The sequence below is a fragment of the Streptomyces sp. NBC_01288 genome (assembly GCF_035982055.1).
Lineage (GTDB): Bacteria > Actinomycetota > Actinomycetes > Streptomycetales > Streptomycetaceae > Streptomyces.
Genome location: NZ_CP108427.1, coordinates 6856213 through 6913883, shown reverse-complemented (window position 1 = coordinate 6913883; position 57671 = coordinate 6856213). Strand labels below are relative to the sequence as shown.

Genomic DNA, 57671 nt, shown 5'->3' with positions numbered 1-57671 from the left:
TCGGAGTCCTTGGCGTAGGCGAGCACGCGCTCGTCGGCGTGCACGGTGACGCCCGCCTCGGCGAGGGCGTCCAGGGCGCGCGGCAGGAACTCGGGGGCGATGTCCTGGTGGACGAGGAGGGTCTCGGCGGCGTTGCAGACGCTGGGCCGCTGGGCCTTGGAGTTGATCAGGATGTCGATCGCCATGTCGAGGTCGGCGTCCGCGTCGACGTAGACGTGGCAGTTGCCGACGCCGGTCTCGATCACGGGGACGGTCGACTCGTTGACGACGGTCTGGATCAGGGAGGCGCCGCCGCGGGGAATCAGGACATCGACGAGACCCCGGGCGCGCATCAGTTCGCGCACGCTCTCGCGGTTCTCGCCGGGCACCAACTGCACGGCGTCGGCGGGCAGTCCGGCGCCGCCGACGGCGTCGCGGATGACGCGCACGAGGGCGGTGTTGGACTCGTAGGCGGAGGCCGAGCCGCGCAGCAGCACCGCGTTGCCGGACTTCAGGCACAGGGCGGCGGCGTCCACGGTCACGTTCGGGCGGGCCTCGTAGATGATGCCGACGACGCCGAGGGGGACGCGGACCTGGCGCAGGTCGATGCCGTTCGGGAGGGTCGAGCCGCGGACGACCTCGCCGACCGGGTCGGGCAGCGCGACGACGTCCCGCACGTCCGAGGCGATGGCGCGCACGCGCTCGGGCGTGAGCGTCAGCCGGTCGATGACCGTCTCGCTGGTGCCGGCCGCGCGGGCCTTGGCGATGTCCTTGGCGTTGGCCTCGACGATCTCGCTCGTACGGACCTCCAGCGCGTCCGCGATGGCGAGCAGCGCGTCGTCCTTCTCGGCGCGCGGCAGCGGCGCGAGGTCGGCGGCGGCGGACTTGGCGCGGTACGCGGCCTGCGTGACCGGGGACAGGGAGTCGTACGGCGAGAGCGTGGTCATGAGGGAAGGGTAGTGCGCCCGGCAAGGGCGTCCACCGGCTATCCCACACCGCGAGACGAGCGCGGAAGGACCCGCAGTCGACTCAAAACGAATCCAGGAAGGTCATCCCTGAAGGCGTCCCTGAGGGTCTTAGTACGGATGTACGCCCACCGGGGTCGCGGGCAGCGGGCCGTAGCCCTCGGAGATGCGCTGGTGGTAGGTCTCGCGGTCGATGACCTCCAGGCCGACGATCTCCCACGGCGGCAGCTTCGCGGTCTGGCGGTGCTCGCCCCACAGGCGGAGCGCCACGGCGGCCGCGTCGTGCAGGTCGCGGGCCTCTTCCCAGTAGCGGATCTCCGCGTGGTCGTTGGCGTAGCGGCTGGTCAGCAGAAAGGGGTGGTCGTGGGCGAGTTGTTCCAGACCGCGCCGTACCTCCTTCAGCGGGGCCTCGCCGCCGGAGACGCTGAGGGTGACATGCCACAGCCGGGGCAGGTCCTTGGGTTCCCCGCCCTCGTACCGGGCGCCGGCCGCGACGCTCGTCAGCGTGCGTTCCTCGCCGGGCGCGCGGGAGCCGGCACCACCGCGGGACGCCGCCGCCCCAGGGCGCACTCGTCTCACGACGGCCTCCTTACGCAAGGGGCGAGCTGCTGTGCTCGCGCAGATGTGTCCCTGAGCAAAGTTGAGCAGGCCGAAGCCGTCCGCGTGGCGCTTTTGCGGAAGGTCCACCTCACGGCTGGCACCCGGGATGGGCGTTCCCGCTCTTTTCGACCGCGGGCCCGTGGCGGACGGTTCGGTTGTTCTACGGGTTACCGGTTCTACGGGTTCTACGGGTGCAGGATCACCAGGTCGTCCCTGTGGACGACTTCCCTCTCGTACGACGGCCCCAGCTCCCGCGCCAGTTCCCTGGTGGAGCGGCCGATCAGCTGGGGGATCTCCTTGGCGTCGAAGTTGACGAGCCCCCGGGCGACCGCGTGCCCTTCGCCGTCCCTGAGTTCGACGGGGTCGCCCGCGCTGAACTCGCCCTCGACGGCGGCGATTCCGGCCGGCAGCAGCGACATCCGGCGCTGGACGACCGCGCGCACGGCACCGTCGTCGAGCGTCAACGAGCCCTGGGGCGTGGACGCGTGCTGGAGCCAGAGCAGCCGGTCCGCGGACCGCTTCCCGGTGGCGTGGAAGTACGTCCCCGTGTCGCCACCGTTCAGCGCGTCGGTCGCGTGGACCGCGCTGGTCAGCACGACGGGGATGCCGGCGGCGGCGGCGATCCGCGCGGCCTCGACCTTGGTGACCATGCCGCCGGTGCCGACGCCGGCCTTGCCCGCGCTGCCGATGTCGACGTGCGCGAGGTCGGCGGGCCCCCGGATTTCCGCGATCCGCGAGGTGCCCGGCTTGCTGGGGTCGCCGTCGTAGACGCCGTCGATGTCGGAGAGGAGGACCAGCAGGTCGGCGTGGACGAGGTGGGCGACGAGGGCGGCGAGCCGGTCGTTGTCGCCGAAGCGGATCTCGTCCGTGGCGACGGTGTCGTTCTCGTTGACGATCGGGAGGGCACCCATGGCCAGGAGTTTGTCGAGAGTGCGGGAGGCGTTGCGGTGGTGGGAGCGGCGGCTCATGTCGTCGGAGGTGAGCAGCACCTGTCCGACACGGATGCTGTACCGGGCGAAGGACGCGGTGTAGCGCGCCACGAGGAGGCCCTGTCCCACGCTGGCGGCGGCCTGCTGCCGGGCCAGGTCCTTGGGGCGGCGGCGCAGTCCGAGCGGGGCGAGTCCGGCGGCGATGGCACCGGAGGAGACGAGGACGACCTCTTTCTCTCCCCCGCTGCGGCTCTTGGCGAGGACGTCGACGAGCGCGTCGACCCGGTCGGCGTCCAGGCCGCCGGCCGCGGTGGTCAGCGAGGAGGAACCCACCTTGACGACGATCCTGCGGGCCTCGGTCACGGCCTGCCTTGCCCCTGCCACGTGCGATGTCCCCTCGGGTAGATCGGGCTGGCAATCTACGCGAACCGGGTTGCCCTGTGCACGTTGGTCCAGGTCTCGGACAGATGGGTCGAGTTCCGGGTGCGGGCCGATGGGGGCTGGTCGCGCAGTTCCCCGCGCCCCTTAAAAAACGCAGGCCGACCCGTGTCTTTTAGGGGCGCGGGGAACTGCGCGACCAGCCACGACGCACCCGCACCCGACGTACTTTCCGCGCCACCCGACGCAAGAACACACTCGCTCCCCCCTCCCGGTACCCCTCCACCGCACGCGCCTCCCGCGGCTCCGCAAGGTAGAGGGAGTCAGGCAGCCCCGCGTCCCCGGAGCGGAAGTACGGATACGCCAGGTAAACCCGCCGCCCCCGCCTCTCCATCACCGCATCGGGGCGCTTCTTCGACTTGATGAACTCGGCCACGTCCAGCAGGAGTTCGGGGCGTTCCTCAGCCACCAGATGCAGTCGCAGCCGCTCGTCGACCTTGAGGCGGAGGGCCACCTCGGGCGTCCAGTGGGCGCCCATCAGCGGCTTGGCCAACTCGAACTTGTGGCGTCGGACCTGCTCACTGTCCGCCACGTACTTCGGGCCGAACTGCGGGAGCAGGGTGACCAGGAAGGGGCGGAGCATGAGCTTGTCGCGCTCCACCCCCGGCGGGACCATCTCCGCGATGAGGTTCATCAACGCCCGCGCGGAGTCGAAGCGCAGGGTGTAACTCCCGCTCTTCGTCACGTGTTTGCCGTCGTCCCGGCCCACCAGGTAGTAGCAGGTGTGGTCAGCGATGACCGAGACCCCGTCGGCCCGGAGATACGCCTCCATCGTGAACAGCGCGTCCTCGCCGGTGAACAGCGACTCGTCGAACCGCATGCTGTGCCGCTCCAACAGCGCCCGCCGGAACAGCTTCTGGGCGCTCAGCGTGAACTTGATGTTGGAGTGGAAGACGTCGGTGCGCTCCAGCGTCTCGACCCACGCCGCCTTGGGCGGGACCCGGTTGATGCCCTCGACCTTGCCGAGCACCACGTCCGTGCCGTTGCGGTCGGCCATCGCGACCATGCGCTCCAGCGCCTCGGGGGCGAGCCGGTCGTCGGCGTCGAGGAAGAAGACGTAGCGCCCGCTCGCCTTGCCGAGGCCGACGTTGCGCGGGGAGCTGGGGCCGCCGGAGTTCTCCTGGTGGATCACCGTGACGTGGGTCGCGGCGCGGGCCGCGAACTCCTCCAGGTACTCCCCCGTGCCGTCCGTCGAACCGTCGTCCACAGCGATGACCTCGATGCGGGCCGCGTCCAGCGTCTGCGCCTCGACCGAGCGCAGGCACTCGACCAGGTACGGCATCGCCTCGTACGCCCCGACGACCACGGTCACATCAGGCTGCGTCACGGTCACGCGTTCCCCTTTGTCCATGGAGTGTTTCCCCCGCATCTGCTGAAGCGCCATCTACAAGACGGCCGACCGCGTCGATCGGTTGTCCTCCGTCAGCAGGGGGTACGCAAAAGAGCCCGGTTTTTGAGGATCACTCCTCGAAAACCGGGCCCTTCTTGACCAAATCCTGGCCGAAAGCCGCCTTCGGTCAGCCGACCGTGGGGTCCGCCGACAGATGTGCCTCGGCCGACGGCGGACTCACCGGGTCACCGCTCGCCGCCGCCCGCTCCTGCCCGACGTTCCGCGTCTCGGACTTGAGCGCGAGGTTCTCCACCGCGGTGTTGAACTGCTCGATGGACGTGGGCTCGTCGGGACCGAGCAGGTACTCCTTGAGTTCCTTGCGGTCCTCGGCCATCGGGTCGGCGTCCGGGGTGCGGACCGCGGCCAGCAACTCACCCAGTTCCGCAGCCTTGTTGGAGAGGATCACGGCCGCGCGCACCGCCGTGTTCTGCCGCTTGAACTCCTCGACGCCCAGCTTCGCCGAGTCCGTGACCGCGTACGGCTTGCCGCTCGCGATGAAGTCGGAGACCACGCTGGAGATGTCGGAGACCATCGCGTCGGACACGTTGAAGCAGTCGTACAGGCGCGGCTCGGCACCCGAGATGACCCGGTGCTCGAAGGTGCCGACGGAGGTCCAGTACGCGTCGTTCCACTCGGCGCGCAGCCGGGCGATCTCCTCGTACTTGGCCAGGTCGACCACGCCGTCGCGGGTCAGCTCGGCCTCGTCGCCCTTGTCGGCGGGGCCGCCGGACAGTTCGCTGATCCGGGCCTCGATGCGGGCCAGGTCGGCCTTGGCCTTGGTCTGCGCGGTCGCGTCGGCCTGGAAGCGCGGGTCGCTCGCGCGCTCGATCGCGGCCTTCTCGACCAGGGCGACGACCTTGCGGTGCGCGGAGCCGGCCGCGGCGCTGACGGTGCCGGTGAAGGGGTGCGGCTTGTACAGCACACGGACCGGCGGGTCGGCCTTGAGCAGCTTCTTCACGATGTTCTCGCCGGCCAGCAGGAGGGAGGTGTTGCCGGGGTCGTTGTCCCAGCCCTCCCACGTGGGGGCGTAGAGGACCGTGGGGATACGGCCCTCGGGGACGCCCTGCCGGGTCTGGATCGGGGCGAGTTGAGGGCGGCCGACCTCGACGATGTCGTCGTCGCGGACACCGACGTCGGCGATGGCGTAGCGGTCGCGGCCCGCGCGGCCGGCGGTCCACACCTCGTCGTAGACCTTGCTGAACGGGTTGACGCTGGCCAGCTTGTCGCTGTCGCCGTGGCCGATGAAGACGTGCTTCATGGTGGGGACGCGCAGCAGGTGGATGTTCTTGCCGACGTTGGCCGCGTACAGCGCGACGCGCACGCTCGACAGGTCCATGTTCATCAGGTGCACGCCGCCGGGCACGCAGATGACGGGGGCCTTGGTGGGGGCGAGGTTCTGCAGTATGACGCGCTCGCGGAGCAGGACCAGCGGCCGGGTGTCCAGCTGCTCCATGGTCTCCAGCCACATGTTGACCTGGTACGCCGAGTCCTTGGAGCCGGAGAAGCAGAGCACCGTCTGCGGCTTGTACTCGTGCAGCCAGTCGTCGACGGCTTCGAGGATGACCTCGGGCGTCGGCGGAATCTTCGTGCCCCTTATGTACGGCAGGAGCGCACCGACGTAGAGGCTGCCCAGGAACAGGGTGATGCCGATGCCGATGAAGCCCGCGACGGCCGAGTCGAGCTGCGCGGAGATCAGCAGGCCGATGACGGCGAACAGGTCGAGGTGGAGCATCTTCTCGGCGGAGCGCTCCAGCAGGCCGAACTTCGGGGCGTCCGGGATGTGGATGCGGGAGCCGAGGTCGACGTTGCGGGTGGCGACCGGCATCCGGCGGCGGTTGCGGATCAGGGTGACGACGGCGCCGTGCGGGGCCTGGAGGCCGTAGAAGGCGATGAAGCAGGCGATCGCGCCGTAGAAGATGAGGTTGTCGGAGAGGTCCATGCGGGCCAGCAGCAGGATCAGCAGGAGCTGGCGGATCAGGAAGCGGATGGAGAGGCCCGCTCTGACCTTGCTGAGGCGGTTGATCAGGTAGCTGGCCTGGCGGTGGAGGTAGTGGTCCGCGACGTACGTCACGACGGCCGCGGCGGCGAAGGCGGGGACGCTGGGGATGAGGGCGGCCAGCATGAGGGCCGGGTAGCCCAGCATCATGAGGGCGGCGGCGGCCAGCTCAGCCGCGCTGCCCACCCGGGCCACGCGAATAGCGGTGGAAATCACTGATAAACCTGCTCTTGGGGGTTTCGAGTAATTTACCGGGATCTCAGAAGCAGGCTTAATTAAACGCCGTCCTGGACGTCCAGGACCGAGGCGAGGGCGGCCTCGAAGCCGGAGGCCTTGGCCGCGCCGGCCGTCGGGTCCTGCTGGCGGACGTCGATGACGTGGCCGGTCAGCTCGGACAGCAGCACGTCGAGCGAGGTACGGGCCACGGCCTCGGAGGACAGCAGCGTGCCGGTCGGCTCCTGGCCGAAGGCCTTGGTACGCATCGGGGTGGCGGTGCGCTCCGGGTTGATGCAGTTCACGCGGATGCCGTCGCCGGCCCACTCGTCCGCCAGGGCCTGGGTGAGGTTCACCATCGCGGCCTTGGTGGAGGAGTACAGGCTGTACTCGGCGCGGCCGCGGGTGTAGCTGCTGGAGGTGTAGAGCAGCAGCTGGCCCTTGGTCTCGGCCAGGTACTTGTACGCGGAACGGGCGATCTGCACGGGCGCCAGGTAGTTGACCTTCAGCGCCTCCTCGATCGTCGCGTTGTCCGTCTCGGCCAGCTTGCCGATGCGCAGCACGCCCGCGGTGTTGATGACGTAGTCGATGCGCCCGGTCTCGCCGTACGCCTTGGACAGCGCGTCGTCGACCTCCTCGGGGTTCTCGACGTGCGTGCCGGTGGTCGAGCGGCCCAGCGCGTACACCGTGGCGCCGTAGCCCTCGGCGACCTCGGCGATGTCCTTGCCGATGCCGTACGAGCCGCCGAAGACGACCAGCGTCTTGCCGGTGAGCAGCTCGCGGTAGGCGGCCTCGTCGACCTGCTCGGGGGCGGCCGTGGAGGCGAGCTGGAAGAGCTTGTCGGCGATGAAGACGTCGACGGGCTGGGTGACCTTCATGTTGTACTCGTCGCCCGCGACGACGTGGATCGGCACGTCGGGCAGGTACTTGAGTACGACCGAACAGTCGTCCGTGGCCTGGAAGTTGGGGTCCCCGGCGGCGACCTCGTAGGCGCGGCGGATCGTGGACAGCTTGAACGCCTGGGGCGTCTGGCCGCGGCGCAGCCGGGCGCGGTCGGGGATCTCGGTGATGAACTCGCCGTCGTCGCCGTGGGTGCGGGTCACGATGATGGTGTCGGCGGACGGGATGGCCACGTCCACGGCCTGGAAGCGCTCCAGGGCGATCACACAGTCGTCGATCACGCGCCGCGAGAGCAGGGGGCGCACGGCGTCGTGGAAGAGGACGTTGCGGTCCTCGCCCTCGGCCAGGCCCTCGCCGAGCGCGGCGATGGCGCGCTCGGTGGTCTCGTTCCGCGTCGAGCCGCCCTCGATGATCCGGGTGACCTTCTGGAAGCCGGCCTTGGCGACGATCTTCTCGATGTCCGGGACGTAACCCGGCGCCATCAGGACGATGATGTCGTCGATCGAGTCGGCGTTCTCGAAGGTGGTCAGGGTGTGCTCGATGACTGCCTTGCCGGCGATCTTCAGCAGCTGCTTGGGGATCGAGAGACCCACCCGCTGGCCGGTACCGCCGGCCAGGATCACTGCGGTGGTGCGGGGCTTGGCTATGTGCGACACAGGTGACCTTGACCTACCTCGGGACAATGGGGGAACTGGCAAATGGTCCCACTCGCGGTTACCGCAGTGCAAGGCGAGTGACCTCCACCGCATAGGTGCGCGACATCTGTCATTCATCTTGCACTGCTGGTGACCGGGTGCTGACGGAACTCAGCGCCGGCGGAGCTTCTTCAGACAACGGTGACCGAGAACCCGTACGAGTTCCTTCGACGACGTCTGGTGGACCGTCCGCGCCTTCGCCGGCGCACTGTGCCGCACGGGCGCCGAGGCGGCCGCCGCGAGCGCCCCGTAGAGCGCCTGCGCGGCCACTTCGGGAGCGATCCGCGGCACCCCGGAGGCCTCCCGCACGGCCTCCGACCCGGCCTCCGACCCGGCCTCCGGTACGGCCGAAAGCAGTGCCGTGTCCCCTACGACCCGTACGCCCGTGGCGGCAATGGTCCCGGCCATCTCGGCGCCGATCGCCCCCGCCGCCTCGATCGCCCACTGGGGCGTGGTGATCTTCACGTCCTGCGGAGTCGGGCTGCACGCATTCTTCATATGCATGACGGCGCCGTTGCGAACCAGCTTGGAATACAGCTCGTCGGGGAGTCCATTGCCGCGGAATTCCACGTTGAGCTTCCGCAGCATTTCGGTCTCGGCGAGGGTGAGAGAACGGTTCGCCGCGTCCGGAACCGGCCGCAGGAGACGCGCGGGCAGTCCGAGCAGCGCCTCGAAGGTGCGCAGCAGTCCGTCCCGGTCGCCGTCGTCGACCACGACGACGGTCACGCGCTCGGGCCCGACCACCCGGGCCCAGCGCTCGACCAGCCGGTCGTGCCGGTGCCGGCGCCAGAAGCTGGGATTGGGCTGCTCGTACGGCGCCTTGCGGAGCATGTGCTCAAGCCAGTCGCCGTAGCCCATGCGCAGGCCGTTCTGCACGTACTGCTGCCACTGCGAGGGCATGATCCGCGCCAGCGGGCGCAGGGTGATGAGGATGTGCACGCGCTCGCCGCCGAGCTGCTCGACGATCCTGGCCAGCGTCTCGTCGTCCTGGGCGTCGGCGAAGAACTCGCTGCTGATCACCGAGGTGCGGTCGCCGGTGGCCCGTACGGCGTCGAGGAGGCGTGTCCAGTGTTTGTCGGTGGGCACGGTGTCGCCCATCATCGCGGGCCGGGCGCAGGCGGCGAGGGCCGCTTCCATCGGGTGCCTGCTGTGCGCGGGGAAGTCGACGCCGTGCTCGGGCATCGTGTCCTTCGCGGCGAACAGCGCGCCCTGGATGGCCGTGGTCCCGGTCTTGTGCGGGCCGATGTGCAGCAGCCGGGTGCCGGCGGGCAGCGGTTCCTTAATACAGTCCGTCTCCATGGTTAACGGAAGGTAAGAGTTGTTCCTGAGTTTGACCTGAGAGGAGCCTGGGACACAGATGAGTCCCAGGCTCCCGCCACACAGGGTTCATGTCCAGAAAGTGTGACACTTTCACGAAAAGTGTCACACTTTTTCCACCCCGGGTCGGCCCGCCTCCACCCGGAGCGCCGCGTACGTGCTCGGCGTCGCCGTGGGCTTGAGCACGGTGTCCACGACCCTCACCTGCGCGTCGATGCCGTCCTTGCGGATGTCGAACAGGTGGTAGCCGCGGTGGGCGTCGATCACCTTCCAGTGCGGGTTGTCCGCCATCAGCGGGTCCCACTGGGCGTGGAAGGCGACCTGGTCCTGGTCACCGTTGCTGGAGATGGACGTGCCGACGAACTCGGCGCCGACGACGTCGGAGTCCGGATCGGCGAAGTCCTCTTTCAGATCGCTGATCATCGTGAGGTGCCGGTCTCCGCTGAGCACCACGGGGTTGCGGACGGACTTGAAGTCCTCCAGCAGGGCGTTGCGTTCGACCTGGTAGCCGTCCCAGGCGTCGTAGAACCACTGCTTGCCCGCACCGAGCAGGATGTCCGTCTCGGCCATCATGATCTGCGAGGCGATGACGTTCCAGCGGGCGGGCGAGTGCCGCAGCCCGTGCAGCAGCCACGCCTTCTGCTCGGCGCCCATCATCGTCATCGCCGGGTCCTCGGCGCCGGCCTGCGTGGTGGCCTGGTCGCTGCGGAACTGCCGGGTGTCCAGCACGTTGAGCCGCATCAGGCGGCCGAATTCGAGCCGCCGGTACATCTGGATGTGCGGCCCGTTCGGCACGGCGCTCGCGCGCACCGGCATGTGCTCGTAGTACGCCTGGAAGGCCGCGGTCAGCCGCGCGACGAACGCGTCGTGCGACTGCTTGTCGGGGTCCTGCGGGACCTCTCCCGCCCAGTCGTTGTCGACCTCGTGGTCGTCGAAGGTCACGACCCAGGGGGTGTTGGCATGGATGGCCAGCAGATCCGGGTCGGTCCGGTACTGCGCGTACCGATTGCGGTATTGGACGAGGCTGTACGGCTCCCCGGTCCCCTCGTGCCGACGCGGTCCCCCGCCCGAGGGCGCCGACTCGTAGATGTAGTCACCGACGAAGAGCACGAAGTCGGGGTCCTGGGACAGCATGTCGGCGTACGGCGTGAAGTAGCCGTTCTGCCAGTTCTGGCAGGAGGCGAGCGCGACGCGGAGCCGGCCGCCGGAGCTGTTCGTGTGGGGCGCGGTGCGGGTGCGGCCGGTGGCGGAGAGCTGCCCGCTGACGCGGAAGCGGTACCAGTAGTCACGGCCGGGGCGCAGTCCCCGTACATCTACGTGAACGCTGTGCCCGTACTCGGGCCGCGCGGGCGCGATGCCACGACGTACGTGCTTTCTGAACCGTGCGTCCTCGGCGAGTTCCCACTCCACGGGAACGACACGATCCGGCATCCCGCCCCCGTTGAGCGGGTCCGGGGCGAGCCGCGTCCACAGCACGATGCCGTCGGGCAGCGGGTCCCCGGAGGCGATACCGAGACTGAACACCCCGTCGGGCAACGGCGTTTCGGCAGCCCGCGCGGAGGTCGGCAGCCAGAGCTGAGCGGAAGCGGCGGCACCCAGCACCGCCGCACCGGCCGCGAGAAAACGTCGTCGATCGGGTGATACGGCTCCGGTCATCGGTGAACTCCCTTGCGACGTTGGCCTCTTGGGTCACTTGGAAGCCTCACAGTGCGCGGAGTCCCGCCCGTTGAACAGTAAGTATCGCGTCCATGACAAATAAGCGCACAGCGAGAGACCCGTTACTCCGGGAGCAACGGGTCTCGGCCAGATTCGTTACGGGGGTGGATGATCTTGGCGCCGGACGGGGGATCGGGGGGCGGGTGACGCGGGGGGTGAGCGGCGGGCGGAGGGTAGCGGCCGTCACGCCAGGCCGGACAGCCAGCGCGCCTGACGGGCGATCAGCTCGCCGGGGCGGAGGACTGCCGCGCCGGACAGACAGCCATCGCGCCGGGCGAGCGGGCATCCCGCCCGTCGACCGGTCACCGCGCCCGACGGGCAGTCACCTCGCTGCGGCGGACGGCCGCAGCACCGGACAGGAAGCCGTCACGCCAGGCCGGACAGCCAGCGCGCCTGACGGGCGATCAGCTCGCCGGGGCGGAGGACTGCCGCGCCGGACAGGCGGCCATCGCGCCGGGCACATGGGCATCCCGCCGGTCGACCGGTCACCGCGCCCGACGGGCAGTCACCTCGCTGCGGCGGACGGCCGCAGCACCGGACAGGAAGCCGTCACGCCAGGCGAGCGACCGTCGCGCGAGTTGATCGTCCGTCGGACGGGGCGAGCGGCCTTCACACCCAGCCGGACGGCAAGCAAGCCTGACAGACGATCAACTCGCCGAACCGAGCGGGCAGTTCGGCCCCACCTGGCGGACGACCATCACGCGGAGCGAGCGGCGAGGGCACCGGGTGAACCGTCGTCACACCGGGCCGGACAGTCACCCCGCCCGCCGAACACTCACCGCCCAGCCCCAGCCACCCGAAACCCGCTCCGCCCCGCCCCTCAGAACGGCTTGAAGTCGTTGAACTCCTGGGTCGCGTCGTCCCGCTCCGCCTGGCTGTCGCGGCGGCGTTGTGCCGCCGGGCGCGGGGCCTCGAAGCGGTGGTCCTCGCCGCGGCGGCCGAGCATCTCCGCGCCGGCCATCACCGTCGGCTCCCAGTCGAAGACGACCGCGTTGTCCTCGGGGCCGATCGCGACGCCGTCGCCGGAGCGGGCGCCCGCCTTCATCAGGGACTGCTCGACACCGAGGCGGTTGAGGCGATCGGCGAGGTAGCCGACGGCCTCGTCGTTGCTGAAGTCGGTCTGGCGGACCCAGCGTTCGGGCTTCTCGCCGCGTACGCGGAAGAGGCCGTCCTCCTCCTGTACGACGGTGAAGCCGCTGTCGTCGACCGCCTTCGGGCGGATGACGATCCGGGTCGCCTCCTCCTGCGGCTTCGCGGCACGCGACGCCGCGATCAACTCCGCGAGCGCGAAGGAGAGTTCACGCAGTCCCGTGTGCGCCACCGCCGACACCTCGAAGACGCGGTAGCCGCGCGCCTCCAGGTCCGGCCGCACCATCTCGGCCAGGTCCTTGCCGTCCGGTACGTCGATCTTGTTCAGGACGACCATGCGCGGGCGCCGGTCGAGGCCGCCGTACTGCTTCAGCTCCTCCTCGATCATGTCGAGGTCGGAGATCGGGTCACGCTCGGACTCAAGCGTCGCCGTGTCCAGGATGTGCACCAGCACGCTGCACCGCTCCACGTGGCGCAGGAACTCCAGGCCGAGGCCCTTGCCCTGGCTGGCGCCGGGGATGAGACCGGGCACGTCGGCGATCGTGTAGACCGTCTCGCCGGCCGTCACCACGCCGAGGTTCGGGATCAGGGTGGTGAAGGGGTAGTCGGCGATCTTCGGCTTGGCCGCGCTCAGCACGGAGATCAGCGAGGACTTGCCGGCGCTCGGGTAGCCGACCAGGGCCACGTCGGCGACCGTCTTCAGCTCCAGGACGATGTCCTGGAGGCCACCGGGGACGCCGAGGAGTGCGAAGCCCGGCGCCTTGCGGCGGGCCGAGGCCAGCGCCGCGTTGCCGAGGCCGCCCCGGCCGCCCTGCGCGGCGACGTACGACGTGCCGTGGCCGACCAGGTCGGCGAGCACGTTGCCCGCGCCGTCCATCACGACCGTGCCGTCCGGCACCGGCAGGACCAGGTCCGTGCCGTCCTTGCCGGAGCGGTTGCCGCCCTCGCCGGGCTTGCCGTTGGTGGCCTTGCGGTGCGGGGAGTGGTGGTAGTCGAGCAGCGTGGTCACGGACTGGTCGACGATGAGGGTGACATCGCCACCCCTTCCACCGTTGCCGCCGTCCGGGCCGCCGAGCGGCTTGAACTTCTCACGGTGGACGGAGGCACAGCCGTGGCCTCCGCTACCCGCGGCGACATGCAGCTCGACGCGGTCCACGAAGGTGGTCATGGGATGTGCCTCCAGTTACGTACAGGAAAGTCTTAGCGGCGCAGCTACGTGCTGCTACCAGTAGAAACACGCGAAAGGCGGACCCGCTTCCCGGAAGGGAAGTGAGGTCCGCCTCGCGAAAGCTTCCGATCAGTTGCCTGAATCAGCTACCTGATGTCTCAGGCGACCGGAACGATGTTCACGACCTTGCGGCCACGGTGCGTACCGAACTCCACCGCACCGGCGTTCAGCGCGAACAGCGTGTCGTCGCCGCCACGGCCGACGCCCGAACCGGGGTGGAAGTGGGTGCCGCGCTGGCGGACCAGGATCTCACCAGCGTTGACGACCTGACCGCCGAAGCGCTTCACGCCGAGCCGCTGGGCATTGGAGTCGCGACCGTTCCGGGTGGACGATGCGCCCTTCTTGTGTGCCATCTCTCCTCAGTCCCTTACTTCGCAGCCGCGGGGATCTCAGTGACCTTGATCGCCGTGTACTGCTGGCGGTGGCCCTGACGACGGCGGTAACCGGTCTTGTTCTTGTACCGAAGGATGTCGATCTTGACGCCCTTGTGGTGGTCCACGATCTCGGCCTGGACCTTGATGCCGGCCAGCACCCACGGGTCGCTGGTCACAGCGTCGCCGTCGACAACGAGCAGGGTCGAGAGCTCGACCGTGTCGCCAACCTTGGCAGTGGAAATCTTGTCAACCTCAACGATGTCGCCGACAGCAACCTTGTGCTGGCGACCACCGCTGCGCACGATGGCGTACACGCTGATCTCACTCTCTAGCTCAGGGACGGCACCCCCGCAGTCCAGCCGCCCTGCGAAGCAGACGGCCTCTCCCGGCGGAACACGCCCGGGAGGAAGAGGTTTACGGGGATGTGGCGTGTCACCAGTGGACACGCCGACAGTCAAGGTTACGGGGCCGCAGCCGAACGGGTCAAACCGGGCCCGGTGGGGAGTGCGACTGGTCACATGGACCAGCCGCACCCGCCCGGGGTTCAGCCCTCGTCGGTGGAGGCGGTGACGGAGGACGGGTTCGTCTGCTCCGCCGCCGCGGTCTTCTTCGACGTGGTCTTGGCGGCCTTCTTGGCCGTCGTCTTCTTCGCGGCCGTCTTCTTGGCCGCGGTCTTGGTGGCCGCCGTCTTCTTGGCGACCGCCTTCTTCGCCGGGGCCTTCTTGGCGGCCTTGCGAGCGGCCGTCTTCTTGGCCGGAGCGTCCGCCTCGACCTCGGCCTCGGCGACCGGCGCTTCCTCCACCACGGCCGACGGTACGACCGTCACGGCCGCCTCCTCGGACGCGGTGGGCGCGGTCGCCTTGCGCACGGCACGACGCCGCGGGCGGGCCGGAGCCGCGCTCTCGGCGGGCGCGGGCGCCTCGGGCTGCTCGACGGGCGCGGGCGCCTCGACGACGACCGGCGCGGCGGCCTCGGTGACCGTCACGACGGCGGCCTCCTCGGACCCGGCCGGCGAACCGGCGGGCGCGGTCGCCTTACGGGTCGCACGACGGCGCGTACGCCCCTTGGGCGCGGCGTCGTCGACCACCGGAGCCTCGACGACCGGCGCGGACACCGGGGTCTCCTGAACCGCGGGAGCCTCGACGACCGGGTCTTCCACGGCAACGGGCTCGGCCTGCGCGACGGCGGCCGGCTCGGCCTCCTCACGCACCTCGCGCGACTGCCGCTCGCCCCTCGGCGCACCGGCCGGAGCCGACGCCCGCCGGCTCGTCCGGCGCCGCGAACGCCCACCACGGGTGGCCGCGGCCTCCGCCTCGGCGGCGCTGCTGTACAGATCCTCGTCGGGCCGGAACTCGGACTCGGCGAACGGCACCGGCGTGGCGACCTCGGCGGCGACCTCCGCCTCGGTCTCGACCTCGTCGTCGGCCACATCGTGCTCGTGGTCGTGCTCGTGCGTGTCGTGGACGTCCTGCCCGTTGCCGTCGCCACCGCGCCCGCGCCGCTTGCGCTTGCCGCCGCCACCGACCGAGGTCGGCTGCTCCATGTGCACGATGACACCGCGGCCGTTGCAGTGGACGCAGGTCTCGGAGAAGGACTCCAGCAGGCCCTGTCCGACGCGCTTGCGGGTCATCTGGACCAGGCCCAGCGAGGTGACCTCGGCGACCTGGTGCTTCGTACGGTCGCGCCCGAGGCATTCGAGCAGGCGCCGCAGGACCAGGTCCCGGTTGGACTCCAGGACCATGTCGATGAAGTCGATGACGACGATGCCGCCCAGGTCGCGCAGCCGCAACTGGCGCACGATCTCCTCGGCCGCCTCCAGGTTGTTCCTGGTCACGGTCTCTTCGAGGTTGCCGCCCTGACCGGTGAACTTGCCGGTGTTGACGTCGACCACGATCATCGCTTCGGTCTTGTCGATGACCAGCGAACCGCCGCTGGGCAGCCAGACCTTGCGGTCCAGCGCCTTCATCAGCTGCTCGTCGATGCGGTACGTCGCGAAGACGTCGACCTCGGAGGTCCAGCGGGACAGCCGGTCGGCGAGGTCGGGGGCGACGTGCGCGACGTAGCCGTGGATGGTGTCCCACGCCTCGTCGCCGCTGACGACGACCTTGGTGAAGTCCTCGTTGAAGATGTCGCGCACGACGCGGACGGTCATGTCCGGCTCGCCGTACAGCAGAGTCGGCGCGTTCGAGCCGCCGCCGCTCTTCGCCTTCTTCTGGATGTCCTCCCACTGCGCCTGGAGGCGCTCGACGTCGCGGCTCAGCTCGTCCTCGCTCGCACCCTCGGCGGCGGTGCGCACGATGACGCCCGCGTCCTCGGGGACGATCTTCTTGAGGATGGTCTTCAGCCGGGCCCGCTCGGTGTCGGGCAGCTTGCGGCTGATGCCGGTCATGGAGCCCTCGGGGACGTACACGAGGTAGCGCCCTGGGAGGGAGACCTGGCTGGTCAGGCGCGCGCCCTTGTGCCCGATCGGGTCCTTGGTGACCTGCACGAGGACCGACTGCCCGGACTTCAGGGCGGACTCGATACGGCGCGGCCCGTGGGCCATGCCGAGCGCCTCGAAGTTGACCTCACCGGCGTACAGGACGGCGTTGCGTCCCTTGCCGATGTCGATGAACGCGGCCTCCATGGAGGGCAGCACGTTCTGGACCTTGCCCAGGTAGACGTTGCCGACGTACGAGGTCGACTGCTCCTTGTTGACGTAGTGCTCGACGAGCACGCCGTCCTCCAGGACGCCGATCTGCGTGCGCTCACCGCTCTGCCGGACGACCATCACGCGCTCGACGGCCTCGCGGCGGGCCAGGAACTCCGCCTCGGTGATGATCGGGACGCGCCGGCGCCCCTGCTCGCGGCCTTCGCGGCGGCGCTGCTTCTTGGCTTCGAGGCGAGTGGAGCCCTTGATGGACTGCACCTCGTCGCTGGGGTGGTCGTCCTTCTTGGCGCGCGGCTCGCGGACCTTGACGACGGTGCGCTCGGGATCGTCGCCCGACGCGGGCGTCTCGCTCTCGCCGCCCGAGTCACCGGCGCGACGACGCCGACGGCGCCTACGACGGCTGCTGCTGGACCCGGAACCGCCCTGGTCGTCGTCCGCCTCCTCGGCGTCCTCCTCGACCTGCTCGGCGGTGTCCTCGGAGTCCTGGGCGGCCTGCTCGGCGGCGTACTCCTCGTTGTCGTCGCCGTCGTCCTCACCGGTGGCGGACTCGCCACGGCGACGACGGCGGCCACCACGACGGCGGCGGCGGCGCGACCCGGTCTCCTCGGCCTCGTCACCGTCGGCGGAGTCCTCGGCCTCGTCGGCCTCTTCGGGCTCCTCCTCGGCTACGACAGCCTCGACGACGGCGGGCGCCTCGGGCTCGGCCTCGAAGGCGGCACCCCGGCGACGACGCCGGCGACGCCCGCCGGTCTCTTCCTCGACAACCTCCACGGCGACGGGCTCCGCTACGACGACGACCTCTTCCTCGTCGTCCTCCACGGCCTCGGCGGCAGCGGCCGCCGCGGCACGCTCCGGGGTCTGGAACATCGGCTCGGTGAAGACGGGCGCCTGGAAGACGGCCACAGCGGGCCGCCTCGGCCGACGCGGTCCGTCCTCCTCCTCGGCGCTGTTCCCGTTCTTGGGCGCGGGCGCGGAGAACCCAGCGGCGGGGGTCCGCACGGCCCGGCGCCGACGTCGCGGCCCGGAGTCCTCGGCGGGCGCCTCGGCGGCGGTGTTCGTCTCCGCGGCGTCCGCGGTGGTCTCGTCGTTCACAGGGGCCTCCTCGCCCACGGGCGTCCCGGCAGGCGCGGACACACGGCGCGTGGCGCGACGACGGCTCCGACGCGGGCCCGCATCCTCATCGGACGCGGCGGCCGCGGAACCTTCGGTCACTTCTTCGGTCACTGAGGTCTCCGCGGTGGCTTCAACGCTCTCGGCGGCCTCGGGCGCACCGGCGGGTGCCGACACCTTCCGGGTGGCACGCCGACGCGTACGCCCAGCGGGCGCAGCCTCTTCCTCCACGGCGGCCTCTACGACGGCGGGCGCCTCGGCGACGACAGGCGCGGCCTCGGGCTCCTCCACCGGCTCGGCCACGGCAGCCGGGGCAACGGTCTCGGGGGCGGTCACCCGGCGCGTGGCACGACGGCGGCCACGGCGCGGCGCGGCGTCCTCGTCGGACACGACGTCCGGCGCGGTCTCCTCGACGGCGACGGGCGCGGCGGCGGCAACGGCCGGCACCACGATCTCGGCCGCCTCGGGCACCTCACTCGCCTCGGGCGCACCGGCGGGCGCGGACACCCGTCGAGTGGCACGCCGACGCGTACGCCCGGCAGGCGCGGCTTCCTCCGCGGCAGCAGGAGCCTCGGCAGTCACAGCGGCCTCAACAGGCGCGCTGACCTCGACGCTCTCGTCCTGCTTCTCGTCGCTCACCTCGGCCGGTATGGCCGGAGTGCTGCTTTCGACGGCGCCCTCGGGGGCGGCCGGCGGTCCCGCGGGTCGAGACGCGGCGCGGCGCCTACGGCGCGGCGGCAGCGTGTCGCTCGGGGTGTTCGGTTCGGAACCCTCGGTGGGTTCGGTCGGTTCGAGCATGCGGGCGTTTCTCCCGTCAGGCTCCCGGGCGCCGCGCCTGGTCCGGCAGGGATGCCGGTGACGTCCGCGGCTCGCGCGTTGCGCGGTGCCGCCGTCCGGGGCGCGGGCGCCGCACGGGAGCTCTCTGTGTCCTGTCTCGCCGGTTCCGTACGCCCAGATGCGGACGGCCTGGCGAAAGTCTTGTGGTCGGTACGCTGCCCGACCCAGGTGGCTCCCGAGTCAGAGGGCGGCGCTACGACATCGGTCCCTGCGCGGAACCTTCCCTACACCGGCGCCTTCGCGGCGGCAGCTTCGGCGACCGGTGGATTCCCGGTCACTACTGCCTCGCGGTCGGGCGCGAGCGGGTCGGTCACCGTGCCGGTCTCTTCATCGAACAGCCCCTGCGCCAGCCTGGTCACCGCTGCGGCGACCGGCGGCGCCAGGTCGGCCACGGCGCGAAGACCGGACAGGACGTCGTCGGGTCGAACGGCAGGCGTCACGTGCCGAACAACCAACCGGAGTATCGCACAGGCCTGGTCGGTAGGCCTATCAGCCTGTGGACGAAGCGTCTCAAGATGCGCTACAGCGGGTCGGGCGTCGAACGTCCGCATGCCGTTCTTAGCCATGCGCTGGACCTCTACGCTCTCGGCCGCGTTGAACGCGGCCACCGCGCGCTCGGCGTCCTCGGGCGCCACCCCGTCCAGCCGCAGCTCCCACACGGAAGCCGTGAGCCGGTCGGCGAGCCCGGAGGTCCGGGCCTCGACCGCGTCGATGATGTCGAGCCCGACAGGCATCGACTCGTCGAGCAGCTCGCGCAGCTTGTCGGGGTCGCGCTCGGCGGTGAGCGCGATCTCCAGGTATTCCGCCTCACTGCCCGTGCCGGTGGGTGCGGCATTGGCGTACGACACCTTCGGATGCGGCGTGAACCCCGCCGAGTACGCCATCGGCACCTCGGCGCGGCGCAGCGCACGCTCGAAGGCGCGCTGGAAGTCTCGGTGGCTGGTGAACCGGAGGCGGCCGCGCTTGGTGTAGCGCAGTCGGATGCGCTGCACCGCGGGTGCGGGCGGCGGGCCTTCGGGCTGTCGCTTGCCCAGTGTCCTAGTCCTTCGTGAGAACGGTCGTACTTCTACCAAGAGTACGTGTGTCGTCGCTCATCGGTTCCCGCAGCTCCACCGGCTCGGGCTGCCGGGGCTCGCCGAAGACCATCCGCCGGAAGTCGGCACGGGCCTGCCGGGCGGACTCGCGCGCGGCCGTCAGCACCTGCCGGGTGACCCGTCCCACAGCGCGCGCGGCCTCGGCGGCGGGCCGCAGCACCAGGTCCCGTACGACGTGTCCGACCGGGGTGAGGACCGTCCGGTACACCCAGCTCACGGGCGCGACGAAGATCCACCGGAAGAGGGTCCCGAGGGCCCGTCCCACGGCGAGCGAGATGTGCCCGGCGATCCGCCAGGCGTGCCCGAGGGCGTCCCACACCTCCCGCCCGACGACGGCGAGCACGCGCCCGACGGGTGTCAGCACCCAGCGCCAGAGGCCGATCGCGGGCAGCACGAGCAGAATCCGGGCAGCCCAGTAGAGGACGAACCCGACCCCGGTACCGACAGCCCGCACGAGCCACACCAGCCCCCGCCCGCACCAGGCGACCGCGTGCCCGACCGGCGTGAGGATCCAGGCGTACAGCCACCCGGCGGGCACGACGAGCAGATACCGCCCGAGCCAGGCCACGCCTGCGGCCACCCCGTTGACCACCCACGCGCACGCGTGCCCGACGGGAGTGAGCACGCGCGCGTACGCCCACGCCAGCCCGCCCCCTACCTGCCGGGCGACCCGCGCGAGGCCGTGCCCGACCGGGGTGAACACATGCCGGTACAGCCAGCCGAGCGGCACAAGGACAAGAAGGTTGGCGAGCCAGCCGAGCGCCTTGGCGAGCGGCACGACGACGTACCGCCACAGCGTCACCCAGGGCCACACGAACACCGCGCGCGCCAGTGGCCGCAGCACCGTCCGGTACAGGAACCGTCCGCCGGCCACCAGCCCGTCCCACACCAGCCGGACCGGCACGACCAGCACGAGCACGACGATCCGCACCGGGACGCGGATGGCGACGGCGAGACATCCCTCGGGCGGCCGCGGCGACGGCCGCGCGGGCGGCTTCTCGAATTTCCTGGGGGCGTCCATACCGGGCAAGACGCCTCAGCTCCCCGTCCGGGTCCGGATCCAGTACCGCAATTTCCCGTCCCGCTCGTCCTCGAACTCCCCGCCACCGGCCTCGATCACCTTGCGGGACGCGATGTTGGTGGCGTCACAGGTCACGAGGACCGGATCCAGGCCGAGTTCACGAGCGTACGGCAGCACGTCACGGAGCATCGCGGTCGCGTGCCCACGGCGACGGGCGCCCGGCCGGACGCCGTAGCCGATGTGGCCGCCGTAGTCGAGGAGCCACTGGGTGAGGCGGTGCCGTATCTGGATCCGGCCGAGGTAGGTGTCGCCGTCGACGTACCAGTACCAGGTGTTCGGCACGAAGCCCTCGGGCCGGCGCCCGTCCTCCGACTCCTCCTCGCGCACCGACTCCACGTACCGCGTGAACCCCGCCGGCTGCCGCCAGGTGCTGCCGTGCTCCCGCAGTTCACGCGCGAGCGTGCCGCCGAAGAAGTCGTCCTCGACGATGTGCTCGTACACGGCGTCCAGGAAGGAGACCCGGAACCGGGCGTCGGGCAGGATCAGTTCAGGCATCGGTCAAGGGTAGGGGTCGGTACGGCCGACGGGGACGTGCAGGAGTCGGGGCGAGGAGGCGAAGCCGCGGCGGGCGTAAGCCGGGATCGCCCGGGGCGAGGAGTGGACGGTGACCCGTTCGAGCCCGAGGTCCTGGGCGCGGGCCAACACCGCTTCCACCAGCCGTCCGCCGACACCGCCGTCGCGTTCGCCGGGGACCACGTACACGCACTGCAGATCACCGCTGGCCCGCCGCAAGGCCTGCGGACTCGGCACCCGTTGGACCACGGCCAGCCACGCCATCCCGATGAGCACGCCGTCCCGTACGACGACCATGCACCGGTGCGAACTCCCGTGCTCCGCGGCCCAGTTGACGAAGTGCCGGACGAACTCCTCGCGGGTGGTGACGGGTTGCTCCCCGTTCTCCAGAATCCAGCGCCACCGGAGCCCCGCGACGGCGTCCAGCTCGGCGGGTTCGGCGGGGCGGATCGTGATGTCGTCCACCCGTGCATTGTGCGGCGGTTCAGCGGTCGTCGGCAGGGGGCGCCAGCAGCGCGTCGACGATCTCCCGCAGGGGCGCGGCCAGTTGGTCGGCGGTCGCGTCACGCAGGGGGCGCAGGCCTACGGCGGACCGTACGACGGCGACGCCGACGCCGAGCGCGACGAGGAGTTCCGCGCGCAGCAGGCGTTCGTCGTCCTCCCCCGCCGGGCCCTCGCCGGACGCTTCGAGGATCTGGCGGCTGAACTCGTCCAGGGCCTTGCGGCGCAGGGCGTCCACGCGTTCGTCGCCGGAGCCGCGCAGCAGCATCAGCACGGGGTGTTCGCCGAACTCCGGCCAGGCACCGGCGGACAGTTGACGACTGAGCGCCTCGGCGAGACCGGCCCGGTCGTGCGGGAACTCCTCGTCTCGGCCCAGAAATCGGGGAGTTGAGGCGAGGGCCGCCTTGAACAACCCCTCCTTCGAGTCGAAGTACCGCTTGATGAGCGCCAAGTTGACCCCGACGTCGGCGGCGACGTCCCGCAACGTCGTGCGGTCGTACCCGAGCCGGGTGAACCGGCTACTGGCGGCCTCCAGGAGCGCCTGCCGGGTCGCCGCAGCGTCCCGCCGCCGGGGCTCGTCGGCCTCATACACGTCACCCGTCACCACCGGCGACCTCCCTCGACCAGCTCAAGTAATCACTCGTTGACATGACTACAGGGCATGGTTACGTTAGGCAAGTAATCACCTGTTGACTTAGTGACCGAGCACTCAGCTCGCGGAAGGACCCCGGTGTCCGAGCAAGCCCTCCTCGTCATGGACGTCCAGCGCATGATCGTGGACCGTTACCCCGACCCGGCCTATCTGCCGCGCCTGCGCGAGGCGATCGACACGGCCCGCGCGAACGGCGTCCGCGTGATCTACGTGATCGTCGGGTTCCGCCCCGGCGCCCCGGAGATCAGCCCCCGCAACAAGCTGTTCGGGAGGCTCGCGGGCGCCCCCGCGTCGGCCGCGACCGAGGCCAACGAGATTCACCCGGACGTGGCCCCCGAACCCGGCGACATCGTCGTCACCAAGCGCCGGGTGAGTGCGTTCGCGGGCAGTGACCTCGACATGATCCTGCGGGCGAACGACATCGACCACCTGGTCCTGACGGGCATCGCCACCAGCGGCGTCGTCCTGTCCACCCTCCGCCAGGCCGCCGACCTGGACTTCACCCTCACCGTCCTGTCCGGCGCCTGCCTCGACAACGACCCCGAGGTCCACCACGTCCTCACGGAGAAGGTGTTCCCGAGGCAGGCGGAGGTGACGACGGTGGCGGACTGGGTGGCCGCCGCGCGCTGACCCCCTCCCCCAACACCCGTCATCCCGCCGGGACTTCAGCCCTGTGCCGTGGGCCTGACGACGATCTCGTTGACGTCGATCTCCGCGGGCTGGTTGACGGCGTAGACGATCGCCTCGCCGATCGCCGTCGCGGGGATCGCGATGCCCATCATGTCCTCGGCGACCGCGCGCATGCCCAAGTCGCCGATGCCGTCGGTCAGTTCGGTACGGGTCAAGCCGGGGCTGATCACGGTGACGCGCAGGTCGCGGCTCTCCTGCCGCAGGCCTTCGGAGATAGCGCGGACCGCGTACTTGGTGGCGCAGTAGACGGCCGCGGTGGGGTCGACGCGGTGCCCGGCGACCGAGGCGACGTTCACGATGTGCCCCGCACCCTGCTCGCGCATGACGGGCAGCACCGCGGCGATGCCGTGCAGGACACCGCGGATGTTCACGTCGATCATGCGGTTCCACTCGTCGACCTTCAGGGCGTCCAGCATCGCCAGGGGCATCACGCCCGCGTTGTTGACGAGCACGTCGACACGGCCGTACGACTCCCGCGCGGCCCGGACGAAGTCCCGCACGCTCTCCAGGTCCGTCACGTCCAGCTCGCGGTGGTCGGCCGTGCCCCCGGCCGCCCGGATCTCCTTGACCACGGCCGCGAGGCGGTCGGCGCGCCGGGCGCCGAGGAACACCCGGTGTCCCGCCGCGGCCAGCAGCCGGGCCGTGGCCTCGCCGATACCGCTGCTCGCGCCGGTGATCAGGACGACCTTGCCGGTACGGGACGTGGGGGTGGAGGTGGTCATGGGGAGCCTTTCGCATGAACCCGAACGCGCGACGGTGTTCCACCGCGCCCTCCGAGCATCGGCGGGATCGACCCGATGAGGCAGGACGAGGCTTCCGGGGTGTGCCACTCCTAGGAAGCGGGAGCGGGGAAGCGGGACCGCCGTAGGCTTTTGGAATGGACGGCATGGACGGTACGGACGGTTACGCGCTCGGTGACTTCCTGCGTGCGCGGCGGTCCCGGCTGACGCCCGCGGAGGTGGGTTTTCCCAGTTCCGGGGCGCGCCGGGTGGCCGGGCTGCGGCGCGAGGAGGTCGCCGTGCTGGCCGGGGTCAGCGCCGACTACTACGCCCGGCTGGAGCAGGGCCGCGAGCGCAGCCCCTCCGGCCAGGTGGTCGACGCCATCGCGCGCGCCCTGCGCCTCGACACGGACGCCCGCTGGCACGCGTACCGCCTGGCCGGCCTGGTCCCGAGGCCCGCCCCCGCCGAGCCGTCCGACGAGGTGGACCCGGCGCTGCTCCAGTTGATGCACGCGTTCCCGACGGCGGCGGCGTACGTCATCAACCGGCGCCTGGAGGTCCTCGCGTCGAACGCGCTGGCCGACGCGCTTCTCGCGCCCCTGGGCGACCGCCGCCGAATGGTCCGCTCGCTGTTCCTGGACCCCGCGGCCCGGGAGCTGTTCGCCGACTGGGAGCACGTCGCCCGCTGCTCCGCCGAGGCGCTGCGCCTGGCCACGGGGCACGACCGGGACGACCGCGAACTCGGCTCCCTGATCACCGAACTCCTGGGCGGGAGCGAGGAGTTCGCGACGTTCTGGCAGGACCACAGCGTCAGCCGCCCCGGCCGCCGGTCCAAGACCTTCAACCACCCGGACGTGGGCCGCATCACCCTCACTTACCAGACGTTCGACGTGCAGAGCGCCCCCGGCCAGTGCCTGCTGGTCGGCACGGCGGAGCCGGACACGGAGGACGCGGCGGCGCTGGCCCTGTTGGGGTCCCTGCACGCGGCCGGAACCCCGAAGGCGCCCCAGCCGTAAGGGAGTTAACGCCCGGCGAGCCAGTCCGTGTAGTGGGTGGCGGTGATGCGGGCGCCGTCCGGGGCGGTGAGGACGTCACCGGGGGCGACGGCGAACATGCCGGCGTCGTCGTCGGTGACCACGGAACCCGCGCCGCCCCTGGCGGTCAGGGTGATCCGGCCGAGGTCGTCGAGGGGGTAGACGTCCGGGCCGCCGATGTTGAGGACGCCGTTCAGCGGGGCGCCCGCCGCGACCTCGGCGACGACGGCGGCGACCTCCGCGGCGGCGATCGGCTGGATCGGCGTACGCGGCAGCCGGACGGTGTCGCCGTCGGTGGTCATGGCGAGGGTCGCGTCCATGAACTCCATGAACTGCGTGGCACGGACGATGGAGTACGGGACCGTCCCGCCCTTGAGGAGATCTTCCTGGAGGACCTTCGCCCGGTAGTAGTCCAGCCCGGAGACCTGGTCCACGCCGACGATGGACAGGATGACGAAGTGCCCGAGCCCGCCCTTCTCGCTCGCGGCGAGCAGGTTGTCCATCGACGTCTGGAAGAAGCCGATCGATGCGTCGTCGAAGGTCGGTGAGTTCGTCAGGTTGACGACGACGTCGGCCCCCGCGACGGCCGCCTCCAGCCCCTCACCACTGATGATGTCCACGCCGGTGGACTGCGAGTGCGGCACGGCCTGGTGCCCCGCCGCGTTCAGGTTCCGCACGACCTGCGACCCGATCAGCCCGGTTCCGCCGATGACTGCGATCTTCATGGCCTACGCCTTTCGTGGATGACTGACGTCACCTGACTGCCGCCAGATGACCGATGCCGAATGCCCGATGCCCGATGTCCGATGTCCGATGTCCGATATGTACCGCCGAGCGATCCCGACGGCATCCCAAGACCAAACTCGGACACTTTCCATCCGAGATAATACTCGGACATAACATATCCGAGTCAACCGGAGTCTGAGTAAAATGAGCGGGTGAAGATGTCCGGCGGAGTCGAGTGGGCCCTGCACTGCTGCGTTGTCCTGACCTCGACCCAGGCCCCGGTCCCGGCCGCCCGCCTGGCCGAGTTCCACGACGTGTCCCCGACCTACCTGGCCAAACAGCTCCAGGCCCTCTCCCGCTCCGGCCTGGTCCGCTCGGTGCAGGGAAAGTCCGGCGGCTACGTCCTGACCCGCTCCCCCGCGTCGATCACGGTCCTCGACGTCGTAGAGGCGATCGACGGCCCCGACCCGGCCTTCGTCTGCACGGAGATCCGCCAACGCGGCCCCATGGCCACCCCGCCCGACGCCTGCACCACACCGTGCGCGATCGCCCGCACGATGGCCGCGGCCGAGTCGGCCCGCCGGGACGCCCTGCGCTCCGTCACGATCGCCGACCTGGCACGCGACGTGGAATCGGACTCCGGGGAGGGGACGCTGGCGGGGGTCGGCGTGTGGCTGGCCTCGGACTGACCGATGAGTTCCGGAGCCCGGCGCGGTCTACCCCCGTACCAGGGACAGCCACGCCCACAAGTTCTGTGAGGGACCATGACCGCCGACGCACTGCCGCCCGTCGTTGACACCACGACGTGGGAGAACCAGCTCGCCACCCTCCGCGCCCGCGAAAAGGCCGCGACCCGGGAGCTCGACGCCATCGCCGCCGAGCGCCGTCGCCTGCCGATGGTCGAGATGCCGGACTACACCCTCGACGGCGCGGACGGCCCCGTCCGGCTGGCCGAAGTCTTCGACGGCAAGCGGCAGTTGATCGTCTACAACCACATGTGGTTCGCCGGGAAGGAATGGCAGTGCCCGGGCTGCACCGGGTTCACCTCGCAGTACACCCGCCTGGAGTTCCTGGACAGCTACGACGCCCGGTTCGTCATCGTCACCCAGGGCCCGATCGACGAGGCGCTCGCCTACAAGGAGCGGGTCGGCAACCGGATGCCGTGGTACTCGACCGCGAACAGTTCCTTCGGCGCCGATGTCGGCGCCCCGCCGGACGGAGGATTCGCGGTCAACGTCTTCCTGCGCGACGGCGACACCGTCTACCGCACCTGGCACACCAACGGCCGCGGCACCGAGCAGCTCAGCCACAGCTTCGCCCTGATCGACCTCCTGCCCTACGGCCGCCAGGAGGAATGGCAGGACTCCCCCGAGGGCTGGCCCCAGTCACCCACGTACAGCAGGTGGGCGGGGTCCAAGGAGATCGCCGCGGCCTACGGCCCCTCGGACCCCGTCAGTTGACCGACGCACCCGCTCAGTGCGTGTGCCCGCTCCCCGCCGGCTGCTTCGACGGCCGTCAGTCGTAGAAGAACAGCTCAAGATCCTCGATGGAGCCCGGCCCGGTCAGAAAACCCTCTGCCTGGGCAATCTCGTTCCGTGGTGGCAATCTGCGCTGTCGGAGCTGGGTCGCCCATATCTCGCCCTGCTCACCGACCGCATAGATTCCGGACAGCAGCTCGGCCATGCCCGCAGGGTGCGTCGGGCTCTGCCCCACGACGGGTTGGAGCTCCCACCCGCCTGCCCGAGCGGCCAGCCGGATCACCCCGGCCCAGTTGGCGACCCGCCCGATACGTACGTGCCACGCATCCTCGGTGAACGGCGCCGGTCGGCCGCCGTGCAGGGCGTTGGTAGCAGCCCTGATGTCCGCTGTCACCTGCCGTTCGACGCCATCACGGACCCAGCGCCCTTCCTGTGCTTCCTCGATGGCTGCGGAACACCACTCCCATGCGCCCTCCAGCCGGGCCGTGAACGTATCCATGCCGACAGGTTTCCATGGGCGCCGCCGTCTTTGAGGCCTCCCGTTCCGGTCCAGGTGGTCGCCTCAGGGGGAAACGCCTCGCTGGGTACCGCCCTAAAGAAGGGTGCGCTCCTGATACGGAGCGATTCCAGCTACCCGAGTGAGGGTCTCCTCACCGTGAATCGCCCTTGGTGAGGATGCCCCGCGGGCATCACAGAGCACGAAACAGGTCTTGGACAGGACCGGTGATCAGGCCGCACGGTGGAGTCGAACCTGCCGGTGATCATTGGCGCCAGCGCGCCAAGACCCCACAAGCAAGACAAAGAGGACTCCTGATGGTTGACAGGACTACATCCCTTCTCGTGTCCGAGTCGGTCGACCATGGCGTCTTGATCCCTCTGGACGTTTATTTCGACGACCTTGACCCCTACGGGATGCTGCACAACGGTCGTTACACCGTGCTGGTCGAACGTGCTTGGAACATGTACGCGATCAGCCTGGGCTTCGGCGCATCCGAAGAGACCACGCCGACCCATTACGTCGTGAAGGCGGTCGCCATCGTCTTCGACCTCCCGGTGACGGGCAACGGGGAGATCGCCGTCCACCTCTGGACCGAGCGGGTAGGCCGTACATCGGCGACGACCGGCTTCCGCGTGTGCAGTCGTGATGGCAGCACCACGTACGCACATGGGACGCGGACCATCGTGAATGTGAGCGGGGAGACGATGCGCCCCACCGAGTGGTCCGAGGACCATCGAGCGGGGTTCGATCGCATCCAGGGCCCCGAAGCCTGAGTTCCCGCGTTCAAGCCCTCGGGCCGGTGGGCTCGCCCGCTTTCACGAGCCTCCGGGTGGAACGTTCACCATCCCCCGGCCGGCTTCCGGACGTGGGCCCTGGCGGGACGAACACGCCCGGCTCGGCCCGCAGCATGCCCACGTCGGCCGGACAGTCCCCGCCGAGTGCGACCGCCAGGGCCACATCCAGCGCCAGGGCCGCATCCCGCAGGATCTCCCCGGATCGCGCACCGCCCGCGCCTTGCGCCACGGTGCCGGAGCCCTCAGGCCCACTCCACGTCAGAGACAACCTGCGACGATCTGCGGGGAACCTCCAGGGCGTGGCAACGGCGTCCGGCGAGAGACCGGCGGCGCCGACGGGCGAGGGCGCGAAACGCCAACTGCGGCCACCACAACGGCCGCTTACTCCTGGCTCGCGCCCGCCAGCGCTCGCAGCACCCGATCCAGTGCCTCGCCCATCTCAGTTCAGTGCGAGTGCCCGCCAGGCGCCGGAGCAGCGTTCTTGACCGCAAGAGGCAGCAGCTTCTTACCGGTCGGCCCGATCTGGATGGACGTGTCCATCTGCGGGCACACCCCGCAGTCGAAGCACGGGGTCCACCGGCAGTCCTCGACCTCGGTCTCGTCGAGGGCGTCCTGCCAGTCCTCCCAGAGCCAGTCCTTGTCCAGGCCCGAGTCCAGGTGGTCCCAGGGGAGGACCTCCTCGTAGGTCTTCTCACGGGTGGTGTACCAGTCGACGTCGACGCCGAAGGCGGGCAGCGTCTTCTCGGCGCAGCGCATCCAGCGGTCGTAGGAGAAGTGCTCGCGCCAGCCGTCGAAGCGGCCGCCGTCCTCGTAGACCGCGCGGATGACCGCGCCGATGCGGCGGTCGCCGCGCGACAGCAGGCCCTCTACGATGCCCGGCTTGCCGTCGTGGTAGCGGAAACCGATCGAGCGGCCGTACTTCTTGTCGGCGCGGATCTTGTCGCGGAGTTTCCCGAGACGCGCGTCCGTCTCCGCCGCCGAGAGCTGCGGAGCCCACTGGAACGGCGTGTGCGGCTTGGGGACGAAGCCGCCGATCGAGACCGTGCAGCGGATGTCGTTCTGGCCGGAGACCTTGCGGCCCTCGGCGATCACCTTCATCGCCATGTCGGCGATCTGGAGGACGTCCTCGTCGGTCTCCGTCGGGAGGCCGCACATGAAGTACAGCTTCACCTGGCGCCAGCCGTTGCCGTACGCCGTCGAGACCGTGCGGATCAGGTCCTCTTCCGAGACCATCTTGTTGATGACCTTGCGGAGGCGTTCCGAGCCGCCCTCCGGCGCGAACGTCAGGCCGGACCTACGCCCGTTCCTCGTCAGTTCGTTCGCCAGGTCCACGTTGAACGCGTCCACGCGGGTCGACGGGAGGGACAGGCCGACCTTGTCCTCCGTGTAGCGGTCCGCCAGACCCTTCGCGATCTCGCCGATCTCCGAGTGGTCCGCCGACGACAACGACAGCAGGCCTACCTCCTCGAAGCCCGTCGCCTTCAGGCCCTTCTCGACCATCTCGCCGATGCCCGTGATCGACCGCTCGCGCACCGGCCGCGTGATCATGCCGGCCTGGCAGAAGCGGCAGCCGCGCGTGCAGCCGCGGAAGATCTCGACCGACATGCGCTCATGGACCGTCTCGGCGAGCGGGACCAACGGCTGCTTCGGGTACGGCCATTCGTCCAGGTCCATCACCGTGTGCTTGCTCACCCGCCACGGGACACCGCTCTTGTTCGGTACGACCCGCGCGATGCGGTGGTCCGGCAGGTACTCGACGTCGTAGAAGGCCGGGATGTAGACCGAACCCGTCTTCGCCAGGCGGAAGAGGACCTCCTCGCGGCCGCCGGGGCGGCCCTCCGCCTTCCAGGCTCGGACGATCTTCGTCATGTCGAGTACGGCCTGTTCGCCGTCGCCGATGATCACCGCGTCGATGAAGTCCGCGATCGGCTCGGGGTTGAAGGCCGCGTGGCCGCCCGCCAGCACGATCGGGTCGTCGAGCGTCCGGTTCTTCGACTCCAGCGGGATGCCCGCCAGGTCCAGGGCGGTGAGCATGTTCGTGTAGCCGAGTTCGGTGGAGAAGGAGAGACCGAAGACGTCGAACGCGCCCACCGGGCGGTGGCTGTCGACCGTGAACTGCGGGACCTTGTGCTCCCGCATCAGCGCCTCCAGGTCCGGCCACACGCTGTACGTGCGCTCGGCGAGGACGCCCTCCTGCTCGTTCAGGACCTCGTAGAGGATCATGACGCCCTGGTTGGGCAGGCCGACCTCGTACGCGTCCGGGTACATCAGCGCCCAGCGGACATCGCACGACTCCCACGGCTTGACCGTGGAGTTGAGCTCGCCGCCGACGTACTGGATCGGCTTCTGCACCTGCGGGAGCAGGGCTTCGAGCTGCGGAAACACGGACTCTGCGGCCGCAGCGACTTCGGCAGGCATCTCGCGAACCTTCGTGAGCGGGACTGAACGGACGGGTGACCATCCAGACTAACGCGATCCCGGACCTCACCCGTACGCACCAGCCGTCACACCTGGACGGACCCCTCGGCCACGATCCCCTCCCACGCCTCCGGCAACGCCGCCTCCACCCCGGCCGCCCGCTGCTCCTCCCGCCCGTACAGCACCCCGTACGTGAACGAGCTCTCCCCCGCCGCGTGCGCCACCGCGGACAGCTCCCGCAGGGTCACCCGGACCATCACGCTGTCCTGGTGCTCACCGAGCAGGCTGGTCAGCGCCTTCATGGACTTGGCGAGCGCGCGGGCCGAGGTGCCGAGGGCCGGCGTCGCCGCCTCCGCCGCGTACCGGGTGCGCTTGGCCTTCTTGCGGGCCTCGTGCAGCGCGAGGTCGCGGTCCGCGCCGGGCGGCGCCTCGACCGCCTCCTCGACGAGCGCGGAGACCTTTCCGAAGTCCTTGCGTACGGCCTTGCCGATCACCTTGGACGGATCGCCCGCGGCGGCCTCCAGGAGGGGCGGGCCGGCGATCACCGCGTCCAGGGTGTCGAGGAGCGTGAGGTAGCGACGGGAGTCCAGGACGCCGATCAGCCGGCCGCGTGATCCGCCGTGCCGGGCGTTCGCCCAGGTGTCCAGGCGGGTGCGGATCGGGCCGGAGACCAGGGTGGTGGGCAGCTCGCCGAGGACCGTCGTCAGGCGTTCGGTCACCACTTCCCGATCACGGTCCACACCCAACTCGCCTGCCAGCCACCGCAGTTCCTCGCCGATCGGGTCGGTGACCGTACGGTCGAGGACCTTGCCGTACGAGCGGAACGTGCTGCGCAGCCGGCGGGTGGCGACGCGCATGCGGTGGACCGAGTCGTACGCGTCCTGCCGTACGGCCGGGTCGAGTTCGAGGATCGCGTCACGCTGGGCGCGGGCGTAGGCGAGGACGTGGTCGCCGGCGCTGACCGGTTCCGCGGGCTCCGCGGGCACGGGCGCCGCCTTGCGCTTCTTCTTCTTCGACCCCGACTTGCCCGACCCCGACTTGCCCGACCCCGACTTTCCCGACCCCGGCGTGCGAGCCGTCTCCTCCAGCGCCCTGGCCAGCTTGGAGGCGGACGACGACGGCCGTACGCCCGCCTTGCGCAACCGTTTCTCCACCTGGTCGAGGAACACCGGGTCGCCGTCGTCGGCGAGTTCGACCTCGATCTCGGTCCACTGGGCGGTGCCGCCGCCCTCGGTGAGGCGTTCCGCGTGCACGGCGTCCACGCTGACCTCGGCGAGGAGCTTGCCCTGGGCGTCCATGAGGTGGCGTACGTCGCGGTCGGAGCGCAGGCGGACGGCGGGCAGCAACTCGGCCTCGCGGACGCGGGAGCGGACCAGTGCGGCGAGGGTGTCCGGCACGGTGTCGGAGAGCGGTTCCCGGATCTCGTCGCGGACACCGGGCGCGACCGGCACCTTCAGATGCCAGCCCGCGTCGGAACCGCCGGTGCGGCGGCGCAGGGTCAGCGCGGCGGCGGCGAGGCGCTCGTCGGCCGTGTCGTAGTACACGGCGTCCAGACTCACGACGCCCTTGTCGATGACGGCCTTCACCCCGGCGACGCCGGTCAGGTCGGGCAGACCACTCTCGTCGGACTCGTACTTACGCTCGATCTCCCGCTTTGTGTCCGCCATGACCTGAATCTAGTTGCTGACCGGCCAGGATGGCAGGGCGCGTCCCAAATGGGCCCCGGGGAAACCCTGGTGGACAGGACGGTGGCGGCCACGCGAGGACGGCGTCTACGCGGACATCGGGCGCTGCACCCGGATCGACTGGAGCAACCCCACCGCTAGCCACACCGCGAACATCGACGTACCTCCGTACGACACGAAGGGCAGTGGCAGGCCGGTGACCGGCATGATGCCGAGGGTCATGCCGACGTTCTCGAAGGCCTGGAAGGCGAACCAGGCGACGATCCCGGCGGCGACGATCGTGCCGTAGAGCTCGGTCGAATCGCGGGCGATGCGGCAGGCGCGCCACAGGACCACGCCGAGGAGGACGAGGATCAGGCCCGCGCCGACGAAGCCCAACTCCTCGCCCGCGACCGTGAAGACGAAGTCCGTCTGCTGTTCGGGGACGAACTGGCCTGTCGTCTGGGAGCCGTGGAAGAGGCCCTCGCCGGTGAGGCCGCCGGAGCCGATCGCGATGCGGGCCTGGTTGGTGTTGTAGCCGACGCCGGCCGGGTCGAGGCTCGGGTTGGCGAAGGCGGCGAAGCGGGCGATCTGGTACTCGTCCAGGAAGTGCAGCTGCCACACCGCGATCGCGCCCAGGGTGCCCGCGCCGAGCAGGCCGAAGATCCAGCGGTTGGAGGCGCCGGAGGCCAGCAGCACGCCGAGCACGATGATGACCATGACCATGACCGAGCCGAGGTCGGGCATCAGCATGACGATCATCATCGGGACCGAGGCGAGGCCCAGGGCCTGGAGGACCGTGCGGTGGTCGGGGTGGGGCTTGTCGCCCGCGTCGACCCGGGCGGCGAGGATCATCGCCATGCCCAGGATGATCGTGATCTTCACGAACTCCGACGGCTGGAGCGAGAAGCCGCCGCCGAGCACGATCCAGGAGTGCGCGCCGTTGACCGTGGAGCCCAGCGGGGTGAGCACCAGCAGGATGCCGAACACCGAGGCGCCGTAGAGGAACGGGACGACGACGCGCAGGGTGCGGTGGCCGACCCAGATGACGCCGATCATCAGGGCGATGCCGATGCCGGTGTTCATCAGGTGCCGGAGCAGGAAGTAGTACTGGTCGCCCTGGTTGATCTCGGTGCGGTTGCGGGTCGCCGAGAAGACGAGGAGCGAGCCGATCAGGGACAGGCCGACCGCCGACAGCAGTATCGGCCAGTCCAGTCGGCGTGCCATCGAGTCACGGGCGAACACCCGCGTCCAGCCGGCCCGGTCGGGCCCGTATCCGGAGACGGAGAAGCTGTTGCCGGTCACGTGAGCATCCTCCGGTTTCCCCTTCTGCGCGGACGCCTGCGGGTGTTGCTGTTGGTGGACGGTGAGGGCGAGGTGGCCGGCTGCTGGGTGTCGTCCGCGGGTGTGACGCCGCCCTCGGTCGCCTTCTCCTGCTGCTTCTCCAGCTCCTTGGCCGGGTCGGCGGTGATCTTCGGGGAGGCGATCGTGCCGTCGGCGCGGACCTTCGGCAGGCTCGTCTGCGGCGAGGGCAGCATCGCCTTCTTCTTGTCGATGGAGCCGTCGGCCTGGACGCCGTACATCGCGTTGTAGATGTTGCGCACGGCCTCACCGGAGGCGCCGGAACCCGTACCGGCCTGCGCGATCGTCATGACGACCGTGTAGTCCTTGGTGTAGGTGGCGAACCAGGAGGTGGTCTGCTTGCCGTAGACCTCCGCCGTACCCGTCTTGGCGTGCAGCGTGATCTTGTCCTGCGGCCAGCCCTGGAACTTCCAGGCGGCGGTACCGCTGGTGACCACGCCCGCGAGGGCCTTGTCGATGCCCTTGTGCGTGGCCGCGCTGATCGGCAGCTTGGCCTTCACCTGCGGCTTGATCTCCTGGACCGTCTTGCCGTCGGCGCTGACGATCGCCTTGCCGATGGTCGGGACGTACTCGGTGCCGCCGTTGGCGAGGGCGCCGTAGACCATGGCCTCCTGGATCGGCGTGACGAGGGTGTCGCCCTGGCCGATGGAGTAGTTGATCGAGTCGCCCTCGCGCATCTTGTTGCCTTCGAGGCAGTTCTCGTACGCGATCTGCTGGACGTACGTGCCGCCCTTCTTGCCGGTCTTGCACCAGTAGGCCTTGTTGGCCTCGTAGGTCTGCTGCTTCCACTTGCGGTCCGGGACGCGGCCGGTGACCTCGTTCGGGAGGTCGACGCCGGTGATCTTGCCGAGGCCGAACTGGTGGGCCGCCTTGTAGAAGTAGTCCTTCGGCTCACCCTTCTTCGGGTTGATGCCGCCGTCCTTCTTCCACTGGGCGTCGGCGAGACCGTAGAAGACCGTGTCGCACGAGACTTCGAGCGCGCGGCCCAGCGAGATGGGGCCGAAGTTCTCGCCCTCGAAGTTCTTGAAGACCTGGCCGCCCACCGAGTACGAACTCGTGCAGGGGTAGCCGCCGTCCCAGGTGTAGCCGGCCTCGACCGCGGCGGCCGTGGAGACCACCTTGAACGTCGAACCGGGCGCCGACTGACCCTGTATGGCCCTGTTGAGGAGCGGGTAGTCGGAGTTCTTGCCGGTGAGCTGCTTGTAGTCCTTGGCGGAGATGCCGCCGACCCAGACGTTCGGGTCGTACGTCGGCGCGGACGCCATCGCGACGATCCGGCCGGTCTTGGCCTCCATCACGACGACGGCACCGGAGTCGGCCTTGTAGTTCTCGCCGGTGATCTTGTCGAACTGCGTGCGGGCGGTCTTCATCGCCTTGTCCAGCTGGTACTCGGCGACGCGCTGCACGCGGGCGTCGATGCTGGTGACGAGGTTCGAACCGGGCTGCGGGGCATCGGACTTGGCCTTGCCGATGACGCGGCCGAGGTTGTCGACCTCGTAGCGGGTGACGCCGGCCTTGCCGCGCAGCGCCTTGTCGTACTCGCGCTCCAGGCCCGAGCGGCCGACCTGGTCGGAGCGCAGATACGGCGAGTCGGAGTCCTTGGCCTGGGTGATCTCGTCGTCGGTGACCGGCGAGAGGTAGCCAAGGACCTGGGCCGCGTTGGCGTCGCCGGGGGCCGCGTAACGCCGGACGGCCTCGGGCTCGGCGGTGATGCCGGGGAAGTCCTCGGCGCGCTCGCGGATCTGGAGGGCCTGCTTGGCGGTGGCCTCGTCGGTGATCGGGATGGGCTGGTAGGGCGAGCCGTTCCAGCAGGGCTGCGGGGTCTTCGCGTCGCACAGCCGGACCTTCTGGATGACGTCCGCGGGCTTCAGGCCCAGCACGCCGGCCAGCTTGGTGAGGACGGCCCTGCCGTCGTCCGCCTGCTTCAGCAGGTCGGTGCGGGAGGCGGAGACCACGAGCCGGGTCTCGTTGTCGGCGAGGGGCACACCGCGCGCGTCCAGTATCGAACCGCGCACCGCGGGGTCGACGACCTGCTGGACGTGGTTGCCGGACGCTTCCTTCTGGTACGCGGCGCCCTCACGGATCTGGAGGTACCAGAGGCGCCCGCCGAGGGTGCCGAGGAGGGAGAGGACGAGGATCTGGATGACGACGAGCCTGATCTGAACCCGTGGAGTCCGACCGGTCTCAGGAATGTTAGTCATGGGCGAAGCCCATCCCTTTGAGGGTGGTGGTGGGAGACGGGTGGGCGTTGGTCACTTGTGCTGCCTCCCCCTCTCAGTGCGTGTACACGATGCGTGTATGAGTCATATACGACGGACCTGTGAGTCCGTGGGTCAACTCCCCGGTGTTCAAAGCCTCTTGACCCCCTTGATACGTCCCGCCCGGGCCACGCGCGCTCGGGCGGTCTTCATCCGCAGGCCGCCGCGCTGGCCGCCGATCTTCAGGCCGGTGCCGGAGGAGAGCCAACCCGAGGAGATGTCGGCCGACTTGGCGGCGTTGGTCTCGGCGAGCGGGTCGTTGTCGGCGCGCCGGGCCAGCGCCATGATCCCGGGGACGACGAACGGGGCGAGCAGCAGGTCGTACAGGGAGGCCGTGAACAGCAGGCTGCCCAGGCCGACATGGCGGGCGGCGGTGTCGCCGACGAGGGCGCCGACACCGGCGTAGAGCAGGGTGGCGCCGATCGCGGCGGCGACCACGACGGCCATCGGGCCGGTGGCCGACTTCAGGCGGCCGTTCTCCGGTTTCGCCAAGCCGGCGAGGTAGCCGATGACGCAGAGCACGAGGGCGTAGCGGCCGGCCGCGTGGTCGGCGGGCGGGGCGAGGTCGGCGAGGAGGCCCGCGCCGAAGCCGATGAGGGCGCCCGTGACATGGCCGTAGACCATGGCCAGGCCGAGGACCGTGAGGAGCAGCAGGTCGGGGACGGCGCCCGGGAGGTGGAGGCGGGCGAGGACGCTCACCTGGATCACGAGGGCGACGACGACCAGCGGCACGGAGAGCAGGATCCGGTTGACACGCATGGGGAAGGCTCCTACTGCTGTTGCTGGCCGTCGACCGGCGCGTTCGCGGACGGGGTGACCGTGACGGTCACCGTCGGGATCGGGGTCGGCTTGGGCTTCGCCGGCAGGACCGTGTCACGCGGGTCCTTCTTCGGGGCCTCCACGACCACGCCGACGATGTCGAGCTTGGTGAAGTTGACGTACGGCGTGACGTACAGCGTGCGGGTCAGGCCGCCGCCGGAGGGGTCGACGCGGGAGACGACACCGACCGGGACGCCGGGCACGAACGGCTTGTCGGCCTGCGAGCCGAAGGTGACCAGACGGTCGCCCTTCCGCACCTCCGCCTTGCCGTTGAGGAGTTCGACGCGCAGCGGGCCGTCGCCCTCGCCGGAGGCGAAGCCGAGTTCGTCGCTGCCCTCCATGCGGGTGCCGACGGTGAAGTCGGGGTCGTTGGCGAGGAGGACGGTCGAGGCGTCCGGGCCGACGGTCGTCACGCGCCCGACCAGTCCGTTGCCGTTCAGGACGGTCATGTCGCGCTTGATGCCGTCGTTGGCGCCGACGTCGATGGTGATCGTCCAGGAGAAGCTCTGGGCGGCTCCTATCGCGATGACCTGGGCGCCCTTGATGCCGTACTGGCCCTCGCCGGCCACCTTCAGCATCTTGTCGAGCTGGGTCAGGCGGCTGCGGTTGCGGTCGTCGCTACCGAGCTTCGCCTTGAGGGCCGCGTTCTCCTTCTCCAGGACGGCGAGCCGGTCGTGCCGCTCACCGGAGTCGCGGACCGCGGAGACCGCGTCACCGACCGGGTCGACGGCGGACGACACGCCGTTCTCGATCGGGCCGAACACGGTGGCCGCGGCCCGGCGGGCCCCGTCGACCGGCGAGTCCTGCCCTCCCCGGATATCCACCGTGATCAACGCGAACGCTACGGCGATCAGCAGCACCAGGAGCAGCCGGCTCTCTCGTGTGTCCCTCACGTGCGGCGGCCGTGCCTTCCTCATAGAAATGTGCAGAGGTACAGGTATGCAGGTGTGGTGTGTGCGGGAGTTGTCCGTGCGGATGGATACGGAGGCTCATGTCGGAGCCTATGCCTCCGTATCAACGATCCGCCGCACGAGAGGAGATCATCCCGTACGGCGGAATCGAAGCGTTACGTCATCTGCGCGGCTGGGCGTCCAGAACCTGCTGGAGCGCCTCGAACTCCTCGACGCACTTGCCGGAGCCGAGCGCCACGCTGTCCAGCGGGTCCTCGGCGATGTGGATCGGCATGCCGGTCTCCCGGCGCAGCCGCTCGTCGAGACCCTTCAGCAGGGCTCCGCCGCCGGTCAGAACGATTCCTCGGTCCATGATGTCGCCGGACAGCTCCGGCGGGCACTTGTCGAGGGTCGTCTTCACCGCGTCGACGATCGCGTTGACGGGCTCTTCGATCGCCTTGCGGACTTCGCCGGCGGAGATGACAACGGTCTTGGGCAGGCCGGAGACCAGGTCCCGGCCGCGGATTTCGGTGTGCTGGTCGTCGTCGAGGTCGTACGCGGAACCGATCGTGATCTTGATCTGCTCAGCCGTCCGCTCACCCAGAAGGAGCGAGTACTCCTTCTTGATGTGCTGGATGATCGCGTTGTCCAACTCGTCGCCCGCGACGCGGATGGACTGGGCGGTGACGATGCCACCGAGCGAGATGACCGCGACCTCCGTGGTGCCGCCGCCGATGTCCACCACCATGTTGCCCGTGGCCTCGTGGACCGGCAGGCCGGAACCGATGGCCGCGGCCATGGGCTCCTCGATGATGTGCACCTGGCGGGCGCCGGCCTGGGACGACGCCTCGATGACGGCACGGCGCTCGACGCCCGTGATGCCCGAGGGCACGCAGACGACGACGCGGGGGCGGGCCAGATAGCGCCGCTTGTGGATCTTCAGGATGAAGTAGCGGAGCATGCGCTCGGTGATCTCGAAGTCGGCGATGACACCGTCCTTCAGCGGACGTACGGCAACGATGTTGCCGGGCGTGCGCCCGATCATCTTCTTGGCTTCGGAGCCGACCGCGAGAATGCCACCGGTGTTGGTGTTGATCGCGACGACGGACGGCTCGTTGAGTACGATCCCGCGACCCCTGACGTACACCAGCGTGTTGGCGGTCCCGAGGTCGACAGCCATGTCACGGCCGATGAACGACATTGAGTTCCCCATCAGGATTCGTCTGGCCTTCCTGGGAGCTTTTGAGGGCTTTTCAGGTCGGCGAAGTGGGTGCTGTGACGTGATGGCTTCCATCGTAGACGCGCCATCACGAACACTGCGCGAGGGTCTTCGCCATTGTCAGCATGTGAGGCGCCGCCTCGCTTGTGGAGACGGCCCAACGGGGGCACTCGTTCCCCCGATCGGCACGCATATGCCAAGAGACGGCCGGAAAAACGCGGCCGTCCCTGGTCAGGCATGTGGGTTACTGATGGAGATTCAGACGCGCCCGGGGAAGAAGATCTTCACCTCGCGTTCGGCGGACTCCTCCGAGTCCGAGGCGTGGATCAGGTTCTCGCGCACGATGACTCCGAAGTCCCCGCGGATCGACCCCGGCGCGGCGGCGATCGGGTCGGTCGGACCGGCCAGCTGGCGTACGCCCTCGATGACCCGCTCGCCCTCGACGATCAGGGCGACGACCGGACCGGAGGCCATGAACTCCACCAGCGGCTCGTAGAAGACCTTGCCCTTGTGCTCGCCGTAGTGCTGCTCCAGGGTGTCCTGGTCCAGGGTGCGCAGCTCCAGCGCGGTGATCTGCCAGCCGGCCTTGCGCTCGATCCGGCTGATGATCTCGCCGGTCAGGCCACGACGTACGGCGTCGGGCTTGAGCAGGACGAGGGTGCGCTGGGTCACGACGGGACTCCTTCGGATCATGATGTGCGGGTCGGCTCACGGTCGTGGCACGGTCGTCTCACGACAAACCCGAGGTTACAGGGCGTGTCCACGCGTCCATTACGCAGCGTCAGGTGTAGTGGAGCCGGCCTGCGCGGCCTGTGCCGCGAACCGTGCCTTCGCCTCGTCGATCTTCCGGCCGTAGTGCACCGAGGCCCACCACAGGGCCGCGAAGATCGCCCCGAGGAAGAACATCGACGGCACGACGACGCCCGACGCGATCAGCGCGATCTGTAGCGCCCAGCCGAGCGCGATGCCGGCCGGCCGGGTCACCACGCCGCACAGCGCGACGGACAGGAACATCGCGATCCCGCACACCGTCCACACGGTGGAGGTGGTCAGGTCCGGGTCCTTCATGGCGACCAGACCGGCGAAGCCGATCACGAAGAACTCGCCGATCAGCGTGGAAGAACAGAGCGTACGCACGGAAAGTCAGCCCCTCCCCAGGAGCAGTCGGGCTTCACCGACGGTGATGACGGAACCGGTGACGAGCACGGCGCCGCCCGCGAACTCGCCGTCCTCCTCGGCCAGCGTGATCGCGGCCTCCAGGGCGTCCGGCAACCGTGGCTCGACCTGCACCCGCTCGTCGCCGAACACCTCGACGGCGATCCCGGCCAGCTCGTCCACGTCCATCGCGCGATGACTGGAGTTCTGCGTGACGACGACCTCGGCGAACATCGGCTCGAACGCTTCGAGCAGCCCGCGGACGTCCTTGTCCCCGCTGGCTCCGACGACGCCGATCAGCCGGCTGAAGTCGAACGCCTCGGCCACGGCCTCGGCGGTCGCACGGGCGCCCGCCGGGTTGTGCGCCGCGTCCAGCACGACGGTCGGCGACCGCCGCACCACCTCCAGCCGCCCCGGCGAGGTCACGGACGCGAACGCCTTCCGGACCGTGTCGATCGCGAGGGGGTCGGGCCGCTGGGCGCCCACCCCGAAGAACGCTTCTACGGCGGCGAGCGCCACGGCGGCGTTGTGCGCCTGATACGGGCCGTGCAGCGGGAGGTAGATCTCCTCGTACTCGCCGCCGAGGCCGCGCAGGTTGATCAGCTGCCCGCCGACCGCGACGCTCCGGGACACGACACCGAATTCGAGCCCTTCCCGGGCCACGGTCGCGTCCACCTCGACGGCCTTCTTCAGCAGCACCTGCGCCGCGTCCACCGGCTGCTGCGCCAGGATCACGGTCGCGTCCTGCTTGACGATGCCGGCCTTCTCGGTGGCGATCTCGCCGGTCGTCCCGCCGAGGCGGTCGGTGTGGTCGAGGTCGATGGGGGTGACCACGGCCACGGCCGCGTCGATCACGTTCGTCGCGTCCCAGCTGCCGCCCATGCCGACCTCTACGACGGCCACGTCGACCGGCGCGTCCGCGAACGCGGCGTACGCCATGCCCGTGAGCACCTCGAAGAACGACAGCCGGAACTCCTGCTGCGCGTCCACCATCTCGATGTACGGCTTGATGTCCTCGTACGTCTCGATGAAGCGCTCGGCGGAGATCGGGGCGCCGTCGAGGCTGATGCGCTCGGTGATCGACTGGACGTGCGGGGAGGTGTAGCGGCCGGTGCGCAGTTCGAAGGCGCCGAGGAGGGCCTCGATCATGCGGGCCGTGGAGGTCTTGCCGTTCGTGCCGGTGATGTGGATCGAGGGGTACGAGCGCTGGGGGTCGCCCAGGACGTCCATCAGCGCGGCGATGCGGCTGACCGACGGCTCCAGCTTGGTCTCGCCCCAGCGGGAGGCCAGCTCGGTCTCCACCTCGCGCAGGGCCTTGTCCAGCGCGGGGTCTTCTGGGCGGCCGGGGACGTCTGTCTGGGGGGCGCCGGTGCCCTGGGTGCGGAGGGTGCGGCTGCCGGCCTCGATGACCGCGAGGTCGGGGTCGCGGTCGGTCTCGGCCTCGATGATCTCGTCGAACGGGTCGCTGTCAGTCACGTGGGCCAGTCTACGGAGGTTGGGGTGGTCTTTCGTCTGCGGGCCCGGTGGGGGGCTTTCGTCTGCGGGCCCGGTGGGGGCTGGTCGCGCAGTTCCCCGCGCCCCTGGGTAAGCGAAGGCACCCGGAGCTACAAAGCTTCGGGTGCCTTCGCTGACGTACTGACGCCTACGCCTCCGGCAAGCCGGCCAGCTGGGCCGTGATGCGGGTGATGTCCTCGTCGGCCTTGGCCAGGCGGGCGCGGATCTTCTCCACCACCTGGTCCGGAGCATTCGCCAGGAACGCCTCGTTGCCGAGCTTGCCCTCGGCCTGCTGGCGCTCCTTCTCCGCCGCCGCCAGGTCCTTCGCGAGGCGCTTCCGTTCCGCCGCGATGTCGATCGTGCCGGAGAGGTCGAGGGCGACCGTGGCGCCGCCGACCGGGAGGGTGGCCGTGGCCGCGAAGGCGTCGCCCTCGGGCTGGAGGCGGAGGAGCTGGCGGATGGCGGCCTCGTGGGGCGCCAGTGCCGTGCCGTCCAGCGTGAGGCGGGCCGGGACGCGCTGGCCGGGCTGGAGGCCCTGGTCGTTGCGGAAACGGCGGACCTCGGTGATGACCTGCTGGAGGGTCCCGATCTCCTTCTCGGCCGCCGTGTCACGGAAGCCCGAATCCTGCGGCCAGTCCGCGATGACCAGCGACTCGCCGCCCGTCAGCGTCGTCCATAGTGTCTCCGTGACGAACGGGACGATCGGGTGGAGCAACTTCAGGGTGACGTCGAGGACTTCGCCCAGGACGCGGCCGGAGACCTTCGCGGGCTCGCCGCCCGCCATGAACGTCGTCTTGGACAACTCGACGTACCAGTCGAAGACTTCGTCCCACGCGAAGTGGAACAGCGCGTCCGAGAGCTTCGCGAACTGGTAGTCCTCGTAGAGCGCGTCGACTTCGGCGACCGTGGAGTTCAGGCGGGACAGGATCCAGCGGTCCGTCGCCGACATCTCCGACGCGTCGGGCAGGTCGCCCTCGACCGTCGCGCCGTTCATGAGGGCGAAACGGGTCGCGTTCCAGAGCTTGTTGGCGAAGTTGCGGGAGCCCTGGACCCACTCCTCGCCGATCGGGACGTCGACGCCCGGGTTGGCGCCGCGCGCGAGGGTGAAACGGAGCGCGTCGGAGCCGTACTTGTCCATCCAGTCGAGCGGATTGACCGCGTTCCCGAAGGACTTGGACATCTTCTTGCCGAACTGGTCGCGGACCATGCCGTGCAGGGCGATGGTGTGGAACGGCGGGGTGCCGTCCATCGCGTAGAGGCCGAACATCATCATCCGGGCGACCCAGAAGAAGAGGATGTCGTAGCCGGTGACCAGGACGGAGTTCGGGTAGAACTTCGCGAGCGACTCGGTCTGTTCGGGCCAGCCGAGGGTGGAGAAGGGCCACAGGCCGGAGGAGAACCAGGTGTCGAGGACGTCGGTGTCCTGGTGCCAGCCCTCGCCCGTCGGGGCCTCGTCGTCGGGGCCGACGCAGACGACCTCGCCCTCCGGGCCGTACCAGACCGGGATGCGGTGGCCCCACCACAACTGCCGTGAGATGCACCAGTCGTGGAGGTTGTCGACCCAGTCGAAGTAGCGCTTCTCCATCTCCTGGGGGTGGATCTTGACCCGGCCGTCACGGACCGCGTCGCCGGCCGCCTTCGCGAGCGGGGCGACCTTGACCCACCACTGCATGGACAGTCGCGGCTCGATGGTCGTCTTGCAGCGCGAGCAGTGGCCGACCGAGTGGACGTACGGCCGCTTCTCGGCGACGATCCGGCCCTCGGCGCGCAGGGCGGCGACGATCGCGGAGCGGGCTTCGAGGCGGTCCTGGCCCTGGAAGGGGCCGGGGACGGTGATGACCGCGTGCTCGTCCATGACCGTGATGGCCGGGAGGTCGTGCCGCTGGCCGATCTCGAAGTCGTTCGGGTCGTGGGCCGGGGTGACCTTGACGGCACCCGTGCCGAACTCGGGGTCGACGTGCTCGTCCGCGACGACCGGGATGGATCGGTCGGTCAGCGGCAGCTTGATGAGCTTGCCGACGAGGTGCTTGTAGCGCTCGTCGCCGGGGTGAACGGCGACGGCCGTGTCACCGAGCATGGTCTCGGCGCGCGTTGTGGCGACGACGATGGTCTCGTCCCCGTCGCCGTACTTCATGGAGACGAGCTCGCCGTCGTCGTCCTGGTACTCGACCTCGATGTCGGAGATCGCGGTGAGACAGCGCGGGCACCAGTTGATGATGCGCTCGGCGCGGTAGATCAACTCGTCGTCGTAGAGCCGCTTGAAGATGGTCTGGACGGACTGGGAGAGACCCTCGTCCATGGTGAAGCGCTCGCGGGACCAGGCGACGCCGTCGCCGAGGCGGCGCATCTGGCCGGAGATCTGGCCACCGGACTCGCCCTTCCACTGCCAGACCCGCTCGACGAAGGCCTCGCGGCCCAGGTCGTGGCGGGACTTGCCCTCCTTGCCCAGCTCGCGCTCGACGACGTTCTGCGTGGCGATGCCGGCGTGGTCCATGCCGGGCTGCCACAGCGTCTCGTAGCCCTGCATGCGCTTGCGGCGGGTGAGGGCGTCGATGAGCGTGTGCTCGAAGGCGTGCCCGAGGTGCAGGCTGCCCGTGACGTTCGGCGGCGGGATGACGATCGTGTACGGCGGCTTCTCGCTCTTCGCGTCCGCCTCGAAGTAACCCCGCTCCACCCAGCGCTCGTACAGCGGCCCCTCTACATCGGCCGGCGCGTACTGGGTCGGCAGTTCGGAGTCGGGCGCTGGTGGCTGCTGCTGAGCGTTCTCGGTCACGGGCCCAGTTTAGGGGTGTCGCGGGGGTGTCCCGAAACGCGTTTGTTCTGTAACGGTGCGCCCCCCGATGCTCTGCGCTTCCTGTGACTGGGCCAGGATGTCGGGATCACATAAGCATCTGGAGGGGAACCCAGAAATGAGCTACAACCAGCCGGGCCCGTACGACGGGCAGCCTCAGCAGCCCGGTCCGTACGGTCAGCCGGGTCCCTACGGCCAGCCTCCCCAGCAGGCGCCGCAGGGCGCCCCCCAGCCCGGCTACGGCTACCCCCAGCAGGCTCCCCCCGCCCAGCCCGGCTACGGCTACCCGGCGCAGCCCCAGCCCCCGCAGGGCGTCCCGCCGCAGGGCCCCTACGGCCAGCCGCAGCCGCCGTACGGCCAGCAGGCGCCGTATGGCCAACCTCCTTACGGGCAGGCCCCGTACGGTGTTCCGCAGCCTCCGGCGGGCGGCGGGAAGAAGAAGACCGGGCTCATCATCGGGGCGGTGGCGGTCGTCGCCGCCATCGGCGTGGGCGTGTACTTCGTGCTCGGCTACACCGGGTCGTCCGGTCTCGCGGACGACGGTCCGCACAAGCTGACGACGCCGGCGAAGGTGCTCGGCGACTACAACCGGGCGACCAAGGACGGCGACACCAGCGACAACGGCTCGTCGACCGTGAAGGACCTGGAGAAGAGCGGCGTCAAGAACGGCACCGCCGTCTTCGGCGCCTACACGACGGCCGACCTGAGCGGCTACGACCCGAACGACCCCTCCACCGCGCCCGGTCAGGCGGAACTCCTCACGGCCAAGGGCGTCTCACTCATCGGCGCCTACGGCAAGATCGCCGATCCGAAGAAGGCCCTGGACGCGTTCTTCGCGGACATCCAGAAGGACGTCAAGGAGAGCAACTCCTCCAGCAGCAGCTCGACGGGCGGCAGCGAACTGATCGGGCAGCCCGAGTCGGTCGACGTCAACGGCGCGGTCATGAAGTGCCAGGCGACCAAGGCGACCAACCAGTTGACCAAGAAGCAGCAGACCGACTGGTTCTGCGCCTGGGCCGACTACAGCACCATCGCGATGGTCTCCCCCGGCGACAACACGGCCGACGTGTCGAAGGACACCGCCGTCTCCATGACCACCAAGCTCCGCAAGGAAGTCCGGGTGAAGATCTGACCCCGTAGGCCCGCCTCAACTACGAAGGGCGCCCGGTCGGTTGACCGACCGGGCGCCCTTCGTGTCGTACAGGAAGCGGCTGTAGCGGCTACGCCGTCTTCTGCTCGCCCGGGCCGCGGCCCCGCGCGTCGCGCGGGATCAGGGTCGGGTTGACGTTCGACAGGACGACGTCCGCCGTGATGACGACCCGGGCCACGTCCTTGCGGGACGGGACCTCGTACATGACGCCCTGGAGGACTTCCTCCATGATGGCGCGCAGGCCGCGGGCGCCGGTCTGGCGGAGGATGGCCTGGTCGGCGATGGCTTCGAGGGCCTCGCGCTCGAAGTCCAGCTCCACGCCGTCGAGTTCGAAGAGGCGCTCGTACTGCTTGACGAGCGCGTTGCGCGGCTCGATGAGGATCTGGAGCAGGGCCTCGCGGTCCAGGTTGTGGACCGAGGTGATGACGGGCAGCCGGCCGATGAACTCGGGGATCATGCCGAACTTCACCAGGTCCTCGGGCATGACGTCCTCGAACTGGTCCTTGGCCTGCAACTCCCGCTTCGAGCGGATCGTCGCGCCGAAGCCGATGCCCTTCGCGCCGGCCCTGGACTCGATGAGCTTCTCCAGGCCCGAGAAGGCGCCGCCCACGATGAACAGGACGTTCGTCGTGTCGATCTGGATGAACTCCTGGTGCGGGTGTTTACGGCCGCCCTGCGGCGGGACCGAGGCCGTCGTGCCCTCCAGGATCTTCAACAGGGCCTGCTGGACGCCCTCGCCGGACACGTCGCGGGTGATCGACGGGTTCTCGCTCTTGCGGGCGACCTTGTCGATCTCGTCGATGTAGATGATGCCCGTCTCGGCCTTCTTGACGTCGTAGTCAGCGGCCTGGATGAGCTTCAGCAGGATGTTCTCGACGTCCTCGCCGACATAGCCCGCCTCCGTGAGCGCGGTCGCGTCGGCGATCGCGAACGGCACGTTCAGCATGCGGGCCAGGGTCTGGGCGAGGAGGGTCTTGCCCGAGCCCGTGGGGCCGAGCAGGAGGATGTTGGACTTCGCCAACTCGATGGCGTCCTCGCGGCTCTGACCGCCGCCGTGCTCACCGGCCTGGACGCGCTTGTAGTGGTTGTACACCGCGACCGAGAGGGCCTTCTTCGCCGACTCCTGGCCGACGACGTAGCCCTCAAGGAACTCGTAGATCTCGCGGGGCTTGGGGAGTTCCTCCCAGCGGACCTCGCTCGTCTCCGCGAGTTCTTCCTCGATGATCTCGTTGCAGAGGTCGATGCACTCGTCGCAGATGTACACACCGGGCCCTGCGATGAGCTTCTTGACCTGCTTCTGGCTCTTGCCGCAGAACGAGCACTTGAGCAGATCGCCGCCGTCACCGATGCGTGCCACGGTGTGCTTCCCCTTCGCCTGGGAGACGCCTAGGTCCAGCGACTCCTGGTGCTGCCTTATGTCCGACGGTACCTTGCCGGGCCCCCCGTTCGGGCCCCCCTTGGCACGGTTCACTTCCACGTGGACGTGCCAAGGGGTGGTGGACGATACAGGGTCCGGGTCAGTGGACGTCGGCGTTGTTCATCTTCCGGGTGGAGATGATCTGGTCGATCAGGCCGTACGACAGGGCGTCCTCGGCCGTGAGGATCTTGTCGCGCTCGATGTCCTCGCGGATCTTCTCGATCGGCGTCTTCGAGTGCTTGGCCAGCAGGTCCTCCAGCTGCGCACGCATCCGGAGGATCTCGTTCGCAGCGATTTCGAGGTCGGAGACCTGGCCCCGACCCGTCTCGCTGTACGGCTGGTGGATCAGCACGCGCGCGTTCGGCAGCGCCATGCGCTTGCCCGGCGTACCGGCGGCCAGCAGGACGGCGGCGGCGGACGCGGCCTGGCCCATGCAGACCGTCTGGACATCCGGCTTCACAAACTGCATCGTGTCGTAGATCGCGGTCAGCGCCGTGAAAGAGCCACCAGGGCTGTTGATGTAGATCGAGATGTCGCGGTCCGGGTCCATCGACTCCAGGCACAGCAGCTGCGCCATGACGTCGTTGGCCGACGCGTCGTCGATCTGGACACCGAGGAAGATCACGCGCTCCTCGAAGAGCTTCGCGTACGGGTCGTACTCACGCACGCCCTGCGAGGTGCGCTCCACGAAGCGCGGGATCACGTAACGGGACTCGGCGGCGGGACCCGTGTATTCGGCGCGTGCGTGCTCGTACAGGCCGTTGCCGGGGAAGTCGTTCACTGTCTCTCTCCTAGGGGCTGTGACGGTCGGCTGGGGGCTGTGCTGGGGCATCAGGCCCCGGTGCCGCCGCCGCCCGGCATACCGGCGGCCGTGGGAATCACGTCGTCGATGAGGCCGTAGTCCTTGGCCTCGTTCGCGTCGAACCAACGGTCGCGGTCCGAGTCGCGGGTGACCTGCTCGATGCTCTGGCCCGTGTGCTGGGACGTGAGCTCGGCCATGCGTCGCTTGGTGTGCAGCAGCCGCTCCGCGTGGATCTTGATGTCGGAGGCCGAACCGGCCAGACCGGCGGAGGGCTGGTGGATCAGGATCTCGGCGTTCGGCAGCGCGAAGCGCTTGCCCGGGGTACCCGCGCTGAGAAGGAACTGGCCCATGGAGGCGGCGAGGCCCATGGCGATGGTCACCACGTCGTTCTTGATGAACTGCATGGTGTCGTAGATCGCCATGCCGGCCGTGATCGAGCCGCCGGGGCTGTTGATGTAGAGGTAGATGTCCTTGTCGGGGTCGGCGGCAAGGAGGAGGAGCTGCGCGGTGATCTTGTTGGCGATGTCGTCGTCGACCGCCTGGCCGAGAAAGATGATCCGCTCACCGAGCAGCCGGTTGTAGACCTGGTCGCCGAGGCCACCGATAGAGGGCTCGCCGGCGGCTGTAGGCATCAGATTCGTCACGTATCCACCTGCTCGTCTTTACGACGGCGCCGGGCCGTCTCACCGTGTACTGCCGGGGGCAATGGGGACTCCCCTGCCCTCGTATTCATGGACCCTAACGCGCGGGTCCCTTCGGAGAATCCCGCAAAGGGAACTGTTCGCTGTCAGCACATCGCTGCGCCGGCCTGAGCGGAATCCCCTGGGGTGGGGTGGTTGCGCTTGTATCGGGGCTGCGGGTCGGTGGGGGCTTGTCGCGCAGTTCCCCGCGCCCCTTCGGGGGCGCGCCCAGTGAACGTAGACAAAGGGGCCCCGGGGCTTGTCGCATCCCCGGGGCCCCTCGTTCGCTGCTTACGCCTCGGTCGGCTCCTCGGCGGCCTCGGCCGTCTCGGTGGGCGTCTCGGTGGGCGTCTCGGTGGGCGTCTCGTCGTCCTCGTCGTCCAGGTCGACGATCTCGCCGTTGGTGTCCTTCACCGTGGCGGCCTCGACCACTACGGCCAGGGCCTTGCCTCGGGCCACCTCGCCGACGAGGAGGGGGACCTGGCCGCCTTCGACGACGGCCTGGGCGAACTGGTCGGGGGACATGTTGGAGGAGGCCGCGCGGCGCATGAGGTGCTCGGTGAGCTCCTCCTGGTTGACGTTCAGCTTCTCCTTGTTGACGAGCTCGTCGAGGACGAACTGCGTCTTGATGCCCTTGACCGCGGCTTCCTTGGTCTCGGTGTCGAACTCCTCGGCCGTCTTGCCCTGGATCTCCAGGTACTTGTCGAGGTCGAGGCCCATCTGGCCGAGCTGGTGGTGCTCCAGGTTGTGCTTGCGGGTGTTGATCTCGTCCTCAAGCAGCTTCTCGGGGACGGGCACCTCGACGAGCTCCAGCAGCTTCTCCAGGACGCGCTCCTGGGCCTGCGTGGCCTGGTCGTACTGCTTCATGTTCTCCAGGCGCTTGCGGCTGTCCGCGCGCAGCTCCTCCAGAGTGTCGAACTCGGAGGCGAGCTGGGCGAACTCGTCGTCCAGCGCGGGCAGTTCGCGGGCGGCGACCTGGGTGACCTTGACGGTGACCTGGGCCTCCTGGCCGGCCGCGGAGCCGCCCTTGAGCTCGGAGGCGAAGGTGGCCTCGCCGCCGGCCTCCAGGCCGGTCACGGCCTCGTCGATGCCTTCGAGCAGCTCGCCGGAGCCGATGGTGTAGGAGATGCCCTCGGCGACACCGTCCTCCAGGACCTCGCCGTCGACCTTGGCCTCCAGGTCGAGGGTGACGACGTCACCGTCGGCGGCGGCGCGCTCGACCGGGGAGGTCGCCGCGAAGCGCTCGCGGAGCTGCTCGACCGACTCGTCGATGTCCGCTTCGCTGACCTCCACGGCGTCGACCTCGACCTCGATGCCCGAGTAGTCCGGGATCTCGATGGTCGGGCGGATGTCGACCTCGGCGGTGAAGTTCAGCGTCTCGCCGTCCTTCAGCTCCGTGATGTCGACCTCGGGCTGGCCGAGCGGGTTGAGCTCCGCCTCGTTGACCGCCTCGGTGTAGAACTTCGGAAGCGCGTCGTTGACCGCCTCCTCCAGGACCGCACCGCGGCCGAACCGCTGGTCGATGACGCGAGCCGGGATCTTGCCCTTCCGGAAGCCCTTCACCGTGACCTGCTGGTTGATCTTCTTGTACGCCGCGTCGAGGCTGTCCTTGAGCTCCTCGAAGGGCACCTCGATGCTGAGCCGAACCCGGGTCGGGTTCAGGGTCTCCACGGCGCTCTTCACGGTTCGGTCTCCTTGGGGGCTGACTTCTTGGGTTGCGGACCCAGACAGGTCCGGCGTTTTCTGGTCGCCCGGAGGACTTCAGAGTGTGAGAGACACACGGGCGCGCAGCTTGCATAGTAGCCGCAGCGACGAGACCCCCCAAAAGGCGATCCCGCGAGGTACTGGTGTGATACCGGTCCCGGAGGTCCGGCATGTGGTCGGGGTGGCGGGATTTGAACCCACGGCCTTCCGCTCCCAAAGCGGACGCGCTACCAAGCTGCGCCACACCCCGTCTGGTGCGACACGTAGGGTACATGCCCGCAGGCGGTCGGGCCGCCGCATTTCACGAGCGCCGGGGTGCCGGACGGGGCAGGGGGAATGCGGTGTGCGCTCAGGGCACCCGACCCGCTACGATGCCTTCTGTGCCGCGGTCGTCTGACCTGCGGCGCGTCATGTGCGGGCGTAGCTCAATGGTAGAGCACTAGTCTTCCAAACTAGCTACGCGGGTTCGATTCCCGTCGCCCGCTCCATACGACTCAGGGCCAGGTCGGAGAATCACTTCTCCGACCTGGCCCTGAGTCGTTCCCGGAGTCCCGCCCTTGCCGGCGTCTCAGAAGCTGATCGAGTTGATCGTCTCCGCCAGCGAGTTTATGAACCGGTTGATGGACGGAGCCATACCGGTCGAGGCGAGGAAGAAGCCGAAGAGGATCGCGACTATGGCTGGGCCGGCCTTGATCGATCCCCCTCGGATCAACACCACCAGGATGATCGCCAACAGCAGCACCACAGACAGTGAAATGGCCACAACTGATCACACCCTCGGTCGGTCCGCTCTCCCGGCCCGGGGACGCAACCCGCGCACCCCGCCAGAACCATCGTGCCACCAACGCGGCCCACCTATGCGGCGGGTGACGCATCGTTGGTCGCAAAGGTTCGGCAGAGATGCGTTCGCAGTCCGTTCGCATTATTGGCATGCGCACATGAACAGGCCTTCACCGTGTGCCATTTTGCGCCTTTTGATCGGGATGAATCGTGACATCGTGAATAGATTCCGGACGCGCGTCCGATGGTTTCACCGATTCCCACAGGCAACGCTAGGGTGCCTCAGATGTTCCACGTTGACACGCCCCCGGGCCAGAACGAACAGAGCAAACAGAGCGAAAAGAACGAACAACCCAAATCGCGCGACGCGTTCTTCGACAACGCGAAGTACCTGGCGATCCTGTTGGTCGCCATCGGGCACTCCTGGGAGCCCCTGAAGGGCGACAGCAGAGTGCTCCAGGGCCTGTACATGGTCGTGTACACCTTCCACATGCCGGCGTTCATCGTCATCTCCGGCTATTTCTCCCGCAGTTTCGACTTGAGCCCCGCCCGACTGAAGCGGCTCCTCACCGGTGTCGCGCTGCCGTACATCGTCTTCGAGATCGCGTACTCGCTCTTCAGCCGCTACGCCAACGACGACCCGCACCAGCAGATCACCCTGCTCGACCCGCTGTATCTCACCTGGTTCCTCTGCTCGTTGTTCATCTGGCGGCTGACCACCCCGATCTGGAAACTGGTCCGGCACCCGCTGCCGGTCGCCCTCGGCATCGCCATGCTCGCCTCCTGCACCCCGGCCATGACCGACGACTTCGATCTCCAGCGGACGGCGCAGTTCCTGCCGTACTTCGTGCTCGGCCTGGTCCTGAAGCCCGAGCACTTCCGGCTGGTGCGGCGGCGCGAGGCGCGGATGCTGGCGGTGCCGGTGTTCGCGAGTGCGCTGGTCTTCGGCTACTGGGCGGTGCCGCGGATGAACGCCAGCTGGCTCTACCACCACGACTCCGCGCAGGAGTTCGCGGCGCCCTGGTGGGTCGGGCCCGTGATGATGCTCGCGATGTTCGGCTGCTCGCTGCTGCTGACCGCGGCCTTCTACTCCTGGGTGCCGAGCCGGACGACCTGGTTCACGGCGCTCGGCGCGGGCACGCTGTACGGCTATCTGCTGCACGGCTTCCTGATCAAGGGGGCCGGTTACGCGGGCCTGTACGACCACGCCTGGCTGCACCGGCCCTACGGCGTCGCCCTGGTGACCGCCCTCGCGGTCACCGCCGTCACGCTGTTGTGCACCCCGCCCGTACGCCGGGTGTTCCGCTTCGCGGTCGAGCCGGACATGGAGTGGGCGTTCAAGCGGGAAGCGGCCGAAGTCGCCCGTCAGCGGCAGAGGACTCTGGTGAGCTGAGCACCCGGGGTGCCTCAGGCGCCCTTCAGGTGCCTCATCAGACGCTCGAAGTCCGCCCATCCGGTGAGGTCCGAGGGGTCGCCGCGGAACGGGTAGTACAACGCCGGGCGCCTCTTCGGGCCCAGCTCGCGCGGCGGCCGGGGCAGCGGGGTGCGCCTGGCCCGGTCGCCGGGCAGCTCCCGCACCTCCTCGGCGCCGAGGACGAAAGCGTACGGGACACCGGGCCCCTCGAAGCGCGGCGGTACGGACAGGTCGCGGCGGGCCCGGCGGACCTGGACCAGCATCGACTGGAGATCGTGCCGGGTGGCGAGGACCTCCGCCGCCCGGGTCACCTCGGCGTCCGTCGGCACCGTCTCGCCCGGGCCGTAGCCGAACGCCAGCGTGACGTCCTCCTCCACACCGCCCTCGGTACGGCTGATCCGGACCGTCGCGAGGCCCGGGCGCTCCGGACCGCCGACGACCACCAGCCAGGTCGGCTCGGGCACCCGCTCGTAGGCCACATCCGTCAACTGGCGCAGTGACCAGGGCAGGTTGGCGGGCTCCTCGGTGCCCCAGCCGGCCGGCGGCTCACCGGTGAGCTCACGCCATACGGCCTCCAGCGCGCCGCCGAGCACGAGCCGCTCGTCCGCCGGGTGGACGGCCCGGAAGGACACGGCCAGCTGGCGTTCGCCGTCGTCGGCGGCCTCGGGGGTGAACGACTCGGCCAGGGGGGTGCGGGGGTCCTCCGCCGTCGCGTCCGGGGACCCGGCCGTCACGAACAGGCCGTTGTCCCAGCGCAGTACGGCTCCGGACAGTCCGTCGTAGTAGCCGTCCTTCTTGTCCTGCACCACCCAGCGCGAGGGCCAGCCCGGCAGGTTGCCGCGGACCGCCGGGGACAGGCGCGTGCCGGCGGGGGTGACGATCTGGAGGCCCAGTCCGGCGTCGGCGACGGCCTTGAAGGCGTTCGAGAGCCAGGCGGTCATCGCGACCACCGGGCGGTCCTGGATCACCACGGCGACCTTGTCGGTGAGCACGTCCACGGCGGGCTGCGCCGCGGCCGGGGCCGGCACCGCGCGCACCCCGTCGGTGTCGACCACCGCCAGCGACCGCGCGGCCTGCGGCGGCCAGACGGTGCCGCCGACCAGGGTGGCGACGCGGGCCGCGAAGGTACCGGCGAGTTCCTCGGCCTCCTTGACACCGGTGGTGGCACGGGCCTCGGTCCACCAGTACGGCACCTCGGGCTCGGTCGCCCCGAGCAGCCGCCGCGCCTCTCCCCCGACCCGCACCAGCAGGGGTGCCTCGACGGAGACCAGGGGACGGCCCCGCTCGTCGCAGAGCTGCACCACCGCGCCGTCTCCCTCGACGCCCGCCAGCATGTCCGGGCCACCGGCCAGCAGCCCCGCGAGCACGCTCAGCGGGTCGGGCATCGTCCTGGTGAGAGCGACGACATCCTTCGTCATGGGTACCTCGTCCCGTTGCCTGTTCCCACCGGGTCCTGCCTGTGTCCCGTGTGGACGGTCTGGATCAGCCGGTTCGGCTCGCCCCTGCGGACCAGGACGCCGCGGCCGGACGGCTGCCGGCCGGCGTACACACCGGGGAAGAGCTGGCCCTCGCTGCGGTCGCCCGCCATCACCAGCGCCGAGGCCCCGGACTCGCGCAGGCTCTGCAGCAGCGGCTCGTACAGGCCTCGGGAGGCGCCCGCGACCCGGCGGGTGAGGACGAAGTGGAGGCCGATGTCCTGGGCCGAGGGGATGTACGGCAGGAAGGGGGCGAGCGGTTGCTGGCCGGCGGTGGTGAGGACGTCGTAGTCGTCGACGAGGATCACGATCCGCGGGCCCGAGCCCCAGCTGCCGGGTTCCAGGTCCGCGCCGTCCGCGCTCTCGTCGGGCAGCCGCTTCTCCAGTTCGCCGGCGATGCCCGCGGACAGGCCCGCGCACAGCTTGGCGTTGTAGGCGTAGCCGCCCCGGTACTCCTCCGGGACGGCGCCGCGCAGTCCACGGCGCGGGTCCATGACGCCGAAGACCAGTTCGTCCTCGCTGTAACGCTCGATCAGGCCCTCCGCGACGGCCCTGAGGAGGTTGGTCTTGCCGCACTCGCTGTCGCCCATGATCAGCAGGTGCTGGTCGTGCTCGAACAGGTCGAGCAGGACGGGCGCCAACTGGGTCTGGTCGAGGCCGATCGGGACCCGGCGCGGTTCGGCCGCCGGGCCGGGCAGCAGGTGCGGCTCCAGGATCTGCGGCAGCACTCTGACCGGCTGGGCGGTCTCGCCCGACCAGGTCGCGCGGATCGTACGGGCCGTGCGTTCCAGGACCGTGCCGAGGTCGGCCGTGTCGGCGACGCCGTCCGTGCGGGGCAGGGCGACCTGGGCGAAGAGCTTGGTGTCGGTGAGGACGCGTCCCTTCTCGTCGGACGAGAGGGTCTGCGCGAGCTTGCGCTCGATGCTGGACTCGCCTGCGTCGTTCAGCCTGAGCTCCACCCGGGTGCCGAACTGGGACTGGGCGGCGATGCGCACGTCGTTCCAGCGCAGCATGCCGGCGACCACGTGGATGCCGTAGCCGCTGCCGCGCTTGAGGATGTCGCCGACCCCTTCGTCGAGTTCCTCGAAGTCGTCGCGCAGGGCACCGAAGCCGTCGACGAGCAGCACGATCTCCGTGGAGGCCAGCTCGGGGACGCGGCCCGCGGCACGCAGGGTGCGCAGCTGCTCCAGGGAGTCGATGCGGTGGCGGCGGAACAGCTCCTCCCGCTGGTCCAGCATGCCGCGCACGGAGTCGACGGTGCGGGCGCACCGCTCCCGGTCGGCGCGGCCGGCCACCCCGCCCACGTGCGGCAGGCCGGACAGCGCCTGGAGACCGCCGCCGGCCAGGTCGAGGCCGTAGACGCCGACCTCCTGCGGGGTGTGGGTGAGCGCCAGGGACAGGGCCAGGGTGCGCAGCAGGGTGGTCTTGCCGGACTGGGGGCCGCCGATGACCGCGGCGTGTCCGCCGGCCACCGTGAGGTCCAGGTGCCACTGGCCCTGCCACTGCCGGGCCGGATCGTCCAGGATGCCCAGCGGCACCTGGAGCGGGCCCCGGCGGCGGGCCAACTGCATACCGCGCGCGCCGACTTCGACGGGTCCGGCGACCTGGTCGAGGGCGACGGCGCCGGGCAGCGGGGGCAGCCAGATCTGGCGTACGGGGCGGGTGTCGGCGTTCTCGATCTGCTGGACCATGACGGCCATCTCGGTCAGCCCGGTCTCCCGGCGCCGCATCTGCGGCTCGGCGGGGCTCGAACTGTCCTCCAGGCCCAGGGTGTTGTACGCCGGATACTCCAGGGCGAGCGGCCCGGTCTCCTCGGTGTCGCGCCGGACGGGGCCTCGGTAGGCGCCGGAGACGTAGCCCGCCTTGAACCGCTCGTAGTGGCTGGTGTCGACCTTGAGGTAGCCGAAGCCCGGCAACGGCGGGAGGTGGAAGGCGTCCGTGGTGTCGAGGACCGTGCGGGACTCGTCGGCGGAGAAGGTACGCAGGCCGAGCCGGTACGACAGATAGGTGTCCAGGCCCTTGAGCTTGCCGCCCTCGATGCGCTGGCTGGACAGCAGCAGGTGGACGCCGATGGAGCGGCCGATGCGGCCGATGGACAGGAACAGGTCGATGAAGTCCGGCTTGGCGGTGAGGAGTTCGCCGAACTCGTCGATCACGACGAACAGGTGGGGCAGCGGGTCGAGGTCGGGGCGCTTCTCGGCCCGCAGGGCGGCGTAGTGGCCGATGTCGGCGACATTGCCCGCCTCCTTGAGGACCTGCTGGCGCCGCTTGACCTCGCCGGCGAGCGAGGCGTGGACGCGTTCGACGAGACCGGCCTGGTTCTCCAGGTTGGTGATCACACCCGCCACGTGCGGGACGTCCGCGAAGGGGGCGAAGGTGGCTCCGCCCTTGTAGTCGACGAGGACCAGCGCGAGATCCTCCGGCGGATGGGTGGCGAGCAGCGCGAGGACGAGGGTGCGCAGCAGCTCCGACTTGCCGGAACCGGTGGCACCGACGCAGAGGCCGTGCGGGCCCATGCCCAGCTCGGAGGACTCCTTCAGGTCGAGGAGCATGGGTTCGCGGCTGTCGCCGACGCCGATCGGGACGCGCAGGAAGGCACGTTCGCCGCGTGGCGCCCACAGCCGGTCCAGATCGAGATCGGCTACGTCGTCGATGCCGAGCAGCTCCGCGAAGTCGACCGGACCGGTCAGCGGGGAACCGACCAGGGACTCCGCGGACAGCCGCAGCGGGGCGAGCATCCGGGCCAGGCCCTCGGCGAGGGCCGTGCCGACCTCGTCGACCAGGCCGTGGGCGCTGATCGGCTCGGCCTCACGCAGGTCCTCGATGACGATCCGGGCGCCGTCGACAGTGATGCGCACGCCGACGCTGCCGGGCTCCCGTACCCGCTCGTCGAGCAGGTGCAGCACGGTGACGCCCATGTCCCGCAGGCCGACCGCGTCGTCGGGGCGCGGCAGGTCGACGGCGTCGTCCCCGTGCGCGTCGGCGACGACGAGGAGCCGGGAGGTCATGCCGAGCGCGTCCCGGCCGGACATGCCGCGGCGCACCTCGGCCGCGTAGGAGGCGCGGCGGCGCAGCTCACCGCCGATCTGCCGGGCGAGCTGGGGCAGCGAGGGGGCGATACGGCGGGCGGCGACCGGGCCGTCGAACTGCTCGGTGTCCAGCAGGTGCGGCAGCCACTTGGCCCACTCCCAGTCGGCCAGCCGGTCGCCGGGGGCCGCGACGGCCAGGGCCACGTCGTCGGGCGCGTGGGTGGCGGCGGCCTGGACGAGCAGCGCGCGGGCGACGCGCAGGGTGTCCTCGCGCGGGCCGATGACGCTGATATTGCCGACGCGGTCGAGCGGGACGGTGAGCGGCAGTTCGGTGCCGGTGCTGAAGCGGGCGGTCAGCGCGGAGGCCTCGTTGAGCATGAACCGGTCGGGCGGGGTGAGCGCGGAGGAGCCCTGCTGGGCGACCCGCAGATCGCGCACCGGCATCTGACCGGTGCCGACGCGCACCCGCAGGAAGTCCCCGTCCGTCCGGCGCCGTTCCCACAGCCGGGCGGGGTCGCGCACGATGTCGTAGAGCGCGTCCGGCGGCGGGTTGAGCACCTGGGCGCGCTCGCGCCGTTCGCGTTCCTCCTGCGCCAGTTGTTCGCGCAGGTCCTCCAGGTAGGCCAGGTAGGCCTCGCGCTGGGTGCGGCGGACGCGCTGGGCCTTGCCCCGCTGGGAGAAGGCCATGGCGAGGGAGCCGGCCAGGGTGACGACGAGGATGATCGCGCCGAGCCCGGCGAACTGGCTGTTGCGCACGATGGTCATCATCACGACGGACGACATGACCCCGGCGACGGGCAGCAGCGAGTGCAGCACGGAGCCGGCCTTGCCCTCGGGCAGGTTGGGCGGCGCCTCTATGGTGTCGGCCTCGGGGACGGCCGCCGGCCGGGTGGTGCGTGCGGGGCGGTGGATCAGTCGGGTGCTCATCTTCGGTGCCTCGTCC

45 protein-coding genes and 2 tRNA genes (1 of these 47 running past the window's edge) are annotated in these 57671 nt (G+C 69.8%); 8 read left to right on the top strand and 39 right to left on the bottom strand.

What is annotated here, in order from left to right:
* The 17 genes from OG194_RS31320 to OG194_RS31240 form a co-directional block, all read right to left on the bottom strand.
* Nucleotides 1-926, bottom strand: partial view of a glutamate-5-semialdehyde dehydrogenase gene (locus OG194_RS31320; protein ID WP_266856657.1) — the 5' portion only. 361 nt of this gene lie to the left of the window's left edge; 926 of the gene's 1287 nt are visible here — the first part of the coding sequence; it begins with the start codon at nt 924-926; its stop codon lies beyond the left edge, outside the window.
* Between the two features lie 129 nt (nt 927-1055).
* The gene (locus tag OG194_RS31315) at nt 1056-1514 is read right to left on the bottom strand and encodes a hypothetical protein (RefSeq protein WP_327407266.1); all 459 of its coding nucleotides are present in this window, start codon (nt 1512-1514) and stop codon (nt 1056-1058) included.
* Nucleotides 1515-1729: 215 nt separating this feature from the next.
* Complete coding sequence (gene proB / locus OG194_RS31310; protein ID WP_327407265.1) at nt 1730-2836, bottom strand: glutamate 5-kinase; 1107 nt, start codon at nt 2834-2836, stop codon at nt 1730-1732.
* A gap of 190 nt (nt 2837-3026) precedes the next feature.
* Nucleotides 3027-4244: a glycosyltransferase family 2 protein gene (locus OG194_RS31305; RefSeq protein ID WP_327404132.1), complete on the bottom strand. Its 1218-nt coding sequence runs from the start codon at nt 4242-4244 to the stop codon at nt 3027-3029.
* A gap of 184 nt (nt 4245-4428) precedes the next feature.
* Nucleotides 4429-6513 carry a CDP-glycerol glycerophosphotransferase family protein gene (locus OG194_RS31300; protein WP_327404131.1) on the bottom strand — a complete coding sequence of 695 codons (2085 nt, stop codon included), beginning with the start codon at nt 6511-6513 and terminating at the stop codon, nt 4429-4431.
* Nucleotides 6514-6572: 59 nt separating this feature from the next.
* Entirely contained in the window at nt 6573-8066 is a 1494-nt protein-coding gene (locus tag OG194_RS31295) for a bifunctional cytidylyltransferase/SDR family oxidoreductase (RefSeq protein ID WP_327404130.1), read from the bottom strand.
* Between the two features lie 150 nt (nt 8067-8216).
* The gene (locus OG194_RS31290; RefSeq protein WP_327404129.1) at nt 8217-9404 is read right to left on the bottom strand and encodes a hypothetical protein; all 1188 of its coding nucleotides are present in this window, start codon (nt 9402-9404) and stop codon (nt 8217-8219) included.
* Nucleotides 9405-9527: 123 nt separating this feature from the next.
* Nucleotides 9528-11078 carry an alkaline phosphatase D family protein gene (locus OG194_RS31285; RefSeq protein ID WP_327404128.1) on the bottom strand — a complete coding sequence of 517 codons (1551 nt, stop codon included), beginning with the start codon at nt 11076-11078 and terminating at the stop codon, nt 9528-9530.
* Nucleotides 11079-11958: 880 nt separating this feature from the next.
* On the bottom strand, nt 11959-13395 hold the full coding sequence (gene obgE / locus OG194_RS31280; protein WP_327404127.1) for a GTPase ObgE: 1437 nt from the start codon (nt 13393-13395) through the stop codon (nt 11959-11961).
* Between the two features lie 158 nt (nt 13396-13553).
* Nucleotides 13554-13808 carry a 50S ribosomal protein L27 gene (gene rpmA, locus OG194_RS31275; RefSeq protein ID WP_019063244.1) on the bottom strand — a complete coding sequence of 85 codons (255 nt, stop codon included), beginning with the start codon at nt 13806-13808 and terminating at the stop codon, nt 13554-13556.
* Between the two features lie 14 nt (nt 13809-13822).
* Nucleotides 13823-14143, bottom strand: coding sequence for a 50S ribosomal protein L21 (gene rplU, locus OG194_RS31270; RefSeq protein WP_006374708.1), 321 nt, complete (start codon nt 14141-14143; stop codon nt 13823-13825).
* Nucleotides 14144-14373: 230 nt separating this feature from the next.
* Nucleotides 14374-18387, bottom strand: a complete 4014-nt coding sequence (locus tag OG194_RS31265) for an Rne/Rng family ribonuclease (RefSeq protein ID WP_327404126.1) — start codon at nt 18385-18387, stop codon at nt 14374-14376.
* A 263-nt stretch (nt 18388-18650) separates the two neighbouring features.
* Nucleotides 18651-19418, bottom strand: a complete 768-nt coding sequence (locus OG194_RS31260) for a TIGR03936 family radical SAM-associated protein (protein ID WP_327404125.1) — start codon at nt 19416-19418, stop codon at nt 18651-18653.
* A gap of 46 nt (nt 19419-19464) precedes the next feature.
* Nucleotides 19465-20541 carry a hypothetical protein gene (locus tag OG194_RS31255; protein WP_327407264.1) on the bottom strand — a complete coding sequence of 359 codons (1077 nt, stop codon included), beginning with the start codon at nt 20539-20541 and terminating at the stop codon, nt 19465-19467.
* Nucleotides 20542-20556: 15 nt separating this feature from the next.
* Nucleotides 20557-21096 carry a GNAT family N-acetyltransferase gene (locus OG194_RS31250; protein ID WP_327404124.1) on the bottom strand — a complete coding sequence of 180 codons (540 nt, stop codon included), beginning with the start codon at nt 21094-21096 and terminating at the stop codon, nt 20557-20559.
* A 3-nt stretch (nt 21097-21099) separates the two neighbouring features.
* Complete coding sequence (locus tag OG194_RS31245; RefSeq protein ID WP_327404123.1) at nt 21100-21579, bottom strand: GNAT family N-acetyltransferase; 480 nt, start codon at nt 21577-21579, stop codon at nt 21100-21102.
* 19 nt (nt 21580-21598) lie between these two features.
* Complete coding sequence (locus tag OG194_RS31240; protein ID WP_327404122.1) at nt 21599-22219, bottom strand: TetR/AcrR family transcriptional regulator; 621 nt, start codon at nt 22217-22219, stop codon at nt 21599-21601.
* Between the two features lie 126 nt (nt 22220-22345).
* Between OG194_RS31240 and OG194_RS31235 the strand changes: the two genes are divergently transcribed.
* Nucleotides 22346-22897, top strand: coding sequence for a cysteine hydrolase family protein (locus OG194_RS31235; protein ID WP_327404121.1), 552 nt, complete (start codon nt 22346-22348; stop codon nt 22895-22897).
* Between the two features lie 35 nt (nt 22898-22932).
* On the opposite strand, the gene OG194_RS31230 is transcribed toward OG194_RS31235, so the two are convergent.
* The gene (locus OG194_RS31230) at nt 22933-23679 is read right to left on the bottom strand and encodes an SDR family oxidoreductase (protein WP_327404120.1); all 747 of its coding nucleotides are present in this window, start codon (nt 23677-23679) and stop codon (nt 22933-22935) included.
* Between the two features lie 164 nt (nt 23680-23843).
* On the opposite strand from OG194_RS31230, the gene OG194_RS31225 reads away from it, so the two are divergent.
* Nucleotides 23844-24692, top strand: a complete 849-nt coding sequence (locus tag OG194_RS31225) for a helix-turn-helix domain-containing protein (protein WP_327407263.1) — start codon at nt 23844-23846, stop codon at nt 24690-24692.
* A gap of 5 nt (nt 24693-24697) precedes the next feature.
* On the opposite strand, the gene OG194_RS31220 is transcribed toward OG194_RS31225, so the two are convergent.
* Nucleotides 24698-25435 carry an SDR family oxidoreductase gene (locus tag OG194_RS31220; RefSeq protein WP_327404119.1) on the bottom strand — a complete coding sequence of 246 codons (738 nt, stop codon included), beginning with the start codon at nt 25433-25435 and terminating at the stop codon, nt 24698-24700.
* 219 nt (nt 25436-25654) lie between these two features.
* Here OG194_RS31220 and OG194_RS31215 point away from each other — a divergent pair, with 219 nt between their 5' ends.
* Both OG194_RS31215 and OG194_RS31210 read left to right on the top strand, forming a co-directional pair.
* Nucleotides 25655-26125, top strand: coding sequence for an RrF2 family transcriptional regulator (locus OG194_RS31215; RefSeq protein ID WP_327407262.1), 471 nt, complete (start codon nt 25655-25657; stop codon nt 26123-26125).
* A 75-nt stretch (nt 26126-26200) separates the two neighbouring features.
* Nucleotides 26201-26896: a DUF899 domain-containing protein gene (locus OG194_RS31210; protein ID WP_327404118.1), complete on the top strand. Its 696-nt coding sequence runs from the start codon at nt 26201-26203 to the stop codon at nt 26894-26896.
* Nucleotides 26897-26951: 55 nt separating this feature from the next.
* Here OG194_RS31210 and OG194_RS31205 read toward each other — a convergent pair whose 3' ends face one another.
* A complete protein-coding gene (locus OG194_RS31205; RefSeq protein WP_327404117.1) occupies nt 26952-27413 on the bottom strand; it encodes a hypothetical protein in 462 nt (153 codons plus the stop codon).
* 341 nt (nt 27414-27754) lie between these two features.
* On the opposite strand from OG194_RS31205, the gene OG194_RS31200 reads away from it, so the two are divergent.
* Nucleotides 27755-28186 (top strand): acyl-CoA thioesterase, encoded by a 432-nt coding sequence (locus tag OG194_RS31200; RefSeq protein WP_327404116.1) that lies wholly within the window; start codon nt 27755-27757, stop codon nt 28184-28186.
* 465 nt (nt 28187-28651) lie between these two features.
* Here OG194_RS31200 and OG194_RS31195 read toward each other — a convergent pair whose 3' ends face one another.
* From OG194_RS31195 to OG194_RS31145, 11 genes are all read right to left on the bottom strand, one after another.
* The gene (locus OG194_RS31195) at nt 28652-30625 is read right to left on the bottom strand and encodes a TIGR03960 family B12-binding radical SAM protein (RefSeq protein WP_327404115.1); all 1974 of its coding nucleotides are present in this window, start codon (nt 30623-30625) and stop codon (nt 28652-28654) included.
* Nucleotides 30626-30711: 86 nt separating this feature from the next.
* Nucleotides 30712-32292, bottom strand: a complete 1581-nt coding sequence (locus OG194_RS31190; protein WP_327404114.1) for a CYTH and CHAD domain-containing protein — start codon at nt 32290-32292, stop codon at nt 30712-30714.
* Between the two features lie 105 nt (nt 32293-32397).
* Entirely contained in the window at nt 32398-33594 is a 1197-nt protein-coding gene (gene rodA, locus OG194_RS31185; RefSeq protein WP_327404113.1) for a rod shape-determining protein RodA, read from the bottom strand.
* The gene (gene mrdA, locus OG194_RS31180) at nt 33591-35852 is read right to left on the bottom strand and encodes a penicillin-binding protein 2 (RefSeq protein WP_327404112.1); all 2262 of its coding nucleotides are present in this window, start codon (nt 35850-35852) and stop codon (nt 33591-33593) included. Before mrdA ends, rodA begins: the two co-directional genes overlap by 4 nt.
* Nucleotides 35853-35999: 147 nt before the next feature.
* Nucleotides 36000-36668, bottom strand: coding sequence for a rod shape-determining protein MreD (mreD, locus tag OG194_RS31175; protein ID WP_327404111.1), 669 nt, complete (start codon nt 36666-36668; stop codon nt 36000-36002).
* 11 nt (nt 36669-36679) lie between these two features.
* Nucleotides 36680-37621, bottom strand: coding sequence for a rod shape-determining protein MreC (gene mreC / locus OG194_RS31170; protein WP_327404110.1), 942 nt, complete (start codon nt 37619-37621; stop codon nt 36680-36682).
* A gap of 178 nt (nt 37622-37799) precedes the next feature.
* On the bottom strand, nt 37800-38819 hold the full coding sequence (locus OG194_RS31165) for a rod shape-determining protein (RefSeq protein ID WP_019065566.1): 1020 nt from the start codon (nt 38817-38819) through the stop codon (nt 37800-37802).
* 276 nt (nt 38820-39095) lie between these two features.
* On the bottom strand, nt 39096-39509 hold the full coding sequence (ndk, locus tag OG194_RS31160) for a nucleoside-diphosphate kinase (protein ID WP_327404109.1): 414 nt from the start codon (nt 39507-39509) through the stop codon (nt 39096-39098).
* Between the two features lie 99 nt (nt 39510-39608).
* Nucleotides 39609-39974, bottom strand: a complete 366-nt coding sequence (locus tag OG194_RS31155) for a DUF4233 domain-containing protein (protein WP_327404108.1) — start codon at nt 39972-39974, stop codon at nt 39609-39611.
* Between the two features lie 6 nt (nt 39975-39980).
* Nucleotides 39981-41468, bottom strand: coding sequence for a bifunctional tetrahydrofolate synthase/dihydrofolate synthase (folC, locus tag OG194_RS31150; protein ID WP_327404107.1), 1488 nt, complete (start codon nt 41466-41468; stop codon nt 39981-39983).
* 166 nt (nt 41469-41634) lie between these two features.
* On the bottom strand, nt 41635-44259 hold the full coding sequence (locus tag OG194_RS31145) for a valine--tRNA ligase (RefSeq protein ID WP_327404106.1): 2625 nt from the start codon (nt 44257-44259) through the stop codon (nt 41635-41637).
* A 136-nt stretch (nt 44260-44395) separates the two neighbouring features.
* Here OG194_RS31145 and OG194_RS31140 point away from each other — a divergent pair, with 136 nt between their 5' ends.
* A complete protein-coding gene (locus OG194_RS31140; protein WP_327404105.1) occupies nt 44396-45409 on the top strand; it encodes a hypothetical protein in 1014 nt (337 codons plus the stop codon).
* Nucleotides 45410-45497: 88 nt separating this feature from the next.
* Here OG194_RS31140 and clpX read toward each other — a convergent pair whose 3' ends face one another.
* The 5 genes from clpX to OG194_RS31115 form a co-directional block, all read right to left on the bottom strand.
* Nucleotides 45498-46784, bottom strand: coding sequence for an ATP-dependent Clp protease ATP-binding subunit ClpX (gene clpX / locus OG194_RS31135; RefSeq protein ID WP_026151385.1), 1287 nt, complete (start codon nt 46782-46784; stop codon nt 45498-45500).
* A gap of 160 nt (nt 46785-46944) precedes the next feature.
* Nucleotides 46945-47625: an ATP-dependent Clp protease proteolytic subunit gene (locus tag OG194_RS31130; RefSeq protein WP_327404104.1), complete on the bottom strand. Its 681-nt coding sequence runs from the start codon at nt 47623-47625 to the stop codon at nt 46945-46947.
* Between the two features lie 50 nt (nt 47626-47675).
* Complete coding sequence (locus OG194_RS31125; RefSeq protein WP_327407260.1) at nt 47676-48278, bottom strand: ATP-dependent Clp protease proteolytic subunit; 603 nt, start codon at nt 48276-48278, stop codon at nt 47676-47678.
* A gap of 339 nt (nt 48279-48617) precedes the next feature.
* Complete coding sequence (gene tig, locus OG194_RS31120) at nt 48618-50009, bottom strand: trigger factor (RefSeq protein WP_327404103.1); 1392 nt, start codon at nt 50007-50009, stop codon at nt 48618-48620.
* A 194-nt stretch (nt 50010-50203) separates the two neighbouring features.
* A tRNA-Pro gene (locus OG194_RS31115) sits at nt 50204-50280 on the bottom strand.
* Nucleotides 50281-50444: 164 nt separating this feature from the next.
* On the opposite strand from OG194_RS31115, the gene OG194_RS31110 reads away from it, so the two are divergent.
* Nucleotides 50445-50518, top strand: a tRNA-Gly gene (locus tag OG194_RS31110).
* Nucleotides 50519-50598: 80 nt separating this feature from the next.
* Here OG194_RS31110 and OG194_RS31105 read toward each other — a convergent pair.
* A complete protein-coding gene (locus OG194_RS31105) occupies nt 50599-50793 on the bottom strand; it encodes a hypothetical protein (RefSeq protein WP_026151384.1) in 195 nt (64 codons plus the stop codon).
* Between the two features lie 303 nt (nt 50794-51096).
* Between OG194_RS31105 and OG194_RS31100 the strand changes: the two genes are divergently transcribed.
* The gene (locus OG194_RS31100; protein WP_327404102.1) at nt 51097-52203 is read left to right on the top strand and encodes an acyltransferase family protein; all 1107 of its coding nucleotides are present in this window, start codon (nt 51097-51099) and stop codon (nt 52201-52203) included.
* Between the two features lie 14 nt (nt 52204-52217).
* On the opposite strand, the gene OG194_RS31095 is transcribed toward OG194_RS31100, so the two are convergent.
* The gene (locus OG194_RS31095; RefSeq protein WP_327404101.1) at nt 52218-53642 is read right to left on the bottom strand and encodes a DUF6177 family protein; all 1425 of its coding nucleotides are present in this window, start codon (nt 53640-53642) and stop codon (nt 52218-52220) included.
* Entirely contained in the window at nt 53639-57655 is a 4017-nt protein-coding gene (gene eccCa / locus OG194_RS31090; protein ID WP_327404100.1) for a type VII secretion protein EccCa, read from the bottom strand. Before eccCa ends, OG194_RS31095 begins: the two co-directional genes overlap by 4 nt.
* Nucleotides 57656-57671: the final 16 nt, after the last annotated feature.

Excerpts from the sequence above, each read along its gene's own strand:
- OG194_RS31140 (WP_327404105.1), top strand. The coding sequence starts at position 44,396 with ATGAGCTACAACCAGCCGGGCCCGTACGACGGGCAGCCTCAGCAGCCC.
- OG194_RS31220 (WP_327404119.1), bottom strand. The coding sequence starts at position 25,435 with ATGAAGATCGCAGTCATCGGCGGAACCGGGCTGATCGGGTCGCAGGTC.
- OG194_RS31195 (WP_327404115.1), bottom strand. The coding sequence starts at position 30,625 with ATGCCTGCCGAAGTCGCTGCGGCCGCAGAGTCCGTGTTTCCGCAGCTC.
- OG194_RS31205 (WP_327404117.1), bottom strand. The coding sequence starts at position 27,413 with ATGGATACGTTCACGGCCCGGCTGGAGGGCGCATGGGAGTGGTGTTCC.
- OG194_RS31250 (WP_327404124.1), bottom strand. The coding sequence starts at position 21,096 with ATGCCTGAACTGATCCTGCCCGACGCCCGGTTCCGGGTCTCCTTCCTG.
- OG194_RS31290 (WP_327404129.1), bottom strand. The coding sequence starts at position 9,404 with ATGGAGACGGACTGTATTAAGGAACCGCTGCCCGCCGGCACCCGGCTG.
- OG194_RS31285 (WP_327404128.1), bottom strand. The coding sequence starts at position 11,078 with ATGACCGGAGCCGTATCACCCGATCGACGACGTTTTCTCGCGGCCGGT.
- OG194_RS31265 (WP_327404126.1), bottom strand. The coding sequence starts at position 18,387 with ATGCTCGAACCGACCGAACCCACCGAGGGTTCCGAACCGAACACCCCG.
- mrdA (WP_327404112.1), bottom strand. The coding sequence starts at position 35,852 with ATGACTAACATTCCTGAGACCGGTCGGACTCCACGGGTTCAGATCAGG.
- OG194_RS31165 (WP_019065566.1), bottom strand. The coding sequence starts at position 38,819 with ATGTCGTTCATCGGCCGTGACATGGCTGTCGACCTCGGGACCGCCAAC.
- OG194_RS31230 (WP_327404120.1), bottom strand. The coding sequence starts at position 23,679 with ATGACCACCTCCACCCCCACGTCCCGTACCGGCAAGGTCGTCCTGATC.
- OG194_RS31190 (WP_327404114.1), bottom strand. The coding sequence starts at position 32,292 with ATGGCGGACACAAAGCGGGAGATCGAGCGTAAGTACGAGTCCGACGAG.
- OG194_RS31210 (WP_327404118.1), top strand. The coding sequence starts at position 26,201 with ATGACCGCCGACGCACTGCCGCCCGTCGTTGACACCACGACGTGGGAG.
- OG194_RS31215 (WP_327407262.1), top strand. The coding sequence starts at position 25,655 with ATGTCCGGCGGAGTCGAGTGGGCCCTGCACTGCTGCGTTGTCCTGACC.
- OG194_RS31225 (WP_327407263.1), top strand. The coding sequence starts at position 23,844 with ATGGACGGTACGGACGGTTACGCGCTCGGTGACTTCCTGCGTGCGCGG.
- OG194_RS31095 (WP_327404101.1), bottom strand. The coding sequence starts at position 53,642 with ATGACGAAGGATGTCGTCGCTCTCACCAGGACGATGCCCGACCCGCTG.
- OG194_RS31100 (WP_327404102.1), top strand. The coding sequence starts at position 51,097 with ATGTTCCACGTTGACACGCCCCCGGGCCAGAACGAACAGAGCAAACAG.
- rpmA (WP_019063244.1), bottom strand. The coding sequence starts at position 13,808 with ATGGCACACAAGAAGGGCGCATCGTCCACCCGGAACGGTCGCGACTCC.
- OG194_RS31255 (WP_327407264.1), bottom strand. The coding sequence starts at position 20,541 with ATGGACGCCCCCAGGAAATTCGAGAAGCCGCCCGCGCGGCCGTCGCCG.
- OG194_RS31125 (WP_327407260.1), bottom strand. The coding sequence starts at position 48,278 with ATGCCTACAGCCGCCGGCGAGCCCTCTATCGGTGGCCTCGGCGACCAG.
- obgE (WP_327404127.1), bottom strand. The coding sequence starts at position 13,395 with ATGACCACCTTCGTGGACCGCGTCGAGCTGCATGTCGCCGCGGGTAGC.
- mreD (WP_327404111.1), bottom strand. The coding sequence starts at position 36,668 with ATGCGTGTCAACCGGATCCTGCTCTCCGTGCCGCTGGTCGTCGTCGCC.
- eccCa (WP_327404100.1), bottom strand. The coding sequence starts at position 57,655 with ATGAGCACCCGACTGATCCACCGCCCCGCACGCACCACCCGGCCGGCG.